General features: G+C 64.0%; 59 protein-coding genes (2 of these 59 cut by a window edge). 24 read left to right on the top strand and 35 right to left on the bottom strand.

Going from position 1 to position 54,676, the window contains the following annotated elements; translation table 11 throughout:
• Together HA052_RS01335 and HA052_RS01330 are read right to left on the bottom strand one after the other, a co-directional pair.
• On the bottom strand, nt 1–397 hold the 5' portion of the coding sequence (locus tag HA052_RS01335; RefSeq protein ID WP_166450485.1) for an EVE domain-containing protein. The gene continues 56 nt to the left of window position 1, outside the view; the window shows 397 of its 453 coding nt (coding positions 1–397); its start codon is at nt 395–397; the stop codon falls past the left edge of the window.
• Nucleotides 394–762, bottom strand: a complete 369-nt coding sequence (locus tag HA052_RS01330; protein ID WP_166450484.1) for a VOC family protein — start codon at nt 760–762, stop codon at nt 394–396. Before HA052_RS01330 ends, HA052_RS01335 begins: the two co-directional genes overlap by 4 nt.
• A 301-nt stretch (nt 763–1,063) precedes the next feature.
• On the opposite strand from HA052_RS01330, the gene HA052_RS01325 reads away from it, so the two are divergent.
• Nucleotides 1,064–1,789 carry an MgtC/SapB family protein gene (locus tag HA052_RS01325; RefSeq protein ID WP_019103569.1) on the top strand — a complete coding sequence of 242 codons (726 nt, stop codon included), beginning with the start codon at nt 1,064–1,066 and terminating at the stop codon, nt 1,787–1,789.
• A 215-nt stretch (nt 1,790–2,004) separates the two neighbouring features.
• Here the strand turns inward: HA052_RS01325 and HA052_RS01320 are convergent, their stop codons facing one another.
• Both HA052_RS01320 and lptM read right to left on the bottom strand, forming a co-directional pair.
• On the bottom strand, nt 2,005–3,099 hold the full coding sequence (locus tag HA052_RS01320; protein ID WP_166450483.1) for a pyridoxal phosphate-dependent aminotransferase: 1,095 nt from the start codon (nt 3,097–3,099) through the stop codon (nt 2,005–2,007).
• 137 nt (nt 3,100–3,236) lie between these two features.
• The gene (gene lptM, locus HA052_RS01315) at nt 3,237–3,425 is read right to left on the bottom strand and encodes an LPS translocon maturation chaperone LptM (RefSeq protein WP_166450482.1); all 189 of its coding nucleotides are present in this window, start codon (nt 3,423–3,425) and stop codon (nt 3,237–3,239) included.
• Nucleotides 3,426–3,560: 135 nt separating this feature from the next.
• Here lptM and cyaY point away from each other — a divergent pair, with 135 nt between their 5' ends.
• Entirely contained in the window at nt 3,561–3,878 is a 318-nt protein-coding gene (cyaY, locus tag HA052_RS01310; protein WP_081548675.1) for an iron donor protein CyaY, read from the top strand.
• A complete protein-coding gene (locus HA052_RS01305) occupies nt 3,875–4,291 on the top strand; it encodes a YqaA family protein (RefSeq protein WP_166450481.1) in 417 nt (138 codons plus the stop codon). Before cyaY ends, HA052_RS01305 begins: the two co-directional genes overlap by 4 nt.
• Before the next feature lie 69 nt (nt 4,292–4,360).
• Here HA052_RS01305 and HA052_RS01300 read toward each other — a convergent pair whose 3' ends face one another.
• From HA052_RS01300 to hemC, 4 genes are read right to left on the bottom strand one after another with little or no spacing between them, the layout of a single operon-like run.
• Nucleotides 4,361–5,569 (bottom strand): heme biosynthesis protein HemY, encoded by a 1,209-nt coding sequence (locus HA052_RS01300; protein WP_081548671.1) that lies wholly within the window; start codon nt 5,567–5,569, stop codon nt 4,361–4,363.
• Between the two features lie 3 nt (nt 5,570–5,572).
• Nucleotides 5,573–6,601, bottom strand: a complete 1,029-nt coding sequence (locus tag HA052_RS01295) for a uroporphyrinogen-III C-methyltransferase (RefSeq protein ID WP_166450480.1) — start codon at nt 6,599–6,601, stop codon at nt 5,573–5,575.
• A complete protein-coding gene (locus HA052_RS01290; RefSeq protein WP_166450479.1) occupies nt 6,598–7,329 on the bottom strand; it encodes a uroporphyrinogen-III synthase in 732 nt (243 codons plus the stop codon). The genes HA052_RS01295 and HA052_RS01290 overlap by 4 nt, the downstream gene beginning before the upstream one ends.
• Nucleotides 7,330–7,336: 7 nt before the next feature.
• Nucleotides 7,337–8,266 carry a hydroxymethylbilane synthase gene (gene hemC / locus HA052_RS01285; protein WP_081548665.1) on the bottom strand — a complete coding sequence of 310 codons (930 nt, stop codon included), beginning with the start codon at nt 8,264–8,266 and terminating at the stop codon, nt 7,337–7,339.
• Between the two features lie 310 nt (nt 8,267–8,576).
• Between hemC and ppc the strand changes: the two genes are divergently transcribed.
• Nucleotides 8,577–11,276, top strand: a complete 2,700-nt coding sequence (gene ppc / locus HA052_RS01280) for a phosphoenolpyruvate carboxylase (protein WP_166450478.1) — start codon at nt 8,577–8,579, stop codon at nt 11,274–11,276.
• A 70-nt stretch (nt 11,277–11,346) separates the two neighbouring features.
• On the opposite strand, the gene HA052_RS01275 is transcribed toward ppc, so the two are convergent.
• From HA052_RS01275 to HA052_RS01240, 8 genes are all read right to left on the bottom strand, one after another.
• Nucleotides 11,347–14,073 (bottom strand): DEAD/DEAH box helicase, encoded by a 2,727-nt coding sequence (locus tag HA052_RS01275; protein WP_166450477.1) that lies wholly within the window; start codon nt 14,071–14,073, stop codon nt 11,347–11,349.
• Between the two features lie 40 nt (nt 14,074–14,113).
• A complete protein-coding gene (gene hemL, locus HA052_RS01270) occupies nt 14,114–15,391 on the bottom strand; it encodes a glutamate-1-semialdehyde 2,1-aminomutase (RefSeq protein WP_166450476.1) in 1,278 nt (425 codons plus the stop codon).
• 154 nt (nt 15,392–15,545) lie between these two features.
• On the bottom strand, nt 15,546–16,007 hold the full coding sequence (locus HA052_RS01265; protein ID WP_166450475.1) for a CYTH domain-containing protein: 462 nt from the start codon (nt 16,005–16,007) through the stop codon (nt 15,546–15,548).
• Nucleotides 16,008–16,021: 14 nt separating this feature from the next.
• On the bottom strand, nt 16,022–16,492 hold the full coding sequence (locus tag HA052_RS01260; RefSeq protein WP_166450474.1) for a hypothetical protein: 471 nt from the start codon (nt 16,490–16,492) through the stop codon (nt 16,022–16,024).
• 12 nt (nt 16,493–16,504) lie between these two features.
• Nucleotides 16,505–16,921, bottom strand: a complete 417-nt coding sequence (locus HA052_RS01255; RefSeq protein WP_081548653.1) for a CopD family protein — start codon at nt 16,919–16,921, stop codon at nt 16,505–16,507.
• A gap of 73 nt (nt 16,922–16,994) precedes the next feature.
• On the bottom strand, nt 16,995–17,351 hold the full coding sequence (locus HA052_RS01250; RefSeq protein WP_166450473.1) for an MmcQ/YjbR family DNA-binding protein: 357 nt from the start codon (nt 17,349–17,351) through the stop codon (nt 16,995–16,997).
• Between the two features lie 2 nt (nt 17,352–17,353).
• Entirely contained in the window at nt 17,354–18,172 is an 819-nt protein-coding gene (locus HA052_RS01245) for a M48 family metallopeptidase (protein WP_166450472.1), read from the bottom strand.
• 88 nt (nt 18,173–18,260) lie between these two features.
• Entirely contained in the window at nt 18,261–18,425 is a 165-nt protein-coding gene (locus HA052_RS01240) for a rubredoxin (protein WP_039756174.1), read from the bottom strand.
• A gap of 108 nt (nt 18,426–18,533) precedes the next feature.
• Between HA052_RS01240 and thiD the strand changes: the two genes are divergently transcribed.
• Together thiD and thiE are read left to right on the top strand one after the other, a co-directional pair.
• A complete protein-coding gene (gene thiD, locus HA052_RS01235) occupies nt 18,534–19,376 on the top strand; it encodes a bifunctional hydroxymethylpyrimidine kinase/phosphomethylpyrimidine kinase (protein WP_166450471.1) in 843 nt (280 codons plus the stop codon).
• Nucleotides 19,360–19,986: a thiamine phosphate synthase gene (thiE, locus tag HA052_RS01230; protein ID WP_166450470.1), complete on the top strand. Its 627-nt coding sequence runs from the start codon at nt 19,360–19,362 to the stop codon at nt 19,984–19,986. Before thiD ends, thiE begins: the two co-directional genes overlap by 17 nt.
• A 71-nt stretch (nt 19,987–20,057) precedes the next feature.
• Here the strand turns inward: thiE and HA052_RS01225 are convergent, their stop codons facing one another.
• A complete protein-coding gene (locus HA052_RS01225) occupies nt 20,058–20,342 on the bottom strand; it encodes a hypothetical protein (RefSeq protein WP_146176757.1) in 285 nt (94 codons plus the stop codon).
• 388 nt (nt 20,343–20,730) lie between these two features.
• The gene (locus HA052_RS01220; RefSeq protein WP_166450469.1) at nt 20,731–21,528 is read right to left on the bottom strand and encodes a hypothetical protein; all 798 of its coding nucleotides are present in this window, start codon (nt 21,526–21,528) and stop codon (nt 20,731–20,733) included.
• A 390-nt stretch (nt 21,529–21,918) separates the two neighbouring features.
• On the opposite strand from HA052_RS01220, the gene HA052_RS01215 reads away from it, so the two are divergent.
• Complete coding sequence (locus tag HA052_RS01215; protein ID WP_081548639.1) at nt 21,919–22,290, top strand: cupin domain-containing protein; 372 nt, start codon at nt 21,919–21,921, stop codon at nt 22,288–22,290.
• On the opposite strand, the gene HA052_RS01210 is transcribed toward HA052_RS01215, so the two are convergent.
• The 10 genes from HA052_RS01210 to HA052_RS01165 form a co-directional block, all read right to left on the bottom strand.
• A complete protein-coding gene (locus tag HA052_RS01210; protein WP_166450305.1) occupies nt 22,244–23,092 on the bottom strand; it encodes an amidohydrolase family protein in 849 nt (282 codons plus the stop codon). The two genes, HA052_RS01215 and HA052_RS01210, sit on opposite strands and share 47 nt — an antisense overlap.
• Before the next feature lie 11 nt (nt 23,093–23,103).
• Entirely contained in the window at nt 23,104–23,367 is a 264-nt protein-coding gene (locus HA052_RS01205; protein WP_019103090.1) for a hypothetical protein, read from the bottom strand.
• A 39-nt stretch (nt 23,368–23,406) separates the two neighbouring features.
• Entirely contained in the window at nt 23,407–24,675 is a 1,269-nt protein-coding gene (locus tag HA052_RS01200; RefSeq protein WP_166450468.1) for an MFS transporter, read from the bottom strand.
• Between the two features lie 76 nt (nt 24,676–24,751).
• The gene (locus tag HA052_RS01195) at nt 24,752–25,486 is read right to left on the bottom strand and encodes a GntR family transcriptional regulator (RefSeq protein ID WP_196783821.1); all 735 of its coding nucleotides are present in this window, start codon (nt 25,484–25,486) and stop codon (nt 24,752–24,754) included.
• Nucleotides 25,487–25,731: 245 nt separating this feature from the next.
• Nucleotides 25,732–27,753 carry an NADPH-dependent 2,4-dienoyl-CoA reductase gene (locus tag HA052_RS01190; protein ID WP_166450467.1) on the bottom strand — a complete coding sequence of 674 codons (2,022 nt, stop codon included), beginning with the start codon at nt 27,751–27,753 and terminating at the stop codon, nt 25,732–25,734.
• Nucleotides 27,754–27,991: 238 nt separating this feature from the next.
• Nucleotides 27,992–28,744: an outer membrane protein OmpK gene (locus HA052_RS01185; protein WP_081548629.1), complete on the bottom strand. Its 753-nt coding sequence runs from the start codon at nt 28,742–28,744 to the stop codon at nt 27,992–27,994.
• A gap of 198 nt (nt 28,745–28,942) precedes the next feature.
• A complete protein-coding gene (locus tag HA052_RS01180; protein WP_166450466.1) occupies nt 28,943–29,275 on the bottom strand; it encodes an MGMT family protein in 333 nt (110 codons plus the stop codon).
• A 6-nt stretch (nt 29,276–29,281) separates the two neighbouring features.
• Entirely contained in the window at nt 29,282–29,932 is a 651-nt protein-coding gene (locus HA052_RS01175) for an MBL fold metallo-hydrolase (protein ID WP_081548626.1), read from the bottom strand.
• Nucleotides 29,933–30,097: 165 nt separating this feature from the next.
• Nucleotides 30,098–30,475, bottom strand: a complete 378-nt coding sequence (locus tag HA052_RS01170; protein WP_081548624.1) for a DoxX family protein — start codon at nt 30,473–30,475, stop codon at nt 30,098–30,100.
• Between the two features lie 148 nt (nt 30,476–30,623).
• Entirely contained in the window at nt 30,624–32,606 is a 1,983-nt protein-coding gene (locus HA052_RS01165; protein WP_166450465.1) for a methyl-accepting chemotaxis protein, read from the bottom strand.
• Nucleotides 32,607–32,821: 215 nt separating this feature from the next.
• On the opposite strand from HA052_RS01165, the gene HA052_RS01160 reads away from it, so the two are divergent.
• A complete protein-coding gene (locus HA052_RS01160) occupies nt 32,822–33,634 on the top strand; it encodes a DNA polymerase beta superfamily protein (protein WP_166450464.1) in 813 nt (270 codons plus the stop codon).
• 499 nt (nt 33,635–34,133) lie between these two features.
• Here the strand turns inward: HA052_RS01160 and HA052_RS01155 are convergent, their stop codons facing one another.
• Complete coding sequence (locus HA052_RS01155) at nt 34,134–34,583, bottom strand: hypothetical protein (RefSeq protein WP_166450463.1); 450 nt, start codon at nt 34,581–34,583, stop codon at nt 34,134–34,136.
• Between the two features lie 386 nt (nt 34,584–34,969).
• Here HA052_RS01155 and HA052_RS01150 point away from each other — a divergent pair, with 386 nt between their 5' ends.
• The 11 genes from HA052_RS01150 to HA052_RS01100 all read left to right on the top strand — a co-directional run bounded on the left by HA052_RS01150 (nt 34,970) and on the right by HA052_RS01100 (nt 43,183).
• Nucleotides 34,970–35,353, top strand: coding sequence for a GPW/gp25 family protein (locus tag HA052_RS01150; RefSeq protein WP_166450462.1), 384 nt, complete (start codon nt 34,970–34,972; stop codon nt 35,351–35,353).
• Complete coding sequence (locus HA052_RS01145; RefSeq protein ID WP_166450461.1) at nt 35,350–35,979, top strand: phage tail protein I; 630 nt, start codon at nt 35,350–35,352, stop codon at nt 35,977–35,979. Before HA052_RS01150 ends, HA052_RS01145 begins: the two co-directional genes overlap by 4 nt.
• Nucleotides 35,980–36,009: 30 nt before the next feature.
• The gene (locus HA052_RS01140; protein WP_166450460.1) at nt 36,010–37,566 is read left to right on the top strand and encodes a phage tail protein; all 1,557 of its coding nucleotides are present in this window, start codon (nt 36,010–36,012) and stop codon (nt 37,564–37,566) included.
• A gap of 31 nt (nt 37,567–37,597) precedes the next feature.
• Nucleotides 37,598–38,185 (top strand): phage tail protein, encoded by a 588-nt coding sequence (locus HA052_RS01135; protein WP_166450459.1) that lies wholly within the window; start codon nt 37,598–37,600, stop codon nt 38,183–38,185.
• A gap of 106 nt (nt 38,186–38,291) precedes the next feature.
• A complete protein-coding gene (locus HA052_RS01130; protein ID WP_166450458.1) occupies nt 38,292–39,437 on the top strand; it encodes a baseplate assembly protein in 1,146 nt (381 codons plus the stop codon).
• On the top strand, nt 39,430–40,086 hold the full coding sequence (locus tag HA052_RS01125) for a phage tail protein I (protein WP_166450457.1): 657 nt from the start codon (nt 39,430–39,432) through the stop codon (nt 40,084–40,086). The genes HA052_RS01130 and HA052_RS01125 overlap by 8 nt, the downstream gene beginning before the upstream one ends.
• Nucleotides 40,083–40,769: a phage tail-collar fiber domain-containing protein gene (locus HA052_RS01120; RefSeq protein ID WP_166450456.1), complete on the top strand. Its 687-nt coding sequence runs from the start codon at nt 40,083–40,085 to the stop codon at nt 40,767–40,769. The genes HA052_RS01125 and HA052_RS01120 overlap by 4 nt, the downstream gene beginning before the upstream one ends.
• A 194-nt stretch (nt 40,770–40,963) precedes the next feature.
• Nucleotides 40,964–41,764 carry a hypothetical protein gene (locus tag HA052_RS01115; protein WP_166450455.1) on the top strand — a complete coding sequence of 267 codons (801 nt, stop codon included), beginning with the start codon at nt 40,964–40,966 and terminating at the stop codon, nt 41,762–41,764.
• A 14-nt stretch (nt 41,765–41,778) separates the two neighbouring features.
• Entirely contained in the window at nt 41,779–42,051 is a 273-nt protein-coding gene (locus HA052_RS01110; protein WP_206118733.1) for a hypothetical protein, read from the top strand.
• A 254-nt stretch (nt 42,052–42,305) separates the two neighbouring features.
• Complete coding sequence (locus HA052_RS01105) at nt 42,306–42,944, top strand: hypothetical protein (RefSeq protein WP_166450454.1); 639 nt, start codon at nt 42,306–42,308, stop codon at nt 42,942–42,944.
• A 2-nt stretch (nt 42,945–42,946) separates the two neighbouring features.
• Nucleotides 42,947–43,183 (top strand): tail fiber assembly protein, encoded by a 237-nt coding sequence (locus HA052_RS01100; RefSeq protein WP_206118732.1) that lies wholly within the window; start codon nt 42,947–42,949, stop codon nt 43,181–43,183.
• Nucleotides 43,184–43,249: 66 nt separating this feature from the next.
• Here the strand turns inward: HA052_RS01100 and HA052_RS01095 are convergent, their stop codons facing one another.
• Genes HA052_RS01095 through HA052_RS01085 form a run of 3 tightly spaced genes read right to left on the bottom strand, consistent with a single transcriptional unit; the run spans nt 43,250 to nt 48,999 of the window.
• A complete protein-coding gene (locus tag HA052_RS01095) occupies nt 43,250–44,650 on the bottom strand; it encodes an efflux transporter outer membrane subunit (protein ID WP_081544982.1) in 1,401 nt (466 codons plus the stop codon).
• The gene (locus HA052_RS01090; protein WP_081544981.1) at nt 44,643–47,789 is read right to left on the bottom strand and encodes an efflux RND transporter permease subunit; all 3,147 of its coding nucleotides are present in this window, start codon (nt 47,787–47,789) and stop codon (nt 44,643–44,645) included. The genes HA052_RS01095 and HA052_RS01090 overlap by 8 nt, the downstream gene beginning before the upstream one ends.
• Nucleotides 47,790–47,808: 19 nt before the next feature.
• A complete protein-coding gene (locus tag HA052_RS01085; RefSeq protein ID WP_240937217.1) occupies nt 47,809–48,999 on the bottom strand; it encodes an efflux RND transporter periplasmic adaptor subunit in 1,191 nt (396 codons plus the stop codon).
• 175 nt (nt 49,000–49,174) lie between these two features.
• On the opposite strand from HA052_RS01085, the gene HA052_RS01080 reads away from it, so the two are divergent.
• From HA052_RS01080 to murA, 5 genes are all read left to right on the top strand, one after another.
• Entirely contained in the window at nt 49,175–49,843 is a 669-nt protein-coding gene (locus HA052_RS01080) for a TetR family transcriptional regulator (RefSeq protein WP_240937211.1), read from the top strand.
• An 87-nt stretch (nt 49,844–49,930) separates the two neighbouring features.
• On the top strand, nt 49,931–50,836 hold the full coding sequence (locus HA052_RS01075; protein WP_166450452.1) for an ABC transporter ATP-binding protein: 906 nt from the start codon (nt 49,931–49,933) through the stop codon (nt 50,834–50,836).
• The gene (locus HA052_RS01070; RefSeq protein ID WP_081544979.1) at nt 50,833–51,588 is read left to right on the top strand and encodes an ABC transporter permease; all 756 of its coding nucleotides are present in this window, start codon (nt 50,833–50,835) and stop codon (nt 51,586–51,588) included. Before HA052_RS01075 ends, HA052_RS01070 begins: the two co-directional genes overlap by 4 nt.
• A gap of 21 nt (nt 51,589–51,609) precedes the next feature.
• Nucleotides 51,610–51,858, top strand: a complete 249-nt coding sequence (locus HA052_RS01065) for a BolA family protein (protein WP_166450451.1) — start codon at nt 51,610–51,612, stop codon at nt 51,856–51,858.
• 6 nt (nt 51,859–51,864) lie between these two features.
• Complete coding sequence (murA, locus tag HA052_RS01060) at nt 51,865–53,118, top strand: UDP-N-acetylglucosamine 1-carboxyvinyltransferase (RefSeq protein WP_043636718.1); 1,254 nt, start codon at nt 51,865–51,867, stop codon at nt 53,116–53,118.
• 202 nt (nt 53,119–53,320) lie between these two features.
• On the opposite strand, the gene HA052_RS01055 is transcribed toward murA, so the two are convergent.
• The 3 genes from HA052_RS01055 to HA052_RS01045 all read right to left on the bottom strand — a co-directional run.
• Nucleotides 53,321–53,656, bottom strand: a complete 336-nt coding sequence (locus HA052_RS01055) for a zinc ribbon domain-containing protein YjdM (RefSeq protein WP_081544977.1) — start codon at nt 53,654–53,656, stop codon at nt 53,321–53,323.
• Nucleotides 53,657–53,728: 72 nt separating this feature from the next.
• Nucleotides 53,729–54,538 carry an MlaA family lipoprotein gene (locus HA052_RS01050; RefSeq protein WP_166450450.1) on the bottom strand — a complete coding sequence of 270 codons (810 nt, stop codon included), beginning with the start codon at nt 54,536–54,538 and terminating at the stop codon, nt 53,729–53,731.
• A 16-nt stretch (nt 54,539–54,554) separates the two neighbouring features.
• Nucleotides 54,555–54,676 carry the final stretch of an STAS domain-containing protein gene (locus HA052_RS01045; protein ID WP_043636725.1) on the bottom strand. 172 nt of this gene lie beyond the right edge of the window, so only the last 122 of its 294 coding nucleotides appear in the window; its start codon lies off the right edge, out of view; the stop codon is at nt 54,555–54,557.

The raw sequence follows: 54,676 nt of genomic DNA, 5'->3' as shown, positions 1-54,676 counted from the left end.
TCAACAGGAAATCGGCGCGGCCGATTTCCAGGTGGCCGAAGCGGAAGGCGTAGCCCCAGCGCGCCGGATCCGCGATAAAGGCCAATTGGCCGAGCAGCGGCCGGATTTCGGCGTCCTCGGCCGGCCAGAACGCGATGTTCCGCCGGTAGGGCTCGAAATCGGCGCTGACCCGGAACGGGTAGACCCGGTCGTCCGCCGCCTGGCCGACGGCGGTGAAGCGCTGGCAGGGCTCGCGCCCTTCCAGGCTGAGCACCGGCGAGTAATAGATCAGGCCGTCGCCGGCCGCCATCCGCTTCAGCGGCGCGGCCTTGCCGTGGCAGAGCTGGGCGAAGCCGCCGGCCAGCCCGCGCCGCACATGGTCGCGGCTGGCCACGCCTATCCAGTAGCGTCGGCTCATGCGGCGCTGTGCAGGCCGATCAGATTGCCGTCCAGGTCGGAAAACAGCGCGATATGCCCCCAGGTTTCCGGCAGGCGGGTCTTGGGCTGCACCACGATGCCGCCGGCGGTTTTGACCCGTTCCAGCGTGGCGTCGAGATCGGCGCCGCCATCCAGATAGACGCGCACGCCGTCTACATGGGGACGGGCTTGAGGGCAGCTCAGCAGCGCTCCGCCGCAACTGTCGTTGGTTTTGGGAAACAGCGCCATGCGGGCGTTGTCGAAGCTCTCCTCGAGCAGCGCCACCTGCAATACCTGCTGATAGAAGGCGACGGCGCGCTCGAATTGGAGCACGGGAATTTCAAACCAGTGTAGAACGGGGGACATGGCACACTCCTTGAAGGGGTTTTTAGCGATCCGGCCGCGAGCGTTGCTGCGCCGCGTTCAACAGGGCGGAGGCGGCGTCGCGGCCATGGAAGGCAGTGTGCGGCCCCCCTGCTGACAGCGTGTTGTCAGCAGACGCTCCGCGTCGGCGATTTTTTTTGTTTGGGCAATGCCACTGGTGGTTGGGCCGGCAAAAACCGCTCGGCCGGACACGACCCGGTCACGAGGATGTGGCAAACTGCCAGACTGTTTCCCGGCGCGCCGGGACGGCTGTTTTTTTAATCGACCGCAGGAGGAATAAGAAGTGGAAACCTTACTGCAGTTTCTGGGCTTCAACGGGTCTGGTCTGCTGCAAACCTTGCTCAGCCTGTTGACGGCTTTTATCTTGGGCTCGGCCATAGGCTACGAGCGCCAGTTCCGTCAGCGCACCGCTGGCCTGCGCACCAATACCCTGGTGGCGGTGGGCGCGGCGGCCTTTGTCGACATGGCGCTGCAGCTGGACGGCACCGGCGGCGCGGCGCGGGTGGCGTCCTACGTGGTGTCCGGCGTTGGTTTTCTCGGCGCCGGCACCATCATGAAAGAGGGCTTGAACGTGCGCGGTTTGAACACCGCCGCCACCTTGTGGGGTTCGGCCGCAGTCGGCGCCAGCGCCGGCGCGGGTCAGATTCCGCAGGCTTTTCTGATCACGCTGTTCGTGCTGGCCAGCAACACCTTGTTGCGCCCGGTGGTGAACTCGATCAACCGCAAGCCCATCGACGACGAAACCAGCGAAGTCACGTACCAGTTGTGCGTGATCTCCAGCCGTTCCGGCCAGAAGCACGCGATGGCCTTGCTCAGCGACCTGTTGGAGGAGTCCAAGTATCCGGTGGGAGATCTGGACGTGGAGCCCTTCGGCGACGATGAGGTGGAGATGACCGCCACCTTGTTGTCCACCTCGGTGGAGTGGGAGGAGCTGGAGGAGATCGCCGCCAAGCTGGTGGCCCAGCCTTTCATCAGTCAGGCGTATTGGAATCCCAGTACTTCGGAGTGAGAAGGATGGGGAAAGATCACGCCCTGGGCCGCTTATCGGTCCAGGGCGTTTTTTATGGGCGGGAGAAGCTGTTCAAAGTCTCGCGAGCAAGAGCGAGACAAGGCGAAAACCGCTGAGAAAGCGGAATGTACGCGTGGCACATGAGCATTCCGAAGCGGGTTTCACCTCCTTAATCTATCCATCCCGCTGACGCGCAGCGGGCTTTGAACCGCTTTTTAACCTTCCGCCAGCGCCGCCATCACCTTGGCCGACAGCGCCTGCGGCTGCGCGGTGACGCGCAGCAGGTGGCGTACCGCCGGGTGCGGCGGGCGGTGCACGGCGATGCCGTCGGACAGAAGCTGGCGATGGATGGCCTCGCTGCTGGCGGCGTCGCGATAGGCGATGCAGACGAAGTTGGTGTGCGAGGGCATCACCACGAGGTCGCGCGCGCGCAAGGCGTCGGACAGTTTGTCGCGCAGATGGATGGTGGCGGCGATCAGCTGACGGGAATAGTCGGGATCGTCCAGCACGATTTGCGCCGCCAGTTGGGCGAAGCTGGACAGCGCAAATTGCGGCCGAATCTGGTCCGCCTTGGCGACGATGTGTTGCGGACCTATGGCGTAGCCCACCCGCAGGCCGGCCAGCGCATAGGCCTTGGACAGCGTGCGTAGTCGCAGCGTGTTGGGCAGCGCGCCCTGAGGCGGCGCGTCCTGCGCGTCCACGCAGAAATCGACATAGGCCTCGTCCAGGAGCAACAGCGTGGACGAAGGCAGGGTCTCGCGCAGCGCCAGGATGTCGTCCGCGCTCCAGTAGTGACCGCTGGGATTGTCCGGGTTGGCGAGATAGAGCACGGCGGCGCGCTCGGCGCGGGCCACTTCCGCCAGCCGCGGCAGATCGGCCTGCAGCCGGTCTCCTTGTTGCTGGTAGGGCACTTCCAAAATGCGCGCGCCCACGCCTTCGGCGAAATAGCGGAAGGTGGGATAAGTGCCGGCGGTGCACACCACCGCGTCACCGACATTACAGGCCAGGCGCAGCGCCAGCAGGATCAGGCTGTCGGCGCCGGTGTCGAACAGCACCTGGCTCGGGTCCACGCGGTTGTGGGCGGCTGCGCGCTGGCGCAGCCCGTGCGCGTAGGGGTCCGGGTAGAGCCGGGCCAGCTCCGTCATCATCTCGCCGAACTCCGCCGTCAGCGGAGAGGCCGGCTTGGCCATGCTTTCATTGGAGCCGATGCGCGCGCCGATGCGGTGACCCAACGCCGCTTCCAGCTTGGCGATGCCGGGGAAGGGGTTGACGATGGTGTGATGTTCCAGGTGACGGGCAAAGTGGGACATCGGCGGCTCCTTTATCTGCAGATACAGCCTTTGAGTGTAAAGGATATGACTGATGTGCAGGAAACCGCGTGGGAATATCAATATGTCTTCGGCATTTTCCGCTATCGCCGCACCGCCCGGAAGCGCGGCGGGAACCGTCAGCGAGAGGCGGGAGAGGCGGATTCTACCGCGGCGCGAGGGGAGGAGGCGTCGGCCTTGACCGCGGGTTTGGCGGCGGGCGCGGCGGCGGCAGGTTTGGCTGCGGGGGCGGGCAAATACAGCGGGCCTTTGAAGCCGCAGGCGGCCAGGAACAGGGTCAGGCTTGCACAAGCCAGCAAGGTGCGCATACGAATGAGTTCCAATGTGGCAAAATCCCGATACTAGCAAAGCTGCGGCGCGCCGTGTGATTACGTTGCGCCCGGCGCTCAAGGTCTGAGCCGCGCCAAGACGGCGTCCAGGCCGTCATTCAACGGGAAAGCGCAATGAACGAAACCGAATTTCTGCGGTACACCGACGCCATCTTCACGCGCATCGAAGCCGCCATCGACGACAATGATCTGGACGCCGACTACCTGGTGTCCGGCAATGTGCTGGACATCGAGTTCAGCGACGGCGCCAAGATCATCGTCAACCGCCACACCGCCAACCAGGAACTGTGGATAGCGGCCAAGAGCGGCGGCTACCACTTCGCCTTTCGCGACGGCCGCTGGATCGCCGCTCGCGACGGCTCGGAATTTTTCTCCACCCTCAGCGCCGCCATCGCCGCCGCCTGCGGCGAAACCATAGAGTTTGATGAATGAGCCACTTGGTGTGGCTGGGGCTGGGCGGGTTGGCGGTGTCGGCTTTCACTTCGTCTACTATTCTGCCTGGTAATTCCGAACTGGCGCTGTCCGCTTTTCTGTACAAATGGCCGGACTGGCTGTGGCTGGCCCTGCTGGTGGCCACGGTGGCCAATACCGCCGGCAGCGTCACTAGCCTGTGGCTGGGGCGGCTGGCGCCGCGCAAGGAGCTGCCGCCGCGGCTGGCCGGCTGGTTCCAGCGCTTCGGCCCGGCGGTGCTGGCCCTGTCCTGGTTGCCGGTGGTCGGCGACGCCATTCCGCTGGCCGCCGGCTGGCTGCGTCTGCCCTGGTGGTCCAGCATTTTGTGGCTGACCCTGGGCAAGGCGGCGCGCTATCTGGCTTTGGCCTGGGGCGTGCTGCTGTTGTCGAGTTGAGAAGGCATGAACAAGGCAATAAAAAAGGACATGCGGGAGCATGTCCTTTTTCGTATAAAGCGCGCGGAATCAGCAGCCTTGCTTCAGCGCCAGTTCCAGGCTCTTGTTGTAATGCTGAGCCGCCAGTTCTTCCTTGCCGGTGGCTTCGAACAGCCGCGCCAGCTCGGCGTGGGCGCACAGCGTCGGCGAGATCGAAGCGCTTGCCTCCAGATAGCTTTGAGCCTTGCCCCACAGCTGCTGGCACAAGGCCAGCCGGCCCAGCGCCATTAGCAGCCAGTGGTCGCGCGGGCGTTTTTTCAGCCAGTTTTCCGCGGTTTTCAGCAGCTCCAGGCGTTTGTCCTCGCTCAGGTGCTCGGCCAGCTTGCCCAGCTCGCGGGACAGCTCCGGGGTGTCGTGATCGTCGTTGGCCAGAGCGCCGGCCAGCAAGGTGGCGGCGTAGTCGTAGTCCTGCAGCATGATCAGCCGCGCCACCACTTGGTCCATCAGTTGCGGGTTGCTGCGTTCTGCTTCCGGGATGCGGCGCAGCCAGTCGCGGATTTCCTGGCCGCCCAGCAGGGTTACCAGCTGTTGCTGATAGGCGGCCAAACGATAGCGCCGCGCCTGTTCCGGCTCCAGCGCGTCGGCCTTGAGCAGTTTCTCGGTCAGCGTCAGCACCGCCTCCGGCTGTTTCTGCAGCAAGCGGACCTTCAATTCCAGCCGCAAGGCGTTGGTCAGATTGGGCGACAGCGCGCGCGCGCGTTCGATGGCGGCCAAGGCGCCCAGCGGGTCCTTGGCTTCCAGCTTCAATTCGGCGTCCAACATATGGCGCGCCAGCTGCAGCCGCGGCGGCATCGCGTCCAGTTGCGCTAGATAGCCGTCGCGCTTGTCCAGATCGCCGGCGGCGCCGGCGGAACGGGCGGCGATCAGCAGCGCCAACGCCTTGTTTTCCGGCGAGTACTCGTTGTCCAGCGACTTGCTGGCTTCGCGCTCGGCTTTCTGGAAGCGGCCTTCAAAATAGGAGATGCCGGCTTCGCGCAGCGCGTGGCGGGAGGCTTTCAGCTTTTTCTGGCGCTGGAAGCGGCGCACTTCCGCCGGCAGATTGGCGGCCACCGCCACCATGCGCAGCACTAGGTGCACCACGAAAATCAGCGCCACCACCGACACGATCAGCAGGTTGAACGACACTTCCATCCGATACGGCGGCAGAAACAGGATGGCGTAGCCGGTGTTCAGGGTGGCGGCCAGGCCGACCAGCACCGCGAGGGCAAACAGCCCGGTAATCCACAAGGCGAATTTCACGGTTTATTCTCCTGCCGCGCCTTGGGCGTCGCGCACCGATTTGAGGCTGGCGTTCATATCCGGCAGCGCCACGTCGAGTGGCGCGCTTTCCAGTTCGCCCAGCGTGCCCAGCCATTGGGTGACGGCCGGCGCGTCGCGGTCGAAGTAGCGCTGCACATAGCTGCGCGCGGCGACGATGTCGGCGGCGAAGGTCTTGCCGTCGCGCTGGATCAGCGCCAGACGAGCGTCCAGCAGACGCATCTTCAAGTTTTCCCGCAAGAAGAAAGCTTGCTCCGGCGACAGCAACAGCGCTTCGGGCTTGTCCATGCGGCGGATGTGGATCAGCTCGCCCAGGCTCTTGCTGACGTCGGCCACCAAGCGTTCCCACAACGGCGCGCTGGCCGGCGTCGCGGCTTTGGCCTGCGGCTTCTGGCTGGCCAGGCGGTGGGCGTCCACCGCCAGCGGCAGGCTGTCGGCGGACAGCATCAGCCGGTCCAGCTTGACGGTGAGTCCGACGCTGTCCAGATAGGGCAGGGCCTTGAGTTTTTCCAGGTCGGTGGCCACCGCCTTTTTCACGCCGATCAATTGCGGGCGGTCGAATTTGGCCAGGCGCGCGTCCACCATCTCCAGAGCGGACACGGCGGCCGGCACGTTGCCGGCCAGTTGCAGCTGCTGGCTGGCGATGGCCAGGGTGTGTTCCACCTCGGACAGCAGCCAGTCGGTGCGGTTCTTGGTCAGTTCCTGGTACATGCCGTTTAGGGTCGCGTACTGTCCGGCGGATTCGTTGACGCGGGCCTCCATCAGCGCCAGCCGGCCTTCGGTGGCGCGGTTGGCGCTGATCGCCTGCTCGGTCATCGCGCGCAGCTCCTTGGCGGATCCGCTGCCTTCGGCCAGCCGGCGCGCCAGTTCCTGGCGGGCGGCGGTCAGTTCCTGCTGGGTGCTGAAGTACTGCCAGCCGGACACGCCCAGCGCGGCGATGGCGATCAGCAAGGCCGGACTCAGCGATTTCTTGGACTCGGGTTTGGCGGTTTCGGTGATCTGGGATTCGCTCATGGGTGACGACAGAACCATTTTTTAAGGCCGGCGACCAGCGCGCTGTCTTCGGCCCGGGTTGTCATGATGCGCGTCGCGCCTTGCGCGGCGAGCCGGTCGGCCACGCGCGGATGCGGCACGCAATATAGCAGGCATTGTAACGTCCTGATTCGACTGGGGCCAGCGAGACGGAACAATTGCTCTACGATTTCGCCGGAAGTGACGATTACCGCGTCCGGCGGCGCGCGGTCGAAGGCCGCCCAGTCCGGCGCGCCGTCCAGCCGGCGGTAGATTTCGGCGAACTCCACCGCCGCGCCGCGCGCGGCCAGGCTTTGCGCCAGCAGCGGCCGGCCGCCGACGCCGCGCACGATCAGCACGCGCTGTCCGCGCATATCGGCCAGTTCGGGCAGGGCCAGCAAGGCTTCGCTGTCGCTGCCCTCGGCGGGGTGCAGTGCCGTTCGGCCGCTGAGCGCGGCCAGCTTGGCGGCGCTGGCGCGGCCGACGCAGACCAGCCGCTTGGCGGCGAGGTCCAGCGTTCGCAGCGCCGGCCAGGCCTGGTCTATGGCGCTGGGGCTGACGAAAATCAGGCAGTCGGCCGTCGCCGCTTGCCCAGGCAAAGCGGCCAGCGCGTCCGGTTCCGACGTGATTTCCATCAGCGGCAGATGGCCGGCGTCGAAGCCGGCTGCGACGAGCAGACGCAGCAGCTCGGCGCTTTGCGCCTGCGGACGGGCGACCAGGACGCGCGGCATCGTCGTCTCAGCGCGGGTCGGCCAGCACCGCCTCGATCAGCGGGCCGGCGCCGTCGTCCAGCAGCTTTTTGGCCACGGCGCGGCCCAGCGCGTCGGCGTAATCGGCCGGGGCGCTGGCGCTGGCGGTCAGCATCACGGAACCGTCCGGGCTGGCGACGAAGCCGCCCAGCGCCAGCGTGCCCTCGTTGAGGGTGGCGAAGGCGCCCAGTGGCACCTGGCAGCTGCCGCCCAGCTCGCGCGCCAGCGCGCGCTCGGCGCTGACACAGGCGTGGGTGGCGGCGTGGTTCAGCGGCGCGAGCAGCTGCATCAGGTCGGCGCGGTCGGCGCGGATCTCGATGCCCAGCGCGCCTTGGCCTGCGGCCGGCAGGCTTTCCGACGGCGGCAGCTCCTTGCGGATGCGCTCGGACAGGCCCAGGCGCTTGAGGCCGGCGGCGGCCAGGATGATGGCGTCGAATTCGCCGTCGTCCAACTTGCGCAGCCGCGTTTGCACGTTGCCGCGCAGCGGCTTGACCACCAGCCGCGGATAGCGGGCGCGGATCTGCGATTCGCGGCGCAGGCTGGAGGTGCCCACCACCGCGCCGTCCGGCAGCTCCGACAAGTCCGCGTAGCGGGCGGACACCAGAGCGTCGCGCGGGTCTTCGCGCTCGCAGATGGCGGCCAGCGCAAAGCCTTCCGGCAGCACCATTGGCACGTCCTTGATCGAATGCACGGCCAGGTCGGCGCGGCCTTCGGCCAGCGCCACTTCCAGCTCTTTGACGAACAGGCCTTTGCCGCCGATTTTGGACAGGGTCTTGTCCAGAATCTGGTCGCCCTGGGTGGTCATGCCCAGGATGTCCACGCTGAGGTGGGGGTAGAGCGCTTGCAGCCGGGCCTGGATGTGTTCGGCCTGCCACATGGCCAGCCGGCTCTCGCGGCTGGCGATGACGATTTTGTCCATGAAAACCGGTTTCCGATTGGGCTATGTGCTGGGATGGCGGGCATTCTAGCATGCCCGCCCGACGCGCAGCGCCGCGGCATTGTCCAGGCGGGGGCGTAAAGCTTGATGTTGCGCAATGCGCACTCAGGTCAATATCTAACCGGTTAAATGACAGTAGTGTTGCCACTACAGCGGTAAGCCTGCTTATGATGTTTTGCATGCGAAACGAATCGTCTGAAGTCAGCGCAGCCGGCGGCCGCGCCGACTTGAGCCGATTCAAAACTAGGAGCGGTCACGGCCGCGGCCGCCCGTCACCATCAAGGAATACCGAATGAGCGATTTAGACAAGGACTTGCCGTTGCGCGCCGATCTGGCGCGCCTGGACCGCGCGCTGGCCGAAGTGTTGAGCGAACAGGCCGGCCCCGAGGTCTACGCCGAGGTGCGCGCCATCGCCGGCCGCAGCGCGGAGGAACGCAGCCAGCCCTTGGCGGCGGAATTGAGCCCGGCGGCGGCGATGGCGCTGGTGCGCGCCTGCGGCCTGTACGCCCAGCTGTTCAATATCGCCGAGGACCTGCACCATGTGCGCCGCCGCCGCGCCCACCGGCAGGCCGGTTCCGCGCCGCAGCAGGGCAGCCTGTCGCGCGCGCTGGGCAAGCTGAAGGCCGACGGCGTCAGCATCGCCATGCTGGCCGATACCCTGCGCGACGCCTATGTCGGCGCCATCCTCACCGCCCACCCCACCGAGGTGCAGCGCCAGAGCGTGCTGGACGGCCACCGCGCGGTGCGCCGTTTCCTGGGCAAGCTGGCGGCGGCGGACCTGACGCCGGAAGAAGAAGAGGAACTGGAGGCCAAACTCAAGCGCGTGATCGTCGCCTTGTGGCAGACCTCGGAAATCCGCCACTTCAAGCTGGCGGTCAAGGACGAGATCGAAAACGGCGTCGCCTACCACCCGCTGACCTTCTTTCAGGCCTTGCCGGCGCTATACCAGCGCCTGGATCGGCAGATCGAGGCCATCTGGGGCCAGACCACGCCGCTGCCGTCCTTCATCCGCGTCGGTAGCTGGATAGGCGGCGACCGCGACGGCAACCCCAATGTCGACGCCGTGGTGCTGCGCCACGCGGTGACGCGCCAGGCGCAAGTGGCGTTTGAACATTATCTGTACGAACTGGCGGCGCTGTACCGCGAGCTGTCGCTGTCGCAGCGCCTGGTCGGCGTCAGTCCGGCCCTGGTGGGCTTGGCGGCGCTGACCCCGGACCAGGAGGAGAGCCGCCGCGAGGAGCCGTACCGGCGCGCGCTGGCGGCGATGGAGGCGCGGGTGTTGGCCACCGGCCTGAAGCTGGGCGCAAGCCTGAGCGGCCGTTGGCCGGCGGGCAGGCCTTATGCCGACCAGGCCGAATTCCAGGCCGACCTCGCCGTGCTGGACGCCTCGCTGCGCGAACACGGCAGCGCGGCGCTGGCCGACGGCCGGCTGGCGGAACTGATCCGCGCGGTGGATGTGTTCGGCTTCTTCCTGATGCCGCTGGACCTGCGCCAGTTCGCCGGCAGCCACGAGGCGGTGGTGGGCGAGTTGTTCGCCCGCGCCGGGCTGGAGGAGTTCGCGGCGCTGGACGAGGCGGCGCGCAGCCGGGTGCTGCTGCGCGAGCTGGCCACGCCGCGGCTGCTGTATTCGCCCTATCTGGACTACAGCGCCGAGGCGGAGAAGGAGCTGGCCATCTTCCGCGAGGCGGCCTTGATCCAGCGCCAGTTCGGCGCCGACGCCATCGGCCAGAGCATCATCTCCAACTGCGCCCAGGTCAGCGACATCCTGGCGCTGGCGCTGCTATTGAAGGAGGCCGGCATGATCCGGCTGGTGGACGGGCTGCCGCGCGCCAGCGTCAACCTGGTGCCGCTGTTCGAAACCATCGCCGATCTGGACCGCAGCGCCCAGGTGATGACGGCGCTGTTCGCGCTGCCGTGGTATCAGCAGTTGCTCGACAGCCGCGGCCGCATGCAGGAGGTGATGCTGGGTTATTCCGACAGCAATAAGGACGGCGGTTATCTGACCAGCCAGTGGCAGCTCTACCAGGCGGAGAAGCGGCTGGTGCGCTGTTTCGCCGACGGCCGGGTCAAACTGCGGCTGTTCCACGGGTGCGGCGGCTCGGTGGGCCGCGGCGGCGGCCCCTCGTTCGAGGCCATCATGGCGCAGCCGGCCGGCAGCGTGGCCGGGCGCATCCGCATCACCGAGCAGGGCGAGGTGATCGCGTCCAAGTATTCGGACCCGGCCATCGGCGGCCGCAACCTGGAGGCTCTGGTGGCGGCGACGCTGGAAGCCAGCCTCAGCGGCTGCGCCAGCTGCGAGACCGACGAGACGGTGTTCGACGAGCTGTCGGACGCCGCCTACCGCGCCTATCGCGAACTGGTGGAAGCGCCGGGCTTCATGCAGTACTTCCTGGAGGCGACGCCGATCAACGCCATCGCCAAGCTCAACATCGGCAGCCGGCCGGCGTCGCGCAAAAGCCTGGCCTCGATCCAGGACCTGCGCGCCATTCCCTGGGTGTTCTCCTGGTCGCAATCGCGGGTGATGCTGCCCGGCTGGTTCGGTGTCGGCTCGGCGGTGCGCGCTTTTATCGAGCGTCACGGCGAAGCCGGACGCGCCCGTCTGCAAAGCCTGTACCGCAGCTCGCCGTTCTTCCAGGTGGTGCTGTCCAATATGGAGCAGGTGCTGGCCAAGGCCGATCTGGGCATCGCTCGCCGTTTCGCCGGCCTGGTGGAGGACCGCGCGCTGGCCGAGGCGCTGTTCGGCCGCATCCAGGCCGAGTGGCAGGCGACGCTGGACGCCTTCTACGCCATCACCGGCCAAAGCGCGCTGTTGGAGAAGAACCCGACACTGCATCGCAGCCTGGAAACGCGCTTGCCGTATCTGGACGCGCTGGGCCTGTTGCAGGCGGAATTGCTGAGCCGGCTGCGCCGCCAGCCGGACGACGCCGAGGCCTTGTATGCGATCCACCTGACCATCAACGGCACCTCGGCCGGCCTGCGCAACAGCGGCTGAGGCCCGACGCGGCGGCGGAGAGGCCCGACGCCGCGCTGCGCCGATGCGCTGCGGACTTTGAACGGGCCTCTCAGCCCTGGCGCAGCAGTTCCAGCAGCGCCGCGCCGTCCAGCCGCGCGCTGAGGTCGCCGCCGTCCAGCAAGCTGTCGGCCAGCTCGCGCTTGCTGGCGTGTAGCGCCACGATCTTTTCTTCTATGGTGTGCTGGGCCACCAGCCGGTACACCGTCACCGGTCGCTGCTGGCCCATACGGTAGGCGCGGTCGCTGGCCTGGTCTTCCACCGCTGGGTTCCACCAGGGGTCGAGGTGGATCACGTAGTCGGCGGCGGTCAGGTTGAGGCCGGTGCCGCCGGCTTTCAGGCTGATCAGGAACACCTCGCCTTCGCCGGCCTGGAAGGCATCCATGCGCGCCTTGCGTTGCGGGCCGGGCACCGCGCCGTCCAGGTATTGGTAGCGTATGCCTTGCTCGTCCAGCCAGCGGCGGACGATGGCGAGGTGATCGACGAACTGGCTGAACACCAGCGCCTTGTGACCGTTGTCCAGCAGTTCCAGCATCAGTTCGCGGAACAGCGTCTGCTTGGCGGAGGGCAGCGCGCTGTCCGGCTGGGTCAGCGTGGGGTGGCAGCAGAAGCGGCGCAGCCGGGTCAGCTCGGCCAGCACTTGCATCGCGCCGCCCTCGGCCTCGCCCGGCTGGCCCAGCTTGTCCAGCGCCTGCTGGCGCATCGCCTCATAGACTTCCATTTCCGCCTCGCTTAACGGGACGGCGCGGGTGATGTCGGTGCGCGGTGGCAGCTCGGTCAGCACCTGTTGCTTGGTGCGGCGCAGCAGATAGGGGCGGATCAGCGCTTTCAGCGCTTCGCGGGCGTCTTCGTCGCCATCGGCGATGGGCTGGGCGAAGCGCTGCTGGAATTTGTCCTCGTTGCCCAGCAGGCCGGGCGCGACGAAGCGGAACAGACTCCATAATTCGCCCAGATGGTTTTCCACCGGCGTGCCGCTGGCGGCCAGGCGGAAATCGGCATAGAGCCCGTGGGCGGCCTGGGCGCGCTGGCTGGCGGCGTTCTTGATCGCCTGCGCCTCGTCCAGCACCACGCTGGCCCAGCGCACCTCGGCGAAGGCGTCGGCGTCCCGCTGCAGCAGGCCGTAGCTGGCCACCACCAGATCGCCGGGGCCGGCGCTGTCCAGCCGGCGTTGTTGCTGGTAGGGCCGCAGCCGCAGGCCGGGCGCGAAGCGGGCCGCTTCGGCCAGCCAGTTTAGCGCCACCGAGGTGGGCGCCACCACCAGCTGCGGGCCGAGCGCGGCGCGGCTGAGCAAGAGCGCCAGCGTCTGCACCGTCTTGCCCAGGCCCATATCGTCGGCCAGGCAGGCGCCGGCGCCCCAGTGGGCCAGCCGCGCCAGCCAGTTGTAGCCTTGCTGCTGGTAAGGCCGCAGCGTGGCGCGCAGGGTGTCCGGTATTTCGGGTTCGAAGCTTTGCAGCGATTGCAGCCGCCGCCATTGTTCATTCCAGCCCGCGTCGCCGTCGAAAGCGCCGGCCTCGGCCGCCAGCTCGCCCAGCCGCGGCGCGGCCAGCGGGCTCAGGCGCAGGCCGCCGGGCGCGGCGTGGTCGGCCAGCAGCGTCAGCTGGCGCAGGCGGGCGGCGAGGGAGTCGGACAGTGCCAGCCAGTCGCCGTCGGACAGGCGCAGGTAGCGGCCGGACTGGCCGGCCAGCGCTTCCAGCAGATGGCGCAGCGCCAGGATGTTGCCGTCGTCCAGCCCCAGTTCGCCGTCCACTTCCAGCCAGCCGCCCTTGCGCTTGGCGCTCAGTTTCAGCTGCGGCAGGCCGACGCCGGCGCGGATGCGCTGGCGCTGGCCGGACGGCCATTCGCATTGCAGGGTGTCCGCGTCCAGCGTCTGCAGTTCGGCCAGCAGGTCCAAGGCCGTCTGCTGGCCGTCCACCGCCCATTCGTCGCCGTCGCGGCGCGCGGCGGCCAGCGTCGGGCAGGCGGCGTGGACCTGGCGCTGGCGAGCGCGTTCGGCGGGAAGGTCGCGCTTGAGCTGCAGCGCGATGCCGTCCGCGCTCACCACCAGGCCGGGCGCGCCGCGGCCGGGCGCGTACAGCGCGCTGGCCGGGTGCGGGCGCACTTTCAGTTGCAGCCGCAGGCCGGCCTCGTCCAGCCGCAGCAGCGCGCGCAGCGTGGCGTCGGCCGGCTGGCTGGGCAGGCTGTCGTCGAAGCTGGCGCTGACGTCGTGCAAGGGCAGCTCCGGCGCGATGTCGCGGATGGCGTCCAGCACTTTCTTGCGGGCGTGCCAGGGCAGGCTCAGGCTGTGGCCGAGCAGCGCGGCGATCTGGCGCACCTCCTCGTCCAGCCGGTAGACCGCGAGACGGTCCGGCGCCAGCTTGCGCCACAGCACGCCGGCGCAGGCGGCGATGCCGGGCGGGCTCAGCCGCAGGGAGATCTGTTCGCCCTGGCGCTCCAGTTCCAGCGCCACTTGGCCGGCCTCCACCCGCAGCGCCTGTTCCGGCGCGTCGGCCCAGTACAGCGCCGGGTGGCCGACCAGCAGCGGCAGCGCGGCCAGCGCGTCCAGCGCCGCGTGGCCGTCGGCGGCGATGTCGGCCTGCAAGGCGGCCAGCGCGCGCAGGATCAGCCTGTCCTGGCCGCCGAGCCAGTCCAGGCTGTCCTGTTCCGCCAGCAGTCTGGTGAGCGGCAGGCGCCGGCCGCGGCCGTAGCCGTCGGGGCCTCGCGTTTGCTCGCAGGGCTGCAGTTCCACGCCGGAGACTTCGACGCGCAGCCGCCAGGCCAGGCGGGTGGGGGGAGTGTGCATGCGAGAAGGCGCCGCCGCGCGGAGGCGGCGGCGTTCAGGCTTAGACGCGGCTCAGCGCGCGGGCTGCGGCGGCTAGGGTCTGCTCGATGATGTCGTCGCTGTGGGCGCTGGAGACGAAGCCGGCTTCGTAGGCGGACGGCGCCAGGTAGACGCCTTCGTCCAGCATCGCGTGGAAGAAGCGCTTAAAGCGTTCGATGTCGCAGCGGGTGGCTTCGGCGTAGGACTTGGGCGCGTGCTCGCTGAAGTAGAAGCCGAACATGCCGCCGACGCTGTCGCTGCTCATGGTCACGCCGGCCGCGCGCGCGGCGTCGGCCAGGCCCTGGGCCAGGCGCGCGGTGCGGCGGCCCAGCGTTTCATGGAAGCCCGGCTGCTGGATCAGCTTGAGGGTGGCGAGGCCGGCGGCCACCGACAGCGGATTGCCGGACAGGGTGCCGGCCTGGTAGACGTTGCCCAGCGGCGCGATGCAGGCCATGATGTCGGCGCGGCCGCCAAAGGCCGCCAGCGGCATGCCGCCGCCCACCACCTTGCCCAGCGTGGTCAGGTCCGGCTTGACGCCGTGCAGGCCCTGGGCGCAGTTCAGCGCCACGCGGAAACCGGTCATCACTTCGTCGTAGATCAGCACCGCGCCGTGTTGTTCGGTCAGGCTGCGCAGCGCCTGGACGAACTCGGCCGAGGGCTGAATCAAATTCATATTGCCGGCGATCGGCTCCAGGATCACGCAGGCGATCTGGCCGCCGATTTCGCGGAAGGTCTTTTCCAGCTGTTCAACGTCGTTGTACTGCAGCACCAGGGTGTGCTTAGTGCAGTCGGCCGGCACGCCGCCGGAGGACGGGTTGCCGAAGGTGAGCAGGCCGGAGCCGGCCTTGACCAGCAGGCTGTCGGAGTGGCCGTGGTAGCAGCCTTCGAATTTGACGATCAGATCGCGGCCGGTGAAGCCGCGCGCCAGGCGGATCGCCGACATGGTGGCCTCGGTGCCGGAGGACACCAGGCGCACTTGTTCGATCGAGGGCAGCAGCTTGCGGATTTCCTCGGCGATCAGCACCTCGCCCTCGGTGGGCGCGCCGAAGGACAGGCCGCCGACGGCCGCTTCCTGCACCGCGTTCACCACCTCCGGGTGGGCGTGGCCGACGATGGCCGGGCCCCAGGAGCCGACGTAGTCCAGATACTGTTTGTCGTCGGCGTCCCAGAAGTAGGCGCCTTCGGCGCGCTTGACGAAGCGCGGCGTGCCGCCGACCTGGCCGAAGGCGCGCACCGGCGAGTTGACGCCGCCGGGGATGGATTTCTTGCCACGTTCAAACAGTTCCAGATTGCGGGACATGTGCGTTTCCTTGTCGGGCGGCCGCGGCCGCGGGTGTGTTCGGTTGGGACGGGCGCGGAGCCCGCCGTCGGCCGCCATTTTAACCGAGGCCGGCGGTCGGAGGGTGTGGATAAGTCAAAGCTTGGGCGAGGCGCTGTGGATAAGCGGCGCGGGGCTACCAGCGGCTATAGGGGTTCTTGGACAGATAGGCGTTGGTGTAGCGGCCGTCCTCGGTGACTTCCTCGCCTATCCAGGCAGGCTGGTCGAATGAGGTGCTTTCATCCGGCAGTTCGATTTCCGCCAGCACCAGGCCGGCGTTATCGCCGAAAAATTCGTCCACTTCCCAGATGAAGCCGCCGTGCTCGATGCGGTGGCGCAGCTTGTCCACCACCATCGGGCACATCGCTCCCATGATGGTTTGCGCGTCGGCCAGCGGCACCGGGTACTCAAACTCGTGGCGGCTGACGTTGCTGATATTGCTTTTCAACGTCAGCCAGGCCTGATCGCCGACCACGCGCACGCGCACGGTGCGTTCCTTTTCCACCGACAGATAACCCTGGCGGTATTGCACGCCGGGGGCCAGGCCGCGCCAGGCATCGCCGACGACGATGAAGCGGCGTTCGATTTCCACAGCCATCTTAGTACGTACTCCTAGTGGGCGATCTGTTCGCCCTTGGGTTTGCCGCAGGCCTCAGCCCGCGGCGAGATTTGCAGATACAGCGACAGGCTGCTTTGCTGGGGCACCACGCCGCTGCTCTGGCCGTAAGGTGTGGCGCGTTGGGGCCAGCTGCCCACCAGTTCCGGCTGAGCGCCGATCAGGGTCTGGGCGCTGACCACGCGTTTACCGTCCTGGTCGCTCCAGCTGGCGTTGGCACTCAGCAGCGGCTTGTGTTGGGCGCGCGCCGCGGCGATGGTGCCGCCAACGCTGAGCAGGGCGTCGCCCACCTCGCGCTGGCCGGAGAAGGCGCCCTTGGCGTCCACGCACATCGGCAGCCGCAGCAGTTCCGCGCCGTCGCGGCGCAGCGTGGCCACCACTTCCGGCGGCAGCGCCGGTTTGGGCGGTAGCGGAGTGGCGGCCCAGGCGGGCAGACAGCCCAGCCACAATGCAATCCATTTGCGCATGCATCGATCTCCTCAGAAGGGTTTGACCACCACCAGGATCACCACCGCCAGCAATACCAGCACCGGCAGTTCGTTGAACACGCGGAACCAGCGGTGGCCGCGGCGGTTGGTTTTGGCGGCGAAGTCGCGGTAGAGCTTGCCGCACCAGCCGTGATAGCCGACCAACAGCAAGACCAGGGTCAGCTTGGCGTGCAGCCAGCCGCCGCCTATGCCGAAGCCCAGCCACAGCCCGAGGCCGGTGGCCAGCGCCAGAACGCCCAACGGGGTCATGAAGCGGTACAGCTTGCGCGCCATCAGCAGCAGGCGTTGATATTCGGCGTCTTGTTCCGCCAGCGCCAGATTGACGTAGAGGCGAGGCAAGTAGAACAGCCCGGCGAACCAGGACACCACGAAAAAAACGTGGAAGGCTTTGAGGTAAAGGTAGCTCACGATGTCCTTGTCATTGGGGCGGGGGCCGCCGCGGACCGATGCGCGGCGCGGGGCAGGGCTTGGCCGGCGGCGTTCACGCCGAGGCCTCGTAGCGTTGTCTGACGGCCTTGGGCAGCTTGGCCAGCACCAGCCGGCGCGCGTCGGCGATGCCGGCGTGCAGTTGTTCCAGGTTCAAGGCTTCCAGCGACGCCACTTCTATCCAGCGCGCCCGCGCCAGATACGGCGCCGGCCGCACGCCGGGCAGGCCGCTGAGGACCAGAAAATCGTCGGCGGCCACTTTGTACATCACGTTGTCCTCGTGGAACAGGGCGAACATCTTGCGTTCCAGGCTGAGCACGCGCCGGGTTTCCCACTTGATGTCGAACTCGGCGCCCGGCAAAGCGCGGGCCTGGGCCAGCAGCGCGTCCACGTCTTCTTTGCGCAAGGCCATGTTCAGGCTTTCTTAGCCGCCTGGTACAGCGGCATCACTTGCGGGATGCGCTGTTGCAGGTCGCGGATGCGGGTGGGGCCGGACGGGTGGGTGGACAGGAATTCCGCGCCGCCGCTATTGCCGGCCGCCATCATCTTGTTCCAGACATTCACCGCGGCGTTGGGGTCGTAGCCGGCGCGCGCCATCAATTCCAGGCCCATGATGTCGGCTTCGGATTCCATGGTACGGCTGTTGGGCTTTGACAGCGCCACGTCGGCGGCCATCGAGGCCATGTCCATCTGGTTCTGTTTGAGGCCGGCGACAGCGCCCACCAGCGACAGGCCCACTTGCTGCGCGTAAGCCTGGCTCATGCTTTCGCGCGAGTGCTCGCGCAGCGCGTGCGAGATTTCGTGGCCGATGACGGCGGCCAGTTCGGCGTCGCTCAGCTTGAGCTTGGTGATCAGGCCGGAGTAGACCATGATCTTGCCGCCGGCCATCGCGTAGGCGTTGGGCTCGTCATTGCGCGTCACATTGACTTCCCATCGCCATTTGGCGGCGTCGGGGCGGAACACCGGCGCCTGAGCGATCAGGCGCTGGGAGATCTTGCGCACCCGCGCCGTCATCGCCGCGTCGGCGTTGAGCTGGCCGGCGGCGCGCGCCTTGCCCAATTGCTGGGCGTAGGACTTGGCCGACATCTGCTCCACTTCCTGGCTGGACAGCAGCATGGTTTGGCCGCGGCTGACGCCGACGGCGCCGCCCTGGGTGGTGTTGACCTGGGCACAGCCGGCGAGGGCGGCTGCGGCCAGCAGGCCGGCCAGGGTTTTGCTCCAGAAACTTTTCATTGCGGTATGGCCTCTTGAGCGCCAGGCGTCGCCTGACAGGCGAGCGGCGGCGCGGCGGGATATCGCGGCGGGCGCGGGTTGCGCCGGCTCAGATTTCCACCATTTCGAAATCGTCCTTGCGCGCGTCGCAGTCCGGGCAGGTCCAGTTGGGCGGAATGTCTTCCCACTTGGTGCCCGGCGGGATACCATCCTCCGGACGGCCGGCTTCCTCATCGTAGATAAAGCCGCAAATCAGACACATCCAAGTACGCATCGCATCACCTTGTGCTCGAGTAAAACAGTTATTCTAAGAGTGGTCCGCGACACTGACAATGCGCCCGCCGGCCGCTCCGACCCTATACAGAACGAAGAGGTTTCAGTCTTGACCACTCAGCCCACTCCTCCCGTGGTCCTCACCCTGGCGGGCTCGGACCCTTCCGGCGGCGCTGGCATCCAGGCCGACATTCTGACGCTGGCCAGCCTGGGATGCCACCCTTTGTCGGTGATCACCGCGATCACGGTGCAGGATACCGTCGGCATCAATGACTTTATGGTGCTGGACGCGGACTGGGTCAATGACCAGGCGCGTTTTCTGATGGAAGACATCCCGGTCACCGCTTTCAAGATAGGCATGCTGGGCAGTGTGGAGAACGTGGCGGTGGTGGCGCAGCTGATTGCCGACTACCCTGACATCCCGGTGGTGTTGGATCCGGTGCTGGCCAGCGGCGGCGGCCACGAGCTGGCCGACGAGGACTTGATCGCGGCGATGCGCGACATGTTGATTCCGCAGGTGTCCATCCTGACGCCCAACAGCATTGAAGTGCGGCGCATCGCCAGCAATGACGCCGACGAGGACGAGGACCTGACGCTGGAGCAGTGCGCGCAACGCATCCTGGCGCTGGGCTGCCCGCATTTGCTGATCACCGGCACTCACGAAAACACCAAGGAAGTGGTCAACCAGCTGTACGGGCCCGGCGGCCTGGTGCGCTCCGACACCTGGGAACGCTTGCCCGGCAGTTATCATGGTTCCGGCTGCACGCTGGCCTCGGCCATCGCCGGCATGTTGGCCACCGGCCTGTTGTTGCCGGAAGCGGTGAGGGAGGCGCAGGAATACACCTACCAGGCCTTGTTGAACGGTTTTCGGCCCGGCATGGGCCAGTTCTTGCCGGACCGCATGTTCTGGGCGCGCGGCGACGACGAGGACGACGATGCCGGCCAGGCTTAAGGGGCTGTACGCGATCACGCCGGACACCGAGGACAGCGCGCGGCTGCTGAGCCTGGCGCAGGCGGCGGCGCCGCACATCGACATCCTGCAATACCGCAACAAGAGCGAGGACGCGGTTTTGCGTCTGGAGCAGGCGCAGGCGCTGGCAGAACTGTGTCGGCGTCACGACGTGGTTTTCATCGTTAACGACGACGTGGAGCTGGCGGCGCGCGTCGGGGCGGACGGCGTGCATCTGGGCCGCGACGACGCCGCCCTGAGCGCGGCGCGGCGGCGGCTGGGCGCCGGCGCGCTGATAGGCGCGTCTTGCTACGACAGCCTGGAGCGGGCGCGACGGGCGGCGGAGGCCGGCGCCAGCTACCTCGCCTTCGGCGCGGTGTTTCCGTCCGGCACCAAGCCGGACGCGGCGCGCGCGGGGCTGGGCCTGTTTTCCGAGGCGCGCAGCTTGGGCGCGCCCCTGGTGGCGATAGGCGGCATCCATGCCGGCAACGCCGGACAGGCGCTGGCGGCCGGCGCGGACGCGATCGCGGTGATAGGTGGCGTGTTCGGCGCGGCGGATCCGGCCGGAGCGGCTCTGGAACTGGCGGAAATATGCCGCCGGGGCGGCCGCTGAAAGCAAAACCGCCGCGCAGGGCGCGGCGGTTGGAGGATGCTCGGGTTCGGGTTTGGCGTCTGTTCGCGGTCTTAGACCTGGCTGGGCCGCGAACTGCCGTCGATCAAGGCCTTGCTGACCTCGCCGGGCTTGATGATGCCGTGTTCCACGCTGTAGGCCAGCAGCTCCAACAGGTAGTCGTGACGGAAAATCAACGATCCTTCCCATTCGCTGCCTTGCTCGCCCTGGATGGCGGGCAGGGTGATGATCACGCGTTCGCCGTCTATCGTGTCCAGCGCGAAGGCCTCCACGTTTCTGGCGATTCCCGATAAGGATCTTGCAGAATGCTTGCCATAATTCAAGGCGCGTATGCTCATTGCTGACTCCTGTCGCATCATGGTTTCTCTTTGGCCCGCGTTGATCCTGAAATGGCCGCCGCGACTGTTCCCTGGCGTCGCGTTGCCGGCGCGGCCTTTGAGGCGGCGCGCATGGCGGAAGGCGAGATTTGCGTTGCGCAGGGGGCCTGGCGGCGTTTCAAGTATTTTTTTGTCGAGTGGCCGGCATCTTGATATTGCGCCGCAGCGTCGCGCTTGAGGGCGCGAGCCGGCGGGATGCGTCAGCCGCTCAGGTTTGCCGCGTGATTGGAGCGGCGATGCCGGCGTGGGATGGCAGTCCGGTCGCACGGTTTACCGCTCCAGGCTCAGAGCATAGCGTTTTTATGCCTATGGGGTAACTCCAGAAAAATGGAGAACGCCCAGTCGGGTATCACAATTGTTTGGAGCCGATCAGCCGGCTGAAAAGCGAGGTCGGCATTTTTCGGTGCATGCCGGCGGCAATCAGCGCGTCGCATAATTCAGCGCGTCGCTGAGTGGGCAAGCCCAGTTTTTCGCAAATATAGTTCTTGCTCTTGATAATCGAATCCGCCACCCGTGTTTTGGGCTTGGGCCGATATTTGTTCATGAAGTCGGCAATTTGCTTGAAGTCCCAGTTCAACAACATCAGGAAGCAGACTTCCTGTTCGTACTCCGTCAATTCCACATCAAGCAGTTTCAATTCGCCTTGCACTTGTTCTATGCTGCAGCCGGCGCCAAATTCCAAAATGTAATTGGGCATCAGGTTGATGAAGTTGGCGATTTCAATTTCATGGGCGTAATAGATGGTGCCCAGGATGGAGCGCGTCGCTTCGTGTTTGAGCAGATGCTTGGAAAACACCCGCGCCTTGAGGCCGTCCCCGTATTCATGCACGTTGAGGATGGAGACTTTGCGTGCCGGGTCGCAGGTCCGCATCAGCGCCAAATCTTCCTGCACGTAGCAATCGGCGAACTGGGCGGTGCCTTCGCAGGGCATTTCCTTGTCCAAACGGTCCACCACGTCGTCTCCGCGTTTGAGCGCCACGATTCTGGCGTAGGCGTCGCTGGACGCCAGATGACGGGAGTTGGCGTCTTTGGCGCCGACGATCATGTCGGTCTGATCGGAGATCTGGGAGACGGATTGGCGGAACTGAGCCACGAATTCGCTTTGCTCTTCGGAGAAGCGTTCAGGGGAGACGAGCTGATAGTCCATAGTGTGCGCCTGGTGCGGAGGTTGGTCATGTCGGGGTGCGCTGTCTTGGCCTCGCTGTCGCGTCGGCCGCTGTCCAATATTTGCTGCGCGCCGGCGAGATGCTTGGAATGGCGTTGAAACCGGTTTTGGAACGCGGCGCGCTGTATGCGCGCGCGTTTCCATGTGGCAACGCCTTGTCTCGCTCTTGTTCGCTAAGCTTTGAACAGGCTCTAAGCTGGGCACTTATAGATTTTTTGTTTCGATAGTGTCAATGCGAATGGCCGTTTGGCCTTGATTAACTGTACTAAAGGATTAAGGCGCACGGAGAAGGCGCATAAGGCGCGCAGGTTTGAAATAATAGCTCGCTTTTAATGTTTGTTTTGTCCGCTATTACGGTTTGTTAGGAATATCATGAAGGTGATTGATTGGAAGTTGGAGCTTGAAAATGGCGTTTACGACAAGAGCGTGGGCATCAAGATCCTGAAATTGGCCGGCGATGCCGGTTTTAGCACTTATTTAACCGAAATCGCTCCCGGCGTGGCGATCAATGGACATTATCATCGCCATGGCGACGAGCATTACCATATCGTCAGCGGCCGCGGCGAGATGAGACTGGTGGATGTGGCTACCGGAGCGGCGCGGACCCAGGCCGTGGCGGAGCAGAGTTCCTTCGTGGTGCCGGCCAATACCCAGCATCAACTCAGCAATACCGGCGCCGCGCCGCTGGTGTTGATGTTCAGCTGTCCGGCCAGTCATCTGGCGGAGGATCGCCACTTTCTGTAGCCGCGTCGAAGCGGAACAGCTCGGCGGGGGTGTCGTGGGTGATGCGCCGGCGGCGCTCCCTATCGGGCAGCCACTGTTCCAGCAGTTCCAAGGTGCGGGCGTAGCGGATGGAGCCGAACTGAGTATGCGGCCAATCGCTGCCCCATAGCAGCCGCCCCGGCCCCAGCGCGCTGTCCAGCAGCGGCAGCGCGGCGCGGGCGATGTCCTCGCCGCGGCCGGCCAGGCCGTTGCGGTAGGCCGCGGAGATTTTGACCCAGATGCGGCCGCTGGCCGCGCCGGCGTCCAGCATGCGCCGGAAGCCGGGGTCGTCCACGCCCAGCGCCGGGTGCGGACGGCCGAAGTGATCGATGACCACCTTGACCCCGGCGTCCAGCAATGGCGGCAGCAAGGTGGGCCAATCCTGCGCCGCGCGATGCACCTCCACTTGCCAGTCCAGGTTGGCGGCATGCGCCAGACAGCGGCGCCACGCCGGTGAATTCAGATCCGGCAGCGGCCGGCCAATCAAGTTCAGCCGCAGGCCGACGACGCCGGCGTCGTCCATGGCGCGCATGGCCGGCAGCGGGCATTCCGGCGCTATCACAGCGATGCCGCGCAGCCGACCCTCGCTCTCGCGGAGGCCCTGCAACAGATAACGGTTGTCGTTGCCCAGAAAACTAGGTTGCACCAGCACGCCGCCGGCTATGCCGAACTGGTCCAGTTGCGCCAGATAGGCCTGCAAGGGTGCGTCCCGGTACGGCTTGTAGCGCAGCGGGGCGGCGCCGATCTGTCGGCGCAGGAAGATATGGGCGTGTCCGTCTATCATCGGCGCCGGGTTCAGCCGCAGGCCTGACAGGCGGCGTCGCGCGCCGCGCCCAGGTCCAGCGCCGCGTCGATGTCGGCGGCGTTCAGCACTTTGTGCCGGATGCTGTGGGACAGGAGGGCGAGCAGGTAGTCGCGCCGGAAAATCGGCGAGCCCTCCCATTCGCTGCCGGCTGTGCCCAGGATGATGGGCGAGGTGATGATGACTCGCTCTCCCTGGATGGTGTCCAGGGCGAACTCGTCATCGGTGATCTGGTTGGCGATTTCGTCTAATGCCATGGTGACCTCACAATTTCAATGAAATGGCGCGTCTGCCGTTCAGGCCGAAGCGCGGGCGTTGCGGGGTTCCGGCCCGCGCGGGTCCGGCTGCGCGTCGTTCAGCGGCTTGCCCTTGGTTTCCGGCAGGCAGAACACGGCCAGCGCGACGATGGAATAAGCTATCGCGGCGCTGACGCCGATGGAGGCGCCCAGGGTCCAGTCGTCGCTCAGGTAACCGACCAGCAAGGGAAAGCCGGCGGACAGGATGCGGCCGAAGTTGTAGCAAAAGCCCACGCCGGCGCCGCGCATGCCGCTGGGGTAGAGCTCGTTGAACAGCGCGCCCAGGCTGGAGGGAATGCCGGCGGCGAAGAAGCCCAGCGGAAAGCCCAGGAACAGCATCAGCGGATTGCTCAGCGGCGCGAACACGTAGATCAGCACCGTGGCCACGCAACAGACGGAGAACAGCAGCAGGTTGAGGCGGCGGCCGATGCGGTCCAGCAGGTAGGCGCTGGCCATGCAGCCGCACCAGAAGGCGACGATGATCACCGCCAGATAGCCGCTGGTGCCGAGAATGGACAGGTGGCGCTCGGTCTTGAGGAACATCGGCAGCCAGGTCATCAGCGCGGCGTAGCCGCCGTGTGCGCCGACGCCGATCAAAGAGCCGATCAGGGTCATGCGCAGCACGTCGGGTTTGAAAATATCCAGCAAGGGCACCGTGGGCGCGGCCTGGCGTTCGCGGCGCGGCGGCTCCGGGATGTGGCGGCGGATATAGATGATGAAGAAGGCCGGCAGGATGCCGATGCCGAACATCACGCGCCAGGCGATCTCCGCCGGGAACAGCAGGAAGATCGTCGAGTACAGCAGCACCGAAGCGCCCCAGCCCACCGCCCAGGCACTTTGCACCGAGGCCATCGCCTTGCCGCGGTGTTCCGGCCGAATGATCTCCGCCATCAAGACCGCGCCGGCGGCCCACTCGCCGCCGAAGCCGAAGCCCTGCAGCGCCTTGAACACCAGCAATTGTTCGTAGCTTTGGGCGAAGCCGGACAGCAGGGTAAACAGCGAGAACCAGATAATGGTGATTTGCAGCGCCAGCACCCGGCCGACGCGGTCCGACACCGCGCCCATGATCCAGCCGCCCAGCGCCGACGCCACCAGGGTCACGCTGCCTATCATCCCGGCTTCAGCCTTGCTCAGGCTGAAGGCGGCGATCAGTGCCGGAATGGCCAGGCTGAACATTTGCACGTCCAGCGCGTCCAGCGCCCAGCCGCCGAAACAGCCCCAGAAGGTTTTGCGTTCACCCGGCGAGACCTGCTTATACCAATGCAACATGATGCTGCCCTTTATGGTTCTTGCTTGTTGTCGATGCGCCGCCTCGCGCCGCTGCCATGGCGCGGGCGGCGCGGAATCAGCGGATGTCCGCCTGGTAGCGGAATTTGTCGGCGCGGCCGCGCACGCTGCGCCATTCCAGCGGGCTGCCGTCGTAAGCCTTGGCCAGGCGTTCCAGCACGATGGCCGGGGTGCCGGGAGCGAGTTGAAGCAGTTCGGCATGAGGCGGGGCGATGGCTTCCGCGGTCAGGGTTTCGCGCGCGGAGGCCACTACCTGGTGGCAGCAATCCTCGTACAGCGGGTACAGCAGATCGCCGAAGCTGGGCAAGGGGATGGCCAGCAGGGCCTGGAATCGCGTTGCCGGCAGCCATATCGATTCGGCCAGCAAGGGCTCGCGGTCCAGATAGCGCAAGCGGGTCAGGTGGATGGCTTGCCCGCCAGGCGAAAGTTGCAGGCTGTCGGCGATGGCCGGCGGCGGCGTCAGTTGCTCGCGGTGCAGGATCTTTGCTTCAGGGATGCGGTAATTGCCCGCCGCGTCGTGAAAGCGGAAAAAGCGCAGCAGCGAGGATTGGAAGTTGGCCGGCTTGATGAAGGTGCCTTTGCCTTGGCGGCGTTCCACCATCTCGTCGGCCACCAATTGATCCACCGCTTTGCGGATGGTGCCGATGGAGGTGTGGAAGCGTCCCACCAGCTCCGCTTCGGTGGGGATGGCCTCGCCGGGTTTCCACACCCGGTTGGCGATGTCGCGCGCCAAAGCGTCGCGCACTTGCTGGTACAGGGGCAGGCGAAGGTCCGCCTGACGCATGTCGGTCATATGGTCATATATATGAATTAATTTGATGGCCGCAACGATGACAAATTAATGAACGCCAAACAAGAGCTAAAACGTTTTATCAGGGCAAATCTGTACTAAAGGACGGTGTTTTGCGCGGAAAAGCGCGGGCGGGAGCGGCGGGGACGGCAAACAGACCCGGCGGTGCCGGGCCTGAGGGCCTGTTTACGACAGTCCGGCGGTCATGTCTTTACGGCATGGCCGGCCGGCGAGAGGGCGGGTGGAAATCAGATGCTGGCGGCGAGGCGCGAGCCTTGATCAATCGCCCGTTTGGCGTCCAGTTCTGCCGCCACGTCGGCGCCGCCTATCAGGTGCACGCTTTTGCCGGCGGCCTGCAAGGGCGCCTGCAGTTCGCGCAGCGGATCCTGGCCGGCGCAGATGATCACATTGTCCACCGGCAGCAGTTGGGCTTCGCCTTTGACCGTGATGTGCAAGCCGGCGTCGTCTATTTTGTCGTAGTTGACGCCGGACAGCATGCGCACCCGCTTCATCTGCAGGCTAGCGCGGTGAATCCAGCCGGTGGTCTTGCCCAGCCCTTCGCCCACCTTGCTGGTTTTGCGCTGCAACAGGTACACCTCGCGCGGGCTGGGGTGCGGCTGCGGTCCTTGAGGGCTGAGGCCGCCCGGATGCTCCACCGCCATGTCCACGCCCCATTCGCGCATGAAGGCGGCGGTGTCCAGCGAGCTGGACTTGCCCTCGTGGGTCAGGAATTCCGCGGTGTCGAAGCCGATGCCGCCGGCGCCGATGATGGCGACGCGCTTGCCCACCGGTTTGCCGTGCTTGAGCACGTCCAGGTAGTTGAGCACTTTGGGGTGGTTCACGCCGGGAATCTCCGGCGTGCGCGGGGCGATGCCTGTGGCCAGCACCACCTCGTCAAAACCGGCGAGATCCGCCGCCGCCACGCGGGTGTTCAGCCGCTGTTCCACCCCGGTCTGCTCCAGCTTGCGCTTGAAGTAACGCAGGGTTTCGTAGAACTCTTCCTTGCCGGGGATGCGCTTGGCCACATTGAACTGGCCGCCGATTTCCGCCGCGGCGTCGAACAGCGTCACTTGATGGCCGCGCTCCGCCGCCACGGTGGCGAAGGCCAGGCCGGCCGGACCGGCGCCGACGACCGCCAGTTTTTTGGCCTGAGGGGTTTTCTCGTAGTTCAGCTCGGTTTCGCGGCAGGCGCGCGGATTGACCAGGCAGCTGGTCAGCTTGCCCTGGAAGATGTGGTCCAGACAGGCTTGGTTGCAGCCGATACAGGTGTTGATTTCGTCGCCGCGGCCGGCGGCGGCCTTGTTGACGAAGTCCGGGTCCGCCAGGAAGGGGCGCGCCATCGACACCATATCGGCACAGCCGCCGGCCAGGATCTCCTCGGCCACTTCCGGCGTGTTGATGCGGTTGGTGGTGATCAGTGGAATCTTCACCTTGCCCATCAGCTTCTTGGTGACCCAGGCGAAGCCGCCGCGCGGCACCATGGTGGCGATGGTGGGCACCCGCGCCTCGTGCCAGCCGATGCCGGTGTTGATCAGCGTGGCGCCGGCCTTTTCGATCTTGCCGGCCAATTGCGCCACCTCGTCCCAGGAGCTGCCGTCCTGCACCAGGTCCAGCATGGACAGCCGGTAGATGATGATGAAATCGCTGCCCACCGCGGCGCGCACCGCTTTCACGGTTTCAATGGCGAAGCGGATGCGGTTTTCAAAGCTTCCGCCCCAGTCGTCGTCGCGCTTATTGGTGGCGCGGGCGATGAACTGGTTGATCAGATAGCCTTCCGAGCCCATTACTTCCACGCCGTCGTAACCGGCCTGCTGCGCCAGCCGCGCGCAGCGGGCGAAGTCGGCGATGGTTTGCCAGACGTCGGCGTCGGACAGCTCGCGCGGCTTGTAGAAGTTGATCGGTGCGATCAGCGGCGAGGCGGACACGCATTTTTCCTGGAAGCTGTAGCGGCCGGAGTGCAGGATTTGCAGCGCGATCTTGCCGCCGGCGGCGTGCACCGCGTCGGTAACCAGCTTGTGGTGAGGGACCTCGGCTTCGTCGGCCAGCATCGAGGCGCCCTCGGCGACACAGCCTTCCGGATTTGGGCCGACGCCGCCGGTAACGATCAGACCCACGCCGCCGCGGGCGCGCTCCGCGTAAAAGGCCGCCATTTTCTCAAAGCCTTGCGGGGCTTCTTCCAGGCCGGTGTGCATCGAGCCCATCAGCACGCGGTTTTTCAGCGTGGTGAAGCCCAGGTCCAGCGGAGCCAGCAGGTGCGGGTATGCCGTCATGTTTTCGTCCTCGTGTAGATTTCTCGCGCAGATCATTGTGGCCGCGGCCGCCGTCCGACGCCAGCGCGGCGGGCAAGTGTTTGATTGCTTGGACTTGCCAGTGTTGGCGTTGAAGATACTTACTAGTAAGTAAGGTGTCAATCGACGCGATGGACAGTTGAGGGTATATAGGGGAAGCGCCAAATGAAAACGCCGCCGGGACAAACCGGGCGGCGTTGCTTGCAAGTAGCGGTAACGCTTACTTGAAGTTGTACTTGATCGAGTAGATCACAGCGTTCTGGTAAGCCTTGGAACCCAGTTTCTGATCAGCGTAACGGTATTGGATGCCGGTGGTGATCGCTTTGACCGGGGTCCACCACAATGCCAGCGCGCCGTTCTGACCGGTTTTGCGGATGTACGGATTGGTGAACTTGTCCTGACGGTTCAGCTCGGTCTCATGCCATTGAGTAATCATCAAGTCTTGGCCGAAGGCTTGGAACGGGTACATCATGACGTAGCCGGCCATGTAACCGTTGTAGCCGGAACCGATGCCGAAGGAGTCCAGTTCGTTGTGCACGCCGATGAACGGCTTGATGGTCAGGTTGCCGAAGCTCAGGCTGGTGCCCAAGCCCAGAACGCGGTTTTGGGTGAAGAACTCGTTGCCGCGGGTGTCGTAAACGTGGCCGTACAGTTGAACCGGAACATTGCCGATCTGGGTCATGTTGTAGCGGGCAACCACCTTGGTGGTGTAGCGACGGTCCTTGGTGCCGGTGCCGTTGTTGCCTTTGCCCGGGTTTTCCAGGTCGAAGAAGCCGTACAGTTCGCCCCAGTTGCCACCCATGCCGCCTTCGGCTTCGAGATAGCCGAAATCGCGCTTGCCCGATTGCTCGGTGGTGCGGTTAGACCAATCCAGCCAGTTTGCGCTGACATTGCCGAAAGAGTAATCACCGGCTTGCGCCACGGTACAGCCGCCCACCAGAGCCAGGGCCAGCAGCAGATTGCGAGTTTTCATTGTTTCACCAGAATATTGTGCGTGTAGCGTGTAGCGTGTAGTGCGCGCGGACAGACCTGTCGGCGCGGGCGCAGACTAGCTCAGAAATATTCGTTTGCAAAGTATTTACAATGTGCTTGTCGCATTTTTGTCATTTTATGTGAATGCGATGTATTTTTGGCTGTAGATATTTCGCATGAAACATTAAATGTTGTGGAACTACAGTTTTTTGCTACAAAAATGCGTGTCCGGCCAACCGTAGCGCCGTAAATCCACCTTGCCGGCCGCGCTCAATTCCACTCCGTCCTCCTCCAGCAGCAAGCGCTGCCAGTCAGCCTGCTCGCTGCCGGGCCGCGAGATGCGCCCGCCGGAGCCCAGTACCCGAAACCAGGGCACGCTGACGCCGTCCGGCAGGTGGCTGAGCAAGCGGCCGACATGGCGGGAATGGCGAGGGTAGCCGGCCTGTTCCGCCAAGGCGCCGTAGGTGGTGACCCGGCCCGGCGGCAGCGCCAGCAGCAGCGCGATCACCTTGCGTTCAAAGTCGGGCGGCATCGGGGTTCAGCGGTAGCGAGGGTTGGCGACGTAGGGGTTGCTGCGCTTTTCCTCGCCTATGGTGGTCAAGGGGCCATGGCCCGGCACCACGGTGGTGTCGTCCGGCAACAGGAACAGCTTTTGCTGGATGGCGTCGATCAACTGCTGGTGATTGCCCATTGGAAAGTCGGTACGACCGATCGAACCTTGGAACAGCACGTCGCCGGCGATCAGCAGCCGCGCGCCGGCGCTGTGGAACACCACGTGGCCCGGCGTGTGGCCGGGGCAGTGGATCACGTTCAGCGTTTCCTCGCCCACGCTGACGGTGTCGCCTTCCTCCAGCCAGCGATCCGGCGTCAGCGCCTCGCTGCGCGGAAAGCCGAACATATGGCCTTGCTGGGGCAACTGGTCCAGCCAGAAGCTTTCCGCGCGTTGCGGGCCTTCTATCTTGACGCCCAGTTGTTCCGCCAGCCGCGCGGCGCCGCCGGCGTGGTCGATGTGGCCGTGGGTCAGCAGCAGTTTTTCCACCGTCAGGTTCTGGCGGGAGATCCACTCGGCAATGCGCTCGATATCGCCGCCGGCGTCCACCACCGCGGCGCGCCCGCTGGCGTCGCACCACAGGATGGAACAGTTCTGGGCAAACGGCGTGACTGGAATCACGTGGAAGTGCAAGGACATGGCGCGCTCGATTCAATGCAATGCGGCATTGTGGCACGAGTCGGCGCGCAAGAGGAGGGCGGGCCGTCGCGGCCCGGGCCGGTGCAGAGTCCAAGCCGCCTCAGAGCCTGTTCAACGCCCTTGCCTCACTCTCCCGCCGACGCGCGGCACATTTTGAGCAGGCTCTCAGTCCTTGCGGCCGTCCCAGGACAGTTTGCCCGCGCCGTGGGCGAACACCATCAGCAAGCCGCCCGCCATGGCCAGGTTCTTGGTCAGCTGGATCATTTGCTGGCTATTGCCCGGCTCCCAGTGGAAGAGCAGCGCCGAGGCGACGGAGAAACCCGCCAGCAGCAGTGCTACCCAGCGCGCTTTCACGCCCAGCGCCAAGGCCAAGCCGCCGCCGATTTCCAAAGCGATCACCAGCGGCAGCAAAAAGCCGGGCACGCCCATTGCGGCCATATATCCCTGAGTGGCGGCGTAGCCGGCGCCTAGCTTGCCGATGCCGGCCAGAAAGAAAACCTGCGCCAGCAGCACGCGGGCAAGCAATGTGATCCATTTATCCATCTTGCGTTCTCCTGCCGGCGCGCCGGCCTTGATTGATGACGCCGGCCGCGGAGGGCGGCCGGCCATGAGCGGACTATACGGATAGGCTCGGCGCGAAAAAAGCGCAAAAAACCGCAAGAGTCGATCAAAAAATCCGACCAAGCCGCGGCTACAGCTTGAATTTTCCGATCAGCGAATCTAGTTCCTCGCCCAAGCGCGCGAGCAAGGTGGTGGCCTGTTGCGCCTGGCTGATGGATTCGTCGGTTTGCAGCAACATGCCGTGGATGTTTTCGATATGGCGGGCGATCTCCTGGCTGGCGCTGGATTGCTCGGAAGTGGAAGCGGCGATGTCGCCCACGGATTCCACCACTTGTTGGGCGTGGCCGCTGATCTGCTGGATCGATTGCGCTGATTCCTCGGCCAGCTTTACCCCCTGGTCCACTTGGCGCAGCGCGCCGTCCATGCTGTCGGAGGCCTTGGCGGTGTCCTGCTGCATGGTCTGGATCACGCCGGAGATTTCCAGCGTGGCCTGGGAAGTGCGCTCGGCCAGCTTGCGCACTTCATCGGCCACCACGGCGAAGCCGCGGCCCATCTCGCCGGCGCGCGCGGCCTCGATCGCCGCGTTCAAGGCCAATAGATTGGTTTGGTCGGCGATGTCGCGGATCACCGACACGATGCCGCTGATCTGGTCCGAGCGTTGCTGCATGCCGCCCAGTACCTCGGCCAGCTCGCGCACCGTCTGCGAAATGCGGCCGATCTCGCGCACCGTGGCGTCGACATTGGCCGAAGCCTCGCTGGACAGCGTGTCCGCCTCGCGCGCGCGCTGTTCCGCCACGCGAGCCGATTCCGCGATGTGGCTGACGCTGACCGACAACTGCTCCACGCTGGCGGCGGTGGCGTTGGCCGCCTCGGACTGCCGCGCGGAGCTGCCGCGAATCTGATCCACATCGCCGGACAGCTGACGCACCGAACCCAACACATCGCCGGCGTGGCGGCGCACGTCCAGCATCATCGCGCGCAGCGAGCCGGTGAAAGTATTGAAGGCGCCGGCGGCCAGGCCGATCTCGTCGCGGCTGGCGATGGGCAGCGCGCGGGTCAGATCGCCGCTGCCGGAGGCCAGCTCGCTCATTGCCGATTGCAGCCGGCCCAGCGGGCGCAGCAACTGGCTGAGCGTGGCGCCTAGCAGCAGCAGGATCAGAGCTAGAATGCCCAGACTGATCAAGGCCGACTGCCAGCTGGCGGCGCGTACTGGGGCGAACGCCTCGCTCAATGGGATGGAAATGCGCACCGCCCACGGCATGCCGGCCTCGCCCACGGTGATGGGCATGATGAAGTGGCGGAAGCCGTCGTCGCTGTCGTACTCCGCCGGCTGGCCGCCCTTGATCGCCGTCTTGGCCGCCGCCGGCAGGCCGGCGTCCGCCTTGCCGTTCAACGCCGGATCGCGGCCGGCCAGTTGAACGCCGCTGTTGGAATACAAGCTCATGAAGCCGCTCTGGTAAGGCTTGACCTTGGCGGCCAGCTCCTGCAAATGACCCAGCGCGATATCGCAACCGGCCACGCCCAGCACCTTGCCGTTGACCAGAAGGGGAAAGGAAATGGTACCCATCAGGATCTTGATGTCGGGGTCCACATAAGGCTCGGTCAACATCGGCTTGCCGGTCTTGCGCGGCTCGGTGTAATAGGCGCTGTCGTCCACCCCCTCGCCGCCCCACACCACGTCGATCTTGCCGCTTTTGCGATACCAGTAGACGCCGCTGCGGCCGGTTTTGTCGTTGTGCTCCTTGCCGGCCAGCTCCGCATCGCGGCCGTCTAGCGCGTTGGGCTCCCAGATGGCCCAGTAGCCGACAGCGTCCGGGTTATTGGGCAATTGGCCCTTAACGATGTCGGATACCAGTTGGCGGGCGTTGGGCGGCAGATTGTGTTTGACCGCCACTGCGGATTCGGCCACGACCTGAGCCGAATCGTAAGTCTTGCCCAGCAAGCGCTGCACCTGGCCGGCCTCGCTTTCGGCCAGCAGCTTGGCGTTGTCCAGTACCGCCTTCTCCGCGCTCTGATAACTGGCGTAGATATTGACGCCGGCCAACACGCAAAAACCGAACAGGATCAGCAGGCCGGAACTGGCCAGAATCTTGCCCTTGATGGTGGTGATCATGGTTGTCCCCATCGTTTCATATGTGTTTTTCCCCAAAAGCCGTTGCGAGCGGACGCCGGTTCCGGGCCCGGTTATTATGGTGTGGGCCTGCCGGCGACGTCGGTTTCCAACGGCATGCCGCCTTTGTATTAAATAGCTTAAACGGGGTAAAGGGAAATTTTGCAATCGGCGGGCCACATCCTGGCGCGCCGCGACGATACAGGGAGAGTTGAAGAGTGTCGACGGAAGCACACGCCCGCCCGGAACGCGCGGAGCGTCCGGCGGAGGCCGCGCGGCGGCTAGCGCTGGCGCGGCTGGAACAAGTGGAGGCGCAGCACGGCGTGCGCATCCTTTACGCGGCCGAAGGCGGCAGCCGCTGCTGGGGCTACGCCGCGCCGGACAGCGATTACGATGTGCGCTTCGTCTACCTGCATCCGGAAGCGTGGTACGAGACCGGCGACCGGCGCGACGTGATCGAACTGCCGCTGGCCGACGGGCTGGACATCAGCGGCTGGGAGCTGCGCAAGGCGCTGCGGCTGAGCCTGGGCGGCAACGCCGCGCTGCTGGAGTGGCTGGCCTCGCCGCAGGTCTACCGCCAGCACTCGGCGGCCTGCCGGGTCTTGCGGGATCTGGGACCGGAGCACTTCGCCGGAGAGGCGGCCTATTGGCATTATCTGTCCGTGGCGCGCAAGAACTATCGCGGCCGCAAGCGCGAACAGCAACTGAGGCTGAAAAAATACCTATACGTGCTGCGGCCCTTGCTGGCGGCGCAATGGCTGCTGCGCTGGCGCAGCATGCCGCCGCTGCTGCTGGGAGAACTGGCCGACCAGACTTTGGACGATGCCCGGCTGCGTGACGAATTGGCCGGCCTGTTGGCCTTGAAGTCCGCCGGCGGCGCGCCCGAATACGGGCCGGCCACGCCGGGCCTGCACGATTACATTGAGCGGGAAATGAGGGCCTACGAAGCCGCGGCGCGGCCGAGCCGCTACAGCGACTGGGCGCGGGCGGACGCATTGCTGGAGCAAGTACGCCTGGCCTGCGGCGTTTGAACAGGCGGGGGCCTTGGTTTCAGTGGCCTGTGTCTGAGAACCTGTTCTAAGTCTCGCGAGCAAGAGCGAGACAAGGCGAAAACGAGCGAAAAAGCGGAATGTACAAGTGGTACATGAGCATTTTGAGCTTGTTTTTAACGCCGTATCGCCGTATCGCCGAAGCGCAGCAGACTTTGAACAGGTTCTTACGGCGCCACCCGCCCGACAAGCCTTATGACGCAGGGTGGATGGAGCGACGATGCCCACGCGGAAACGTGATGGGATCGATTCTTGGGCCTTGGTGGCGGGGTTTGGTGGGTATCGCCTACGGCTCCACCCACCCTACAAGACCGTCCGCCGTAGGGTGGGTGGAGCGCAGCGATACCCACGCGGAAACACGATGGAACCAATGCTTGGACCTTGGCGGCGGGGCTTGGTGGGTATCGCCTCTCGGCTCCTCCCTCCCTACAAACCACCCGCCGTAGGGTGGGTGGAGCGTAGCGATACCCACCAGCTTAGGTCAGCGCTTGCGCAGGCGGATGCGACGGAAACGCGCTTCCAGCTTGAGCCTTTGTCCCAGCGCCAGATAGAGCTGATGTTGGCTATCGACATGGCGGTAAACCCGGACCCGATCCGCGCCCAACAGCATCATGATTTCCAGATAGTTGAAGAAACCCATCCACTGGCCGCGTCCGTCGCGGTCGTCAAAATCGATGTCGCGCGCCACGCGGCTGAGCAGGCCTTTGCCGACGTATTCGCGATTGTCCTTCATCCATTGCAGCAGATGGGCAGCGCATTCGCGGCCGTAGGTGACATTGGAGGGGTGATCCTTGCTGGGCGTGGGCATTTGCCAGTAATGCCGGTAGGTGCGGCCGGGGCAGAAACGGACGAAGGGGAGCAAGGCTTCCTGCTGCTCCAGCGAGTGCAGTTTGTAGCGACGACGACGGGGAAGGTTTTGAGGATGTTGCATGGTGTTTCTCCTGCTGTGACACAAGATAAACCACCTGCCGGGGAAGGCTGAGGTATTAGGCAGGCGCGTGGCAGGATTGGCGTACCGAGCTATGAAACCGGCGAGTGCATAGCACTCTCCCACCACACGCCTGCCAAGTTGGCATGGCTGTGGATGTGCTGCCTGCGTAACAAGTACGCAGAATTTCATAGCAACGGGACGCCAATCCCGTGTGCCGCATGTGGGCGGCAACGGGGGGATTGTTGCCGACCGGGTGCGGAGGGTCAAGGCATGGTGGCAAGGCTTGCGCCGCATGCGGCGCCGTACGCGAAATTCTCCTTGTAATTCAACCGTTTCCCTAACCGGCTTTAAAAGCCCCGCGGCGGGCCCTGCGGCATCATAGGCCCATGACCCGCATATCCGACATCTCCTCCTTGCACTGGCAGCCGGCCTTGCAGGCCCGCGATCAGGCATCCCCCGCTGACATCGTTGAGAACCTCGACGACATCCATCAGGCCTTGCGCATCATCCTGGGCACGCCCAAGGGCAGCGATCCGCTGCGGCCGGAGTTTGGCAGCGATTTGTTCCTTTACCTGGACTACCCGGTGGACCGCGCCCGGCCGCATGTGGTGCGCGAGGCGGTGGAGGCGATTAGCCACCCCTTGTACGGCGAGCCGCGCGTCGCCGTGGCGCGGGTGCTCTACAGCGTAGGCGGCAACGGCGACGCGCGGCTCACCGTGCAGTGGCGGCTGGCCGACGGCGTGATCCGTGAAACGGAGCTGCGGCTATGAGCGGGGCGACGCCCAATATCCTGGCCAACGACGAGCGTTTCGGCCACCTGGCACAGCTCACCACCCGTTTGGGCGACGCCGATCTGAGCTCCCTGCTGGTCTATCTGGTGGATCAGGTGGACGCTGGCTGGCTGCCGGCGTTGGCCGAGCAGTTCCACGTCGCCGGCGACGAGGGCTGGCGGCTGAGCCAGGGCGAACGCCAGCAGCGCGAACTGATCAAGCAATCCATTCATCTTCACCGCAGCAAGGGCACGCGCTGGTCTTTGCAGCAGGTGCTGGCCACGCTGGCGCTGTCCGGTCAGATCAGCGAATGGTTCGAATATGCCGGAAAACCTTATCACTTCAAGATCCGTATCGATCTGGCCGCGCGCGGCATCGACGCCGCCACGCTGACGGCGTTGGAGGCGATGATCAACGAATACAAGAACGCCCGCTCGGTGCTGGAACGGCTGGCATTGGTGTTGAGCAACCGCAGCGCTGTGCCGATGTTGGCGCTGGCCACTCAGGTGGGCGAACTGGCCACGGTCTACCCGTTCCAGCCCGAATCACTGCAACAGCGCGCCAGTTTGAACGTGGCGCTGGCGCACGCCAGCGTCGAGATGGTCACGCTTTATCCCGCAGCATGAGATCCCTAGAACCCTTCCCAGGAGCAATCGATGGCCAATGAGTTTTTCACGCTTCTCACCGCCAGCGGCAAGGCCAAGCTGGCGGCGGCGCAAGCCAACGGCACGCCGCTGCAGATCAGCCAGATGGCGGTGGGCGACGGCGACAACGGCGGGTATTACACGCCCAGCGAGAGCCAGACCGCGCTCAAGCATGAAACCTGGCGCGGCGCGCTCAACCACTTGGCGGTGGACCCGAATAATCCCAACTGGGTGGTGGCGGAAGCGGTGCTGCCGGATACGGTGGGCGGCTTTTACATCCGCGAGGTGGGTCTGTTCGATAGTCGCGGCGATCTGATCGCCATTGGCAAATTCCCGGAGAGCTACAAGCCGCTGTTGGCGGCAGGTTCCAACAAGCAGCTTTATGTGCGGATGATTCTGGAAGTATCCAACACCGCTGCGGTGACGCTGCTGGTGGATCCCAGCGTGGTATTGGCGACGCGTTCTGCGGTGGATCAGCGCATTGCAGAGGAACTGGCGAAGCGGGATGCCAAGCCGCGCGATTTCCATCCTCTGCAAACCTTTCCGGCCCAGGCCTACCGCCGCAATGTGCTGATCAATGGGGGGTTCGACGTGTGGCAGCGCGGCGCCAGTCAGACTGTGGGCGGTTATGGCTCGGTGGACCGTTGGCTTCTGGATTTGGGTGGCGGCCCGCTTGGCGGCGCGACCTTGTCGCGAATGGCGGCCAGTATCGCCGAGACCGAGGCCTTGGGGGCGACGACGAGCTTCATGCGTCTGACGCTGAGCAAGCCGCCGGCCAGCAAGGTCAACGAGTACTGCCAGGTATGCCAGCCGGTGGAAAACCTGCGGCGTTTCACCGGCAAGCGGATGACGCTGAGTTTCTGGGCCAAGGCGGATCAGCCGCGCAAGATGGTGGCCTATGTTGAACAGTGGCTGAAACGACCGCCAGCCGCATCCGACAAGATCAGAGCGCTGGAGGCGGTTCCGGTGGAGCTGACCAGCCGCTGGCAACGCTTTGTCTTCTCTTTCTCCTCGCCCAGCCTACAGGGGCGCGAACCGGGGAACGAGGCTTCTCTGGCTGTTTTTCTTGGGGTGTCGTACAGCGATGCCTACCCGGCCTTGAATGCGATTACCGGCGCGCAAACCGGCATTTTCGATATTGCTCAGGTGCAGTTGGAGGAGAGCCCAGTGGCGACGCCGTTCGAGTATCGCAGCTTTGGCGAGGAATTGACTTTGTGTCAGCGGTATTTTGAGAAAAGCTATCCGCTAAATGATTTTCCCGCTAAAAACTATGGCGCTGAATCTGCTTTCGCACCGGCTATTTTCAGCAAGATGTTTCATTTGAATGTCGGCACTTCTGGTGATAAGCAAATTAATATGACCATTCCGTTTATGGTAGAGAAACGGATTGAGCCGGCTATTGTGATTTACGATGGTTTGGGTGCGGTTGATAGAATGGCTACGAGTAATGGAAATGGCGTGACTCCCGCAGCTAAGAGCAGTTCTACCAAGTTTGTAAATATGATTCCCCCTACTGGCTCAAGTATTACTTGGGTTGCATGTCACTGGGTGGCGGATGCTGAGATTTAATGAATCTATAGGGGGAGTGAAGGTGAATGCCATGTATCGTTTAACCAAGCAGCCGGATGGAGTGATTCGAGTTGTCGATGGGGCGTATATTCCTAAAGGGCACCGCTGGTGGGATGAATATGAACTCTGGTTGCAGCAAGGTAATCAACCGGAGCCGCAGTTTGTGCTAGGGGAGTTACAAGAACAACTACTGCGAGATATCGATATCGCCACTGATGTCGCGCGCAATGAGGCTTTGGGCAGCGAGCTGCGCCTGGCCGAATACCAGCGCGCCGCCGCCGAGGCGCAGGCGTTCAAGGACGCCGGCTATAAGGGCGAGGCGCCGCCGGCGGTGCGTTCCTGGGCCGAGGCCAAGGGCTGGGACGGCCAGCAGGCGGCGGACAGCATCCTGGCCAAGACGACGGCCTGCGAACAGGCGCTGTACGCGATCCGCGACGCGCGGCTGAAGGGCAAGGAAGCAGTGCGTCAAGCCGCGGACGAGACGGCGGCGCGCACGGCGGCCGACGAGGCGGTGTCCCAACTGCGGTTACTGGCTGCCGACGACTTCGCCGCAGATGCGCCGGAGGCCGAAGCCGGCCGCGCCGGCGGTCTGTTCAAGTTCTTTTCCAAACGGCTTTAAAAGCCGGCCGGCGGCATGATGGCGGATCATGTCGTCATCCGCTTCCTCTTCTGCGCCCCGCGACGGCCGCGCCTGGCCGCCGCGCTCCATTCAAGGACGTTCTCCCATGACCCCAGACTTGCCCAAGTTCATCGATGACGACCCGCATCTCGTCACCGCCGAGCTGATTGACGCCTACCAGAAAATGAGCGGCAAGACGCTCTATCCCGGCCAGGTGGAGCGTTTGCTGATCGACCTGATCGCCTATCGCGAAAGCGTGGTTCGAGCCGCCTTCAACGACGCCGGCCGCCAAAACCTGGTGGCCTTCGCCCGCGCGCCGATGCTGGACTATCTGGGCGAGCTGGTCGGCGTCAGCCGGCTGCCGGCCCAGCACGCGCGCTGTACGGTGCGCATTGCTTTCGCCCAGCCGCTGGCGCTGGCGCAGGTGATTCCGGCGCAGACCCTGGTGGCCGGCGGCGGCGTGCAGTTCCAGACCCTGGCCAGCCAGATCGCGCCGGCCGGCAGCAGCAGTATCGACCTGCCTGTCAGCGCGACGGAGGCGGGGGCCGCGGGCAACGGCTTCGTACCGGGCCAGATCAACACTTTGGTGGATGAGCTGGAGGTGGACGCCAGCGTGGTCAATATCGATACCAGCGCCGGCGGCGCCGACGCCGAGGACGACGAACGCTTGCGCGCGCGTATCCGACTGGCGCCGGAATCCTTCAGCGTGGCCGGCAGCGCCGCCTCCTATCGCCACCACGCCTTGCGCGCGCATCAGGACATCGCCGATGTGGCGGTGATCAGCGCCAGTCTGCAACAGCAGAACGGCGAATTGAAAAGCGCCAACCAGGTGCCGCCCGGCGTGGTGCGCTTGTACCCGCTGACCAAGACCGGCATGCCGCCGGACAGCCTGCTTAGCGTGGTGGCCACTGCTTGCAGCGCAGACCGGGTGCGGCCGCTGACGGATCTGGTGGAGGTGCTGGCGCCGGAGGATTACGGCTACCGGGTACGCGCGCGGCTGACGCCGTATCGCGATGTCGATCCCAAAACCGTGCAGCAGCAGGCGCAGGCCGCTGTCGGTGCCTTCGTCCAGGCGCAGGCGGAGCGGCTGGGCCGCGACATCGTGCCGTCGCAGCTGATCGCTACCCTATCGGTGCCCGGCGTTTACCAGGTGACCCTGCTGGAGCCTGCCACCACCCAAGTGGTGCCGCCGCAGGGCTGGTCGCACTGTACCGACATCCAGCTGGAAATGACGGGAGGCCAGGATGGCTGATGTGACCCCCAATCTGCTGGCGCGCGACGCGCGTTTCGGTCCGCTGGCCCGGCTGAGCGAACGGCTGGGCGACATCGAACCGGGTGGTCTGTTGGTTTATCTAGTGGACGCGGCCAAGCCGGAGCTGCTGCCCCTGTTGGCTGAGCAATTCCATATCGACGGCGACGAAGGTTGGCTGCTGACCCAGAGCGAACAGCAACGCCGAGATCTGATCAAGCAGAGCATAGAGCTGCACCGCCACAAGGGCACGCCCTGGGCGCTGCGCGAAGTGTTCCGCATCCTTGGCGTGACGGTGGAACTGGAGGAGTGGTGGCAGCGTCAGCCGCCGGCCGCGCCCTACACCTTCGAGCTGACCGCCTGGGCTAACGACAATTTGCTGCCCGGCCAGGCGCTGCTGAACCCCGATCTCTACCGCCGCTTGCGACGCATGGTGGAACTGGCCAAGCCGGCGCGCAGCACCTACCGCTTCAAGCTGGGCGCGCGTTTCAACGGCCGCTTGGGCCTCGCTTCGGCAGTTCAGGCGCGCGCGCTGATCCGCCGCAGCGCCGAGGCCGCGCCGATGCGGCTGGCGCCGTTGCAGCCGCTGGCCCTTTCATCCGTCGCGCATATTTATAGCGTGGTTCACGTCACCATGGAGGCATCGTTGTGAGCACCCCTTTAGCACCTCTTATCACCGCGGCCGGCCTGGCCTCGATCTGGCGCGCCGGCAATGACGGCGTGTCTGCGCAGATCACCCATATCGCGCTGGGCGACGGCGCTTACGCGCCGGCACAGGACCAGACCAAATTGCGCAGTGAAAAAGCGCGTTACCCGGTGGCGGGCGGAGAGCGGCTGGGCAATACCCAGATCCATTTGACTGCCATCGCCGACGACGACAAGGCGTTCTGGGTGCGCGAGATTGGCTTCATCCTGGCTGACGGCACCTTGCTCGCGGTCTGGTCCGATCTCAAGGCGGCGCTGGCCTATAAGGCCGCCGACGTCCAACTGCTGCTGGCCTATGACCTGGCCTTGAACGCGTTGCCGCCGGACAGCGTCACCATTCAGTCCAGCGGCGCCGGTCTCAATCTGAGCCTGGCCAGTGAACTGGCGGAACTGGCGGCGGCCCAGATAGGCGAAGCCAACCGCGGCTTGGGGCGGGATGAGCGCATTCGCGCGCAGGAAGGGCGTTTGCAGGCGCTGGAGCCGCAAGTGGCCACCTTGCAAAACCGCAGCCAAGCGTTGGAACAGGAGCATGCCGCCGATAAACGCTCCGGTCTGGAGCTGGCCACCGCCAATGCCGCGGCCATCGTCAGCATGCAGCATTTGTTCGTCAAACAACGTCTGGGCGCTTGAGCGCCGGGGCTGCGGCGCAGCCCCATTTCCCCTGGCCGACATGGCTGTCCCCGCAGTGATTCCTGTATTTCCCGCACCGCTTCCGGTACTTCCCCATTTCTATGTGTTTCCGTTTTTAGGCTGAGGCCTGGGGACGTCTTGTTTTGAATGGCCGTCAAGGCCATGTATCGCGGTAAGACCTTAAGGAGAGTGTTATGAGTTTGGAGAGCAATATCGCCGAGTTGGTGAAGTCGGCCAATGGTTTGACCGATGCCGTCCATGGAAAGATCGGTGAAATCGATCAGAAAGTCGGCCAGAAAATTACCGAGCTGAGTAATTGGAAAACCAGCCATTGGAATGAGCATCCGGCCATCGCCGTGAACTTCAACGCCAAGATGACGGCTGTGGGCGGTGAGGGTGACAAAAAATTGCCGCTGGCTTTGGGTGTACATGCTGGCGGGGATTTTTGGGGCAAGTTCGATGCCGCCTTGATTCCTGTGACCCCGGGAGAAGAGCCGGCATCCCGCCCGCCCATCGTTCGCGAGTTATTGCAGTATATGAAGAGCGATGACCGGCATTTTTCCGCCAATTTTAATATCCTGCACTTGACTGTGAAGAAAGTTAGCGATGGCTTCGGTCCCTATGTTTTTTTTGTTCCCTATCAGCACGTCAAGATGGGGGCTTTTACCAGTGTGGCGTTGTATCACAAGGTGATTGGTCAAGGAGACTGGAACTGGATGGATAACAGTAAAAAAGGAGTTTGGAATCAGGTTACTCATCATTTTCTATCAGCTCACGCTGGGGCTTATACCCATGTCGATATTGCTTTGTCCAATGCTCAAGTAGGTGATCAGCTTTATCTGGCATTGCCACAAATTATTCCGGGGGTATGGAATCCCGAGCTTCGTTTGCCGCAACTCTATAATATTTTCGATCCGGTCATAGATGTGATTGGCAATAGCACGATCAGCGGCCTAGGTGGTGTATTTGCCAATATCAATAGCAGTAACCGTTAAATCAGGAGTGTGATATGAGTACAGACATGAAATCTTATTCCGATGTGCAGGATGATATTGGCTTGATCGTGACGGATAAAGGGTTGGAGCGGCCAGCGGTGGTATGGGCGCGTGATGCTTGCGCGGCTTATATTCATCGTTATTATCCCATGCATGTGCAGTTGAATGTGTTGCGGACCGGCTCGGAAGATGAGCGTAAGAAGATGAGTGTCTTCATCGACGCCTGCCGGGCTTGGAGTAATCAAAGCTCTGCTACTAGTGCTGAGTTGGAAAAAATCAAGCCGTGAGATTAAGGCGGCGTGCCGCATGTGGCATGCCGGGTTGAGTCAATGGCTTGGTTTAAATCAGAATAAACCGCGTCTCCGTATTATGGTGCGCGGTTTTCGCCTTTTTTGCTAAAGTAACTTACAAGCCGTGTCTTTTCGTAAGTGACAAAATGTCTCTATGTCAGCGCTGAAGCCGTTCACGCCGGAGGGGCGATGAACGAACACATGGTTGAATTTAATTCAATCGACTCTGTGATGAAACATTGGAGAGCATGATGAGCTTGGAAAGCAATATTGCAGAACTGGTAAAAGCGTCGAACGCGCTGACCGGTACGGTGAACGGTAAGATTGTCGATATTGATCGGCGTGTTGATGTCAAAATTCAGCAAATGGAAGACTGGAGAAATGGTGCGAGGCAAGAGTTCGCAAGTATTGCAACTCAGACGATTGCAGTGGGAGGGGCGGCAGATCACTGGTATCCAGTTGTAATCAGTCTGCCAAGCCGCAAGGCAATGGATATCTTTATCGCGCGCTATACTCATGAAGATAGTGATAAATACGAAAAATTTAATGGGGCGATGTTTCTACACCTGTGTGGCGTCAATGGTGAGTGGGGCGGCGTTCCTCCTCTATTGTATCCTCAGGCATACTCTTATAAAGCTGGGTTATTCGAAAAATTGCCTCCTGTTGCCGATTTCGGAATTACTGCGTATGGCATGAAGGCCGTGGTCTGGTTGTTGGGGGCTCGCCATTATAATGTGACGACTTCCGTGCCTGCGATCATTGAAGTGTTTAGCCAAGAGATGGGAAATGTCGTGTATGACCACCCTAATCCCCAATATGTAATAAAGCTGGATGCTCTTCATGGAGTGTCTGGGGCTATGGTCGTTAACGGTTATCTGCGAGGGGTATGAAAATGGAACAGACTCAATTGGATCAAGTTGTAATTCAGCATATTGAACAGGGTCTATTGATGGATTTGCGTATGCGGCGCACTATGCTGTTGCGAGAGAGTGATTGGACGCAAATGCAGGATGCCGCACTGAGCTCCGAGCAAAAGGCTGCATGGCAAGCATATCGTCAAAAGTTGAGAGATCTACCGGGAACTATTACGGATATCCAGCGTGTTACTTGGCCGGCGCGGCCGGCCTGAGCCTAGCAAGACAGATAGTTAATAAAAAACCCCGCCAAGGCGGGGTTTGTCTTTTGACGTTGCGGATCAAGACTTGGCCGGCGTTTCCCAGCCGCCGCCCAGCGCCTTGTACAGGCCCACCACCGCGTTGAGTTGATCCAGCTTGGCGCTGACCAGGCCCAGTTCCGCCTGGAAGCTGTTGCGCTGCGCGTCCAGCACATCCAGATAGCTGGCGTAACCGTTGTCGTAACGCAGCTTGGCCAGGCGCAGCGATTTGTTCAAGGCCTGGAACTGCGTGGTCTGCGCCGCCTGGATGTCGCGCGCCGCGCCGTAGCCGGACAGCGCGTCCAACGCGTCTTTGAACGCGCTCTGCACCGTCTTCTGGTACTGCCCCAGCGCCTGTTTCTGCCGCGCGTTGGCCGCATCCACCGCGTAGCCGGTCTGCCCGAAGTTGAATACCGGCGCCGCCAGGTTGCCGACGAAGCTCCAGGTTCGCGTCGGGCCGGTGAACAGGGTGTCCAGCGACAGGCTTTGCGAACCCAGCGCTCCGCTCAGGCTGATGCTGGGGAAGTAGGCCGCGCGCGCCACGCCGATGCGGGCGTTGGCCGCGATCAGCTGCTGCTCGCTGGCGGCGATGTCCGGCCGACGCTCCAGCAAGCTGGAGGACAGGCCCGCCGGCACTTCCGGCGGCGCGGACAGCGTGTCCAGGCTTTGGCCGCGCTGGATGCCGCCGGCCACCAGTTGCTTGGGCGAGTGGCCGAGCAGCACGCCCAGCGCGCTTTCGGTCTGCGCCAGCGCGCTGGCGATCTGCGGCACCTTGGCGCGGGCGGACGCCGCTTCGGCCTCGGCCTGTTGCTGGTCCAGCTCAGAGATCAAACCGCCCTTGAAGCGCTTGGTTTGCAGCTTGAGCGATTCCTCGCGGCTTTGCAGCGTGCGCTTGGCGATGTCCAGTTGGGCGTCGTAGGCGCGCAGCTGGAAATAGGTCTGCGCGGTTTGCGCGGCGATCGCCAGCTTCGAACTGTCGCGGGCGAAGCGGCTGGCGGCGAAGTCGGCGCGCGCCGCCTCGTTGCCGCGGCGCAGCTTGCCCCACAGGTCCAGTTCCCAAGACGCGGTCAGGTTGGCGTTGCGCACATCGCTGACCAGCGGCGCGCCCGGCGTGCTTGTCGCGGTGGAGGCGCGGCCGCGCTGATAGCCGGCGTTGGCGTTCAGCGCCGGCAGCAACTGGGCGCGGGCGATGCCGGCCTGGGCCGCGGCTTCGTCGACGCGGGCGGCGGCGACGGCCAGGTCCTGGTTATGTTCCAGGGCCTCTGCGATCAGCTGGTCCAGCACCGGATCGTTGAACTGCGTCCACCAGTCCATGGCGATGGCCGGGTTCTGGGTCTGGGCGCTGTCCGGCAGCTCCAGTTTGGGGCGGCTGTAGTCGGGGCCGACCGCGCAAGCGGTCAGCGCCAGCGCCACCAATGAGGGAATCAGGGCGCGTTTAAGCATCGGCCTTGTCTCCTGCCTCAGCCGCGGGCTGAGGCTGTTTCGGTTTGCTGAACTTCATGATGAGCATGAAGAACATCGGGATGAAGAAGGTGGCGATGAAGGTGGCCGCCAACATGCCGCCCACCACGCCGGTGCCGATAGAATGGCGGCTGGCGGAGCCGGCGCCGCTGGAGATGGCCAGCGGCATACAACCCAGCACGAAGGCCAGCGAAGTCATCACGATAGGACGGAAACGCAGCTTGGCGGCGGCGATGGCGGCTTCGACCACGCTCAGTCCTTCTTCTTCCATTTGCTGGACGGCGAACTCCACGATCAGGATCGCGTTCTTGGCCGACAGGCCGATCAGCGTCACCAGCGCCACTTGGAAGTAGACGTCGTTGGCGAGTCCGCGCATCCAGTTGGCCATCAGCGCGCCAAACATGGCGAAGGGTACCGCCATCAGCACGCTGATCGGCAGGCTCCAGCGTTCATACTGCGCCGCCAGGATCAGGAACACCATGATCATGCCGAAGCCGAATACCACGGTGGACGAGCCGCTGGTGGATTTCTCCTGGAAGGCGGAGCCGGTCCAAGCCAGGGTGTAACCGTCCGGCAGGGTTTCCTTGGCCACGGCCTCCAGCACGTTTAGCGCCTCGCCGGAGCTAAAGCCGGGCGCGGGGCCGCCCACCAGCTTGGCCGCCGGGAAGATGTTGAAGCGCTCCAAGCTTTCCGGACCGGTGGTGTGCTTGATGGTGACCAGCGCCGTCAGCGGGATCATATTGCCGTCCTGCGAACGCACATAGATGTTGCGCAGGTCTTCAACCCGGGTGCGGAAATCCGCTTCCGATTGCAGCTGCACGCGGAAGGTGCGGCCGAACTTGTTGAAGTCGTTGACGTACAGTGCGCCGAAGGTGCTCTGCATGGTGTCGAACACGGTGTTGACCGGCACGCCCAGGGACTTGGCCTTGGCCCGGTCCAGCTTGACGTAGATCTGCGGCACGCTGGCGGAGAAGGTGGTTTGCACCCCCTTCAGTTCCGGACGTTTGGCGGCGGCGGCCACCAGTTTCTTGGTGACCTCGCCCAGCTCCACGGAGCTGGCGCCGCCGCGGCTTTGCACATAGGCCTCGAAACCGCCGGTGTTGGACATGCCGGAGATCGGCGGCGGGTTGAAGGCCAGCACGATGCCGTCGGTGATGCCCATCATGCCCTTGGCGAAGGTGTCGCCCACCACCGCCTGCGACGACAGGTTGGGCGCCTTGCGCTCATCCCACGGCTTCAGGGTAATGAAGGACACGCCGGCGTTGGTCTTGTTGCCGCCGGTGAGGATGTCGAAGCCGGCGAAGCTCATCACGTCCTGGACCGCCGGGTTCTTGCTGGTCATCGCGTCCAGCTTGGTCATGGTGGCCGAGGTGCGCTGCATCGACGCGCCATCCGGGAGGAAGGCGGCGGCGATGATGTAGCCCTGGTCTTCGTCCGGCGCCAGGCTGGACGGGATGATGCGGAACAGGCCGACGCAGATGGCGATCAGTCCGGCGAACAGCAGGATGCCCACCGCGCTGCGCTTGATCAGGAACACCACGCCGCGGGAATAACCCAGGGTCAGGCGGTCGAACCAGTTGTTGAACCAGACGAAGAAGCGGGCCGGATGCTGATGGCCTTCTTTCAACAGCAGCGCGCACAGCGCCGGGGTCAGGGTCAGGGCCACCAGGCCGGAAATCGACACCGACACCGCGATGGTGATGGCGAACTGCTTGTACATCTGGCCTGCGATGCCGCCGAGGAAGGCTACCGGGATGAATACCGAGCACAGCACCAGAACGATGGCCACCAGCGCGCCGGATACTTCATCCATTGCCTTGAAGCTGGCTTGCAGCGGCGACAGTTTTTCCTGCGTCATCAGGCGTTCGACGTTTTCCAGCACCACGATGGCGTCGTCCACCACGATGCCGATGGCCAGTACAAGGCCGAACAGCGTCAGGGTGTTGATGGTGAAGCCGAAGGCGTACATGCCGGCGAAGGTGCCGATGATGGAGACGGGCACCGCCAGGCAGGGAATCAAGGTTGCGCGCCAGTTCTGCAGGAACAGGAACACCACCAGGAATACCAGCACCATGGCTTCGGCCAGCGTGGAGTACACCTCCTTGATCGACACTTCCACGAACTTGGTGGTGTCGTAGGGGATGGCGTAGTTCAGACCTTTGGGGAAGCCCACAGCCAGCTTCTGCATCGTCTGTTCCACGGCTTGCGCGGTGGCTAACTGGTTGGCACCCGGCGCCAGGAAGATGCCGATCGGTATGGTGGGGCGGCCGTTGTGGGTGCCGGTGAAGTCATAGGACAAGGCGCCCAATTCCACGCGCGCCACGTCTTTCAGGCGCACGGCGGAACCGTCCGAGTTGGAGCGCAGGATGATGTTCTCGAACTCTTCCGGCTCGGACAGGCGGCCCTGGGTGGTCACGGTGTAGGTGAAATCTTGCTTGCCCTTGACCGGCTCCGCGCCCACCTTGCCGGCGGCGAACTGCGCGTTCTGCTCGCGGATGGCGGCGGCCACGTCGCTGGGCGTCAGCTTGAGCTGAGCCAGGCGATCAGGCTTGAGCCAGACGCGCATCGAGTAGTCCTGGCCGGCGAAGTTGATCACGTCGCCCACGCCAGGCACACGCTTGAGCTCGTCCACCACGTTCAACAGCGCATAGTTGCTGATGAATAGGGTGTCGTAGGTCTTGTCCGGGGAGAACAGCGAAATCACCTGCAGGAAGGCGGACGACTTCTTGGTCACGTTGACGCCCTGCCGGCGTACTTCTTCCGGCAGTTGCGACAACACCGACTGCACGCGGTTGTTGACGTTGATGGTGGCCTGGTCGGCGTCGGTGCCGATCTTGAAGGTCACGCTCAACGACAGCTTGCCGCTGGAGGAACTGGTGGACTGCACGTAGAGCATGTCGTCCACGCCGTTGATCGCCTGTTCCAACGGCGACGCGACGGTGTTGGCGATCACCTCGGCGGAGGCACCCGGGTAGCTCGCGCTCACCGAGATCATCGGCGGCACGATTTCCGGGTACTGCTCGATGGGCAATGCCTTGAGGGCGGCCAAGCCGGCCAGGGTGATCACGATGGAGATCACACTGGCGAAGATGGGCCGCCTGATGAAAAAGGCGGAAAACATGGATGGTTACCCCTTTGCCTTATTGTTTGGGCGCGGCGGCGGGCGCGCTGGCGTCGGCCTTGAACGGATGCGGTTTCACGTCGGCGCCCGGGCGCAGTTTGATGATGTTGTCCACCACCACCTTGTCGCCGGCTTTCAGGCCGCTTTCCACCAGCACGTTCAGGCCCACGTCCTGAGACACGGTGATCGGGCGCGGCTGCACCTTGTTGTCGGCGCCGACGACCCAGACCATCTTGCCCTGCTGCGAGGTCAGCACCGCGCGTTGCGGCACGGCGATGGCGTTGCTGCGCTTGGCGCCTTGCAGGATCACGCGCACGAACTGGCCGGGCAGGATGCCGCCGTCCGGGTTGGCGAAGGTGGCCCGCGAACGGATGGTGCCGGTGCTGGCGTCCACCAGGCTGTCGGTAAAGTTCAAGCGGCCGCTTTTGCCGTAGGTGGAACCGTCGGTCAGTTTCAGCTGCACATTGAAATGGCCGTTGGCGGCCAGCTTTAATTGGCCGGAATCCTGCATCTTGCGCAGATTCATCATATCGCTGTCGGACATGCTGAAGTTGACGTAGACCGGGTCCAGCTGGGACACCTTGGTCAGCAGGCTGCCATCGGCGGTGGTGGACACCAGGCTGCCTTCGGAGCGGGTTTCCTGGCTGGTCATGCCGGAAATCGGCGCGGTGACGCGGGCGTAGCCAAGATTGATCTTGGCCTGTTGCACCTGAGCCTGGGCGGCGGCGACGGAAGCCTTGGCGGCCTCATAAGCGCTGACCGCGTCGTCGCGGTCTTTCTGGCTGACCGCGTTCTCCTTGAACAGCGGAGAGATGCGGTCGTAATCCTGTTTGGTGCGCACCAGCTGCGCCTGTTGCACTTGCAGATTGCCCTGGGCCTGGTCCAGCGTCGCCTTCAACGGCTCCGGGTCGATCTGGAACAGCAAGTCGCCTTGTTTCACCGGCTTGCCTTCGGTGTAGGCGCGCTTGAGCAGAATGCCGCCCACACGGGCGCGCACTTCCACTTCGCGCGAACCGGCGGCTTGGCCGACGAATTCGAAAGAGACGGGCACATCGCTAGGCGCGATCTCGAGCACGCCCACCGGCATCGGCGGCATGGCTCCGGCATGCTTGTCGTTCTTTTGACCGCAGGCCATCAGGCTGGCGGCCAAGGCGGTGAGCAACAGCCATTGCCCGCCTTTCTGGGCGAAGGTGTTTCCTTGCATCTTCATGGGATGTCCTCAGGAATGTGGGGATATGAGTGTTATAAGTAAAAGGTACTGCAATTTTTCTTTGATAGTGGGAATTGATCGATATCGAATCGCGACATTTTACATACATGCGTGTACGTATGTAAAATGCTTCCAGCGACGCATTGTGTTATGGTGCGGGCTTCCGACAGACTTCTTGATCAGCGATACGTTCAACATGGCACGCAAAACCCGGGAAGAAGCCGAACAAACGCGGCATTTGCTGCTGGATACGGCGGAGCAGCTCTTTAGCGAGAAGGGTGTCTCCAAAACGACACTGGCCGACATCGCCAGCGCAGCGGGATTGACGCGCGGCGCGGTGTATTGGCATTTCCAGAACAAGCTGGACTTGTACCGGGCAATGCTGGACAGGATGGGCGGACAGTTTGATGACATCTGTGAGCAATTGTTGAGAACGGCACACTCGAGTCCGGCACTGGCCTTGTGGAACCATAGCCACCGGCTGCTGACCATGATTGGGGATAACCCACAGGTTCGTCGTATTTTACTCATTCTGTTTATGCGGAGCGAGCATGTCGGTGAGCTGGCCCCCATTCACGACGAGTGTGTTGCACATATGCAAGAAACCCGCGAGCAGTTGACCCTCGTGGTGCAGATGGCGGTGGATGCCGGCCAGACCTTGCCGTACGTGAATCCGGAAACGGTGGCCGAGGTGTTGCAATCGATGCACCATGGCCTGATCAACCGTTGGCTGGCGGACGGCAGCCAGACCAATTTGGGAGAGAATGCCACGCAACTGTTGCAGTATGTCTATCGCGGAATTTTCTTGCCGGAAGTGATGGAAGAACTCTCCCCTCAAACGTAGCCCAGCGCTATAATTGACCTTTTTTGTCAAACCATTAGCGCCATTGGCGGCCCACTGCCGCGCGGCGTTGTCGGTGTTACCTCTCTCATGCCCCAGGCTATTGAAATTCAAGCGGTGAGCAAGCGCTATGGCCAGCTGCAGGCGCTGGACCAGGTGGGCTTCACCGTCGCCCCCGGCGAATTCTTCGCCCTGCTCGGTCCTAACGGCGCAGGCAAGACCACGTTGATTTCCGCGATGGCCGGCTTGTCGCGGCCGGACAGCGGTTCCATCCGCATCATGGGCCACGACGTGGTCGGCGATTTCCGCGCCGCGCGCAAGGCGCTGGGCGTGGTGCCGCAGGAGCTGGTGTTCGATCCCTTCCTGTCGGTGCGCGAAACGCTGCGCTTCCAGTCCGGCTACTTCGGCCTGGGCCGCAACGACGACTGGATAGACGAACTGCTGTTCAAGCTGGGCCTGGATGACAAGGCGCACAGCAATATGCGCGCCCTGTCCGGCGGCATGAAGCGCCGGGTGATGGTGGCCCAGGCGCTGGTGCACCGTCCGCCGGTCATCGTGTTGGACGAGCCCACCGCCGGCGTGGACGTTGAGCTGCGCCAGAGCCTGTGGGTATTCGTGCAGGAGCTGAACCGCGCCGGCCACACCATCGTGCTGACCACCCATTACTTGGAAGAGGCAGAGGCTTTGTGCTCGCGCATCGCCATGCTGAAAAAGGGCCGGCTGGTGGCGCTGGAGAGCAAGGACAAGTTGCTGGCGCACAGCGCGCGCCGCGAAGTGGCGCTGCTGTTGTCCGGCGATTTGCCTGAGGCCCTGCTGCCCCTGAAGCTGCGCGACGAGGACCGCCGCGTGGTGTTGCAGCTGGAGCATCTGGGCCAACTGGAGTCCGTGCTGGCCGCTCTGCGAGAAGCGGCGGTGGAAGTACGAGAACTGAACGTGGTGGAGACGGATCTGGAAAGCGTGTTCGTCAAGATGATGAATGGAGGGCCGCAGCCATGACCGGCTTCATGACTCTATTCAAGAAAGAGCTGGTTCGCTTCTGGAAAGTGGCGTTCCAGACGGTGGCCGCGCCGGTGTTGACCGCGCTGATGTATCAGTTGATCTTCGCCCATGTGCTATCGCGCCATGTCGAAGCTTATCCGGGCATCAGCTACACCGCCTTCCTGATTCCGGGTCTGGCGATGATGTCGATGGCGCAGAACGCCTTCGCCAACAGCTCCAGCAGCCTGATCCAGTCCAAGATCACCGGCAATATCGTGTTCTTGCTGCTGCCGCCGCTGACCGCGCTGGAGTTCTTCGGCGCCTATCTGTTGGCCTCCGTTGTGCGTGGTTTGGCCGTCGGCGCCGGGGTCTTGCTCATCACCGGCTGGTTCGGCCTGCCGCTGCCGGCACAGCCGCTGTGGGCCTTGGTCTTCGCTGTGCTGGGCTGCGGCGTGTTGGGCGCGCTGGGCATTTTGGCCGGCATCTGGGCGGAAAAATTCGACCAGTTGGCCGCTTTCCAGAACTTTCTGATCATGCCGCTGACTTTCCTGTCGGGCGTGTTCTATTCGATCAACAGCCTGCCGCCGTTCTGGTACGCCGCATCTCATTTCAACCCGGTGTTCTACATGATAGACGGCTTCCGCTACGGCTTTTTCGGCCAGGCCGACGTCAGTCCCTGGCTATCGGCCGGGGTGGTGGGCGGCAGTTTCGCCGTCTTGTCGGGCCTGACGCTGTGGCTGATCAAATCTGGCTATAAACTGCGCCATTAACGCGTATCCACGGGATTTCTCATGATTACTCCGCAACAAGTCAAAGAATACATCGAGGCTGGTCTGGCCTGTACCCATCTGGAAGTGGAGGGCGACGGCCACCACTTCTACGCCACCATCGTGTCGGTGGCTTTCGAGGGCAAGCGCCTGATTGACCGCCACCGCCTGGTCAAGGAGGTGATCGCCACCCGCCTGGCCAGCAATGAAATTCACGCTCTGTCCATCGTCAAGGCCGCCACGCCGGACGAATGGCAAAAACTGCAAGGCTGATCCGTCATGGATAAACTGAAAATCATCGGCAACGGTCCGCTTAACGGCGAGATCCGCGTTTCCGGCGCCAAGAACGCCGCTCTGCCCATCTTGTGCGCCAGCCTGCTGACCGGCGACACCATGCGCTTCACCAATGTGCCGATGTTGCGCGATATCGCCACCACCCAGAAACTGTTGCAAGGCATGGGGGTGCGGGTGATGACCGATAATGTGCACGAGATGGAAATCACCGCCGGTCATCTGGACAGCCTGGTGGCGCCGTACGATCTGGTGAAGACCATGCGCGCGTCCATTCTGGTGCTGGGCCCGACGCTGGCGCGCTTCGGCGAGGCCACGGTGTCCCTGCCGGGCGGCTGCGCCATCGGCAGCCGGCCGGTGGATCAGCACATCAAGGGCCTGGTGGCGATGGGCGCCGAGGTCAGCATCGAGCACGGCTACGTCAAGGCCAAGGCCCGCCGCCTGCGCGGCGCGCGCATCATCATGGACATGGTGACCGTGGGCGGCACCGAGAACCTGTTGATGGCGGCGACGCTGGCCGAGGGCACCACGGTGCTGGAAAACGCCGCGCGCGAGCCGGAAGTGACCGATCTGGCCAACTGTCTGGTGGCCATGGGCGCCAAGATCAGCGGCATCGGCACCGACCGGCTGGTGATCGAAGGCGTGGAGCGTTTGCACGGCGCCGATTACGCGGTGATGCCGGACCGCATCGAGGCGGGGACCTTCCTGGTGGCCGGCGCGATGACGCGCGGCCACATTGTGCTGCGCAACGCCGCGCCCAAGAGTATGGAAGCGGTGCTGGACAAGCTGGCGGAAACCGGCGCGGTGGTGGAGTGCGGCGACGACTGGATCTCGCTGGACATGAAGCGCCGTCCGCAGGCGGTGAACTTCCGCACCTTGCCTTACCCGGCTTTCCCCACCGACATGCAGGCCCAGCTGATGACGCTGAACTGCGTGGCCGAGGGCGCCGGCGTGGTGACCGAAACTATTTTTGAGAACCGCTTCATGCACGTGCCCGAGCTGAACCGAATGGGCGCCAACATTGAAGTGGAAGGCAATACCGCCATCATCAAGGGCGTGGAGAAGTTGTCCGGTGCCACGGTGATGGCCACTGATCTGCGCGCGTCGGCCAGCCTGGTGATCGCCGGCCTGGTGGCCGAGGGCGAAACCATTGTGGACCGCATCTACCATCTGGATCGCGGCTACGAGTACATCGAGAAAAAGCTGGGCGCGGTAGGCGCGCTGATCGAACGCATCAGCTAAGAGCCTGTTTATGATCTGCTGCGCGTCGTCGAGCGTTACACGGTGAGTACGCCTTCGAAATGGTACATTCCGCCTTCTCAGCCGCAACGCCTGGTCTCGCTCTAGCTCGCGAGATCGTAAACAGGCTCTAAGCGATAACTTTGCTTTTGTAATGAAAAACGCCACGGCTGGAGCCGTGGCGTTTTGCTTTGCGGAGCAGGCGTTACGCTTTTTTGACGAATTCGGACTTGAGGCTCATCGCGCCGATGCCGTCGATTTTGCAATCGATGTCGTGATCGCCGTCGACCAGGCGGATGTTCTTCACCTTGGTGCCCACTTTCACCACCAGCGAGGAGCCTTTGACTTTTAGGTCCTTGATCACGGTGACGCTGTCGCCGTCTTGCAGCACATTGCCGTTGGCGTCCTTGATTACGCGGGCTTCTTCGGCGGGGGCTGCCTGTTCGTTCCATTCGTGCGCGCACTCCGGGCAGATATACATCGCGCCATCCTGATAGGTGTATTCGGAGTTGCATTGCGGACAGGCTGGCAGATTGCTCATGGCGTTTCCTGTTGAGAAGTGAAAAAGAACGCTGCCGGCTCGTTGAGACGGCCGGCAGCGGAGGGTGCGGATTTACTGCGCGGCGGAGGCTGCGGCCTTGGCGTTGGGGACTGCCGCGGCAGGCGCCGAGCTGTCCTGCTTGCCGGCCGGGGAGTCGACCAACTCGTCAAGGTTGAAATTGTCGGCAGCCTGGGTCGGGTTGGGCAGGCCCAGTTGCTGCGCGCGCAGCTGCATATAAGCGTCGCGGGTATAACTGTACGGGTCCAGCGCCGCGGTGCTGAGCATGGCTTCCACGCCCAGGTAGCGGGCGCGGGTGTTCACGCCGTACAGGCCGTAAAAGCCCACCGCTTGCCAGGTAGTGTCGTAAAACATCTTCTCCGGGCCGGGGCCGGCCAGCGAGGCGGTCAGGCCGGCGCCGTCGCGCACGGTGGACGGGCCGAAGAAGGGCAGCACCAGATAGTTGCTGTCGTGCCAACCCCAGGCGGCGAAGGTGTCGCCCAGGGTGGTCTTGTTGTTCTTCAGACCGGCCTGGCTGGCGATGTCGATCAGGCCGAACAGACCGAAGCCGGTGTTCATCGCCACCCGCATTACGTCGTTCAGCGCTTTTTCCGGTTCGGCGCGCAAAGCGTTGGACAGCGCGCTGTAGATATCCTTGAGGTTGTCGAAGAAATTGCTGACGCCGGTGCGCACCGGCGACGGCGTGATGGCCTTGTAGCCTTCGGCCACGGGCTTGATCACGTAGCGGTCGGCGGTGTCGTTGACCTGGTACATGGCGCGGTTGTACGGCTCGAAGCGGTCGTAAGGCACCGTTGGATTGCTGGCGCAGCCGGCCAGCAGCAGCGATAGCGCCAGGCCGGTCAGCGCGGGTTTCAGGGACGACATAAATCCTCTCCGCATATCATTCCGCCGCTGGGGCTGACAACAATTCCGCCAGCGAGTAAAGGTCGAGCAGGGCGCTGAGCCCGCTTGGCCAGTTTTCCAGGGACAGGGCGTGGCCGGCGGCGTCGGCGGCGCGGCGCG

Source organism: Chromobacterium fluminis (assembly GCF_011602385.1).
In the GTDB taxonomy this organism is placed as follows: Bacteria; Pseudomonadota; Gammaproteobacteria; order Burkholderiales; family Chromobacteriaceae; genus Chromobacterium; species Chromobacterium fluminis.
This window is presented reverse-complemented; position numbering and strand designations above follow the sequence as displayed.

Bases quoted from the DNA above. Each gene is read 5' to 3' on its own strand.
- HA052_RS01330 (WP_166450484.1), bottom strand. From the start codon at position 762: ATGTCCCCCGTTCTACACTGGTTTGAAATTCCCGTGCTCCAATTCGAG.
- HA052_RS01320 (WP_166450483.1), bottom strand. From the start codon at position 3,099: ATGTCCCACTTTGCCCGTCACCTGGAACATCACACCATCGTCAACCCC.
- lptM (WP_166450482.1), bottom strand. From the start codon at position 3,425: ATGCGCACCTTGCTGGCTTGTGCAAGCCTGACCCTGTTCCTGGCCGCC.
- cyaY (WP_081548675.1), top strand. From the start codon at position 3,561: ATGAACGAAACCGAATTTCTGCGGTACACCGACGCCATCTTCACGCGC.
- HA052_RS01305 (WP_166450481.1), top strand. From the start codon at position 3,875: ATGAGCCACTTGGTGTGGCTGGGGCTGGGCGGGTTGGCGGTGTCGGCT.
- HA052_RS01295 (WP_166450480.1), bottom strand. From the start codon at position 6,601: ATGAGCGAATCCCAGATCACCGAAACCGCCAAACCCGAGTCCAAGAAA.
- HA052_RS01290 (WP_166450479.1), bottom strand. From the start codon at position 7,329: ATGCCGCGCGTCCTGGTCGCCCGTCCGCAGGCGCAAAGCGCCGAGCTG.
- hemC (WP_081548665.1), bottom strand. From the start codon at position 8,266: ATGGACAAAATCGTCATCGCCAGCCGCGAGAGCCGGCTGGCCATGTGG.
- ppc (WP_166450478.1), top strand. From the start codon at position 8,577: ATGAGCGATTTAGACAAGGACTTGCCGTTGCGCGCCGATCTGGCGCGC.
- HA052_RS01275 (WP_166450477.1), bottom strand. From the start codon at position 14,073: ATGCACACTCCCCCCACCCGCCTGGCCTGGCGGCTGCGCGTCGAAGTC.
- hemL (WP_166450476.1), bottom strand. From the start codon at position 15,391: ATGTCCCGCAATCTGGAACTGTTTGAACGTGGCAAGAAATCCATCCCC.
- HA052_RS01265 (WP_166450475.1), bottom strand. From the start codon at position 16,007: ATGGCTGTGGAAATCGAACGCCGCTTCATCGTCGTCGGCGATGCCTGG.
- HA052_RS01260 (WP_166450474.1), bottom strand. From the start codon at position 16,492: ATGCGCAAATGGATTGCATTGTGGCTGGGCTGTCTGCCCGCCTGGGCC.
- HA052_RS01250 (WP_166450473.1), bottom strand. From the start codon at position 17,351: ATGGCCTTGCGCAAAGAAGACGTGGACGCGCTGCTGGCCCAGGCCCGC.
- HA052_RS01245 (WP_166450472.1), bottom strand. From the start codon at position 18,172: ATGAAAAGTTTCTGGAGCAAAACCCTGGCCGGCCTGCTGGCCGCAGCC.
- HA052_RS01240 (WP_039756174.1), bottom strand. From the start codon at position 18,425: ATGCGTACTTGGATGTGTCTGATTTGCGGCTTTATCTACGATGAGGAA.
- thiE (WP_166450470.1), top strand. From the start codon at position 19,360: ATGCCGGCCAGGCTTAAGGGGCTGTACGCGATCACGCCGGACACCGAG.
- HA052_RS01225 (WP_146176757.1), bottom strand. From the start codon at position 20,342: ATGAGCATACGCGCCTTGAATTATGGCAAGCATTCTGCAAGATCCTTA.
- HA052_RS01220 (WP_166450469.1), bottom strand. From the start codon at position 21,528: ATGGACTATCAGCTCGTCTCCCCTGAACGCTTCTCCGAAGAGCAAAGC.
- HA052_RS01215 (WP_081548639.1), top strand. From the start codon at position 21,919: ATGAAGGTGATTGATTGGAAGTTGGAGCTTGAAAATGGCGTTTACGAC.
- HA052_RS01210 (WP_166450305.1), bottom strand. From the start codon at position 23,092: ATGATAGACGGACACGCCCATATCTTCCTGCGCCGACAGATCGGCGCC.
- HA052_RS01205 (WP_019103090.1), bottom strand. From the start codon at position 23,367: ATGGCATTAGACGAAATCGCCAACCAGATCACCGATGACGAGTTCGCC.
- HA052_RS01200 (WP_166450468.1), bottom strand. From the start codon at position 24,675: ATGTTGCATTGGTATAAGCAGGTCTCGCCGGGTGAACGCAAAACCTTC.
- HA052_RS01195 (WP_196783821.1), bottom strand. From the start codon at position 25,486: ATGACCGACATGCGTCAGGCGGACCTTCGCCTGCCCCTGTACCAGCAA.
- HA052_RS01190 (WP_166450467.1), bottom strand. From the start codon at position 27,753: ATGACGGCATACCCGCACCTGCTGGCTCCGCTGGACCTGGGCTTCACC.
- HA052_RS01185 (WP_081548629.1), bottom strand. From the start codon at position 28,744: ATGAAAACTCGCAATCTGCTGCTGGCCCTGGCTCTGGTGGGCGGCTGT.
- HA052_RS01180 (WP_166450466.1), bottom strand. From the start codon at position 29,275: ATGCCGCCCGACTTTGAACGCAAGGTGATCGCGCTGCTGCTGGCGCTG.
- HA052_RS01175 (WP_081548626.1), bottom strand. From the start codon at position 29,932: ATGTCCTTGCACTTCCACGTGATTCCAGTCACGCCGTTTGCCCAGAAC.
- HA052_RS01170 (WP_081548624.1), bottom strand. From the start codon at position 30,475: ATGGATAAATGGATCACATTGCTTGCCCGCGTGCTGCTGGCGCAGGTT.
- HA052_RS01165 (WP_166450465.1), bottom strand. From the start codon at position 32,606: ATGATCACCACCATCAAGGGCAAGATTCTGGCCAGTTCCGGCCTGCTG.
- HA052_RS01155 (WP_166450463.1), bottom strand. From the start codon at position 34,583: ATGCAACATCCTCAAAACCTTCCCCGTCGTCGTCGCTACAAACTGCAC.
- HA052_RS01150 (WP_166450462.1), top strand. From the start codon at position 34,970: ATGACCCGCATATCCGACATCTCCTCCTTGCACTGGCAGCCGGCCTTG.
- HA052_RS01145 (WP_166450461.1), top strand. From the start codon at position 35,350: ATGAGCGGGGCGACGCCCAATATCCTGGCCAACGACGAGCGTTTCGGC.
- HA052_RS01140 (WP_166450460.1), top strand. From the start codon at position 36,010: ATGGCCAATGAGTTTTTCACGCTTCTCACCGCCAGCGGCAAGGCCAAG.
- HA052_RS01135 (WP_166450459.1), top strand. From the start codon at position 37,598: ATGTATCGTTTAACCAAGCAGCCGGATGGAGTGATTCGAGTTGTCGAT.
- HA052_RS01130 (WP_166450458.1), top strand. From the start codon at position 38,292: ATGACCCCAGACTTGCCCAAGTTCATCGATGACGACCCGCATCTCGTC.
- HA052_RS01125 (WP_166450457.1), top strand. From the start codon at position 39,430: ATGGCTGATGTGACCCCCAATCTGCTGGCGCGCGACGCGCGTTTCGGT.
- HA052_RS01115 (WP_166450455.1), top strand. From the start codon at position 40,964: ATGAGTTTGGAGAGCAATATCGCCGAGTTGGTGAAGTCGGCCAATGGT.
- HA052_RS01110 (WP_206118733.1), top strand. From the start codon at position 41,779: ATGAGTACAGACATGAAATCTTATTCCGATGTGCAGGATGATATTGGC.
- HA052_RS01105 (WP_166450454.1), top strand. From the start codon at position 42,306: ATGAGCTTGGAAAGCAATATTGCAGAACTGGTAAAAGCGTCGAACGCG.
- HA052_RS01100 (WP_206118732.1), top strand. From the start codon at position 42,947: ATGGAACAGACTCAATTGGATCAAGTTGTAATTCAGCATATTGAACAG.
- HA052_RS01095 (WP_081544982.1), bottom strand. From the start codon at position 44,650: ATGCTTAAACGCGCCCTGATTCCCTCATTGGTGGCGCTGGCGCTGACC.
- HA052_RS01090 (WP_081544981.1), bottom strand. From the start codon at position 47,789: ATGTTTTCCGCCTTTTTCATCAGGCGGCCCATCTTCGCCAGTGTGATC.
- HA052_RS01085 (WP_240937217.1), bottom strand. From the start codon at position 48,999: ATGAAGATGCAAGGAAACACCTTCGCCCAGAAAGGCGGGCAATGGCTG.
- HA052_RS01075 (WP_166450452.1), top strand. From the start codon at position 49,931: ATGCCCCAGGCTATTGAAATTCAAGCGGTGAGCAAGCGCTATGGCCAG.
- HA052_RS01070 (WP_081544979.1), top strand. From the start codon at position 50,833: ATGACCGGCTTCATGACTCTATTCAAGAAAGAGCTGGTTCGCTTCTGG.
- HA052_RS01065 (WP_166450451.1), top strand. From the start codon at position 51,610: ATGATTACTCCGCAACAAGTCAAAGAATACATCGAGGCTGGTCTGGCC.
- murA (WP_043636718.1), top strand. From the start codon at position 51,865: ATGGATAAACTGAAAATCATCGGCAACGGTCCGCTTAACGGCGAGATC.
- HA052_RS01055 (WP_081544977.1), bottom strand. From the start codon at position 53,656: ATGAGCAATCTGCCAGCCTGTCCGCAATGCAACTCCGAATACACCTAT.
- HA052_RS01050 (WP_166450450.1), bottom strand. From the start codon at position 54,538: ATGTCGTCCCTGAAACCCGCGCTGACCGGCCTGGCGCTATCGCTGCTG.